At 70.6% G+C, this 42,043-nt stretch carries 31 protein-coding genes; 16 read left to right on the top strand and 15 right to left on the bottom strand.

The genetic code is table 11. From position 1 onward, the window contains the following. Together ACFYR3_RS35750 and ACFYR3_RS35745 are read right to left on the bottom strand one after the other, a co-directional pair. The coding region (locus ACFYR3_RS35750; RefSeq protein WP_389286117.1) for a hypothetical protein at nt 1-754 on the bottom strand (754 nt) is incomplete at its 3' end. Nucleotide 755: 1 nt separating this feature from the next. Continuing rightward, on the bottom strand, nt 756-1,157 hold the full coding sequence (locus ACFYR3_RS35745) for a hypothetical protein (protein WP_389286115.1): 402 nt from the start codon (nt 1,155-1,157) through the stop codon (nt 756-758). Nucleotides 1,158-1,285: 128 nt separating this feature from the next. On the opposite strand from ACFYR3_RS35745, the gene ACFYR3_RS35740 reads away from it, so the two are divergent. From ACFYR3_RS35740 to ACFYR3_RS35710, 7 genes are all read left to right on the top strand, one after another. After that, entirely contained in the window at nt 1,286-1,480 is a 195-nt protein-coding gene (locus ACFYR3_RS35740; protein ID WP_355853896.1) for a hypothetical protein, read from the top strand. A gap of 145 nt (nt 1,481-1,625) precedes the next feature. Continuing rightward, entirely contained in the window at nt 1,626-3,326 is a 1,701-nt protein-coding gene (locus tag ACFYR3_RS35735; RefSeq protein ID WP_389286113.1) for a trypsin-like serine protease, read from the top strand. 3 nt (nt 3,327-3,329) lie between these two features. Beyond that, entirely contained in the window at nt 3,330-5,480 is a 2,151-nt protein-coding gene (locus ACFYR3_RS35730; RefSeq protein ID WP_389286111.1) for a tetratricopeptide repeat protein, read from the top strand. Between the two features lie 109 nt (nt 5,481-5,589). Further along, complete coding sequence (locus tag ACFYR3_RS35725) at nt 5,590-7,002, top strand: VWA domain-containing protein (RefSeq protein ID WP_389286109.1); 1,413 nt, start codon at nt 5,590-5,592, stop codon at nt 7,000-7,002. Next, nucleotides 6,999-7,847: a hypothetical protein gene (locus tag ACFYR3_RS35720; RefSeq protein ID WP_389286107.1), complete on the top strand. Its 849-nt coding sequence runs from the start codon at nt 6,999-7,001 to the stop codon at nt 7,845-7,847. The genes ACFYR3_RS35725 and ACFYR3_RS35720 overlap by 4 nt, the downstream gene beginning before the upstream one ends. Then, the gene (locus ACFYR3_RS35715; protein ID WP_389286105.1) at nt 7,844-9,073 is read left to right on the top strand and encodes an ABC transporter substrate-binding protein; all 1,230 of its coding nucleotides are present in this window, start codon (nt 7,844-7,846) and stop codon (nt 9,071-9,073) included. The genes ACFYR3_RS35720 and ACFYR3_RS35715 overlap by 4 nt, the downstream gene beginning before the upstream one ends. Before the next feature lie 17 nt (nt 9,074-9,090). Then, nucleotides 9,091-9,420 carry a CU044_2847 family protein gene (locus tag ACFYR3_RS35710; RefSeq protein WP_261704124.1) on the top strand — a complete coding sequence of 110 codons (330 nt, stop codon included), beginning with the start codon at nt 9,091-9,093 and terminating at the stop codon, nt 9,418-9,420. A 48-nt stretch (nt 9,421-9,468) separates the two neighbouring features. On the opposite strand, the gene ACFYR3_RS35705 is transcribed toward ACFYR3_RS35710, so the two are convergent. From ACFYR3_RS35705 to ACFYR3_RS35695, 3 genes are all read right to left on the bottom strand, one after another. Continuing rightward, nucleotides 9,469-9,996, bottom strand: coding sequence for an amidohydrolase family protein (locus tag ACFYR3_RS35705; protein ID WP_389286102.1), 528 nt, complete (start codon nt 9,994-9,996; stop codon nt 9,469-9,471). Further along, the gene (locus ACFYR3_RS35700) at nt 9,993-10,643 is read right to left on the bottom strand and encodes a hypothetical protein (protein ID WP_389286100.1); all 651 of its coding nucleotides are present in this window, start codon (nt 10,641-10,643) and stop codon (nt 9,993-9,995) included. The genes ACFYR3_RS35705 and ACFYR3_RS35700 overlap by 4 nt, the downstream gene beginning before the upstream one ends. Before the next feature lie 247 nt (nt 10,644-10,890). Beyond that, nucleotides 10,891-11,712, bottom strand: a complete 822-nt coding sequence (locus tag ACFYR3_RS35695) for an SAM-dependent methyltransferase (RefSeq protein ID WP_355853920.1) — start codon at nt 11,710-11,712, stop codon at nt 10,891-10,893. A gap of 454 nt (nt 11,713-12,166) precedes the next feature. On the opposite strand from ACFYR3_RS35695, the gene ACFYR3_RS35690 reads away from it, so the two are divergent. The 6 genes from ACFYR3_RS35690 to ACFYR3_RS35665 are packed head-to-tail and all read left to right on the top strand — an operon-like array spanning nt 12,167 to nt 26,080. Beyond that, a complete protein-coding gene (locus ACFYR3_RS35690) occupies nt 12,167-15,847 on the top strand; it encodes a hypothetical protein (RefSeq protein ID WP_389286098.1) in 3,681 nt (1,226 codons plus the stop codon). A gap of 13 nt (nt 15,848-15,860) precedes the next feature. Continuing rightward, entirely contained in the window at nt 15,861-16,055 is a 195-nt protein-coding gene (locus tag ACFYR3_RS35685) for a hypothetical protein (protein ID WP_355853925.1), read from the top strand. Then, the gene (locus ACFYR3_RS35680) at nt 16,052-18,340 is read left to right on the top strand and encodes a LamG domain-containing protein (RefSeq protein WP_389286096.1); all 2,289 of its coding nucleotides are present in this window, start codon (nt 16,052-16,054) and stop codon (nt 18,338-18,340) included. The genes ACFYR3_RS35685 and ACFYR3_RS35680 overlap by 4 nt, the downstream gene beginning before the upstream one ends. After that, nucleotides 18,340-19,752: an MBL fold metallo-hydrolase gene (locus ACFYR3_RS35675; protein WP_355853930.1), complete on the top strand. Its 1,413-nt coding sequence runs from the start codon at nt 18,340-18,342 to the stop codon at nt 19,750-19,752. Before ACFYR3_RS35680 ends, ACFYR3_RS35675 begins: the two co-directional genes overlap by 1 nt. Further along, entirely contained in the window at nt 19,749-24,260 is a 4,512-nt protein-coding gene (locus tag ACFYR3_RS35670) for a DUF6603 domain-containing protein (RefSeq protein WP_389286094.1), read from the top strand. Before ACFYR3_RS35675 ends, ACFYR3_RS35670 begins: the two co-directional genes overlap by 4 nt. Then, nucleotides 24,257-26,080 carry a hypothetical protein gene (locus tag ACFYR3_RS35665; protein ID WP_355853936.1) on the top strand — a complete coding sequence of 608 codons (1,824 nt, stop codon included), beginning with the start codon at nt 24,257-24,259 and terminating at the stop codon, nt 26,078-26,080. The genes ACFYR3_RS35670 and ACFYR3_RS35665 overlap by 4 nt, the downstream gene beginning before the upstream one ends. Before the next feature lie 396 nt (nt 26,081-26,476). Here the strand turns inward: ACFYR3_RS35665 and ACFYR3_RS35660 are convergent, their stop codons facing one another. The 4 genes from ACFYR3_RS35660 to ACFYR3_RS35645 all read right to left on the bottom strand — a co-directional run bounded on the left by ACFYR3_RS35660 (nt 26,477) and on the right by ACFYR3_RS35645 (nt 32,441). After that, nucleotides 26,477-27,352: an NB-ARC domain-containing protein gene (locus ACFYR3_RS35660; RefSeq protein WP_355853939.1), complete on the bottom strand. Its 876-nt coding sequence runs from the start codon at nt 27,350-27,352 to the stop codon at nt 26,477-26,479. A gap of 1,223 nt (nt 27,353-28,575) precedes the next feature. Beyond that, nucleotides 28,576-29,781 (bottom strand): phospholipase D-like domain-containing protein, encoded by a 1,206-nt coding sequence (locus ACFYR3_RS35655; protein ID WP_355853942.1) that lies wholly within the window; start codon nt 29,779-29,781, stop codon nt 28,576-28,578. 1,055 nt (nt 29,782-30,836) lie between these two features. Continuing rightward, nucleotides 30,837-31,985 carry a hypothetical protein gene (locus tag ACFYR3_RS35650; RefSeq protein WP_389286091.1) on the bottom strand — a complete coding sequence of 383 codons (1,149 nt, stop codon included), beginning with the start codon at nt 31,983-31,985 and terminating at the stop codon, nt 30,837-30,839. 156 nt (nt 31,986-32,141) lie between these two features. Beyond that, nucleotides 32,142-32,441, bottom strand: a complete 300-nt coding sequence (locus tag ACFYR3_RS35645) for a hypothetical protein (protein ID WP_389286089.1) — start codon at nt 32,439-32,441, stop codon at nt 32,142-32,144. Between the two features lie 779 nt (nt 32,442-33,220). Between ACFYR3_RS35645 and ACFYR3_RS35640 the strand changes: the two genes are divergently transcribed. Continuing rightward, entirely contained in the window at nt 33,221-33,514 is a 294-nt protein-coding gene (locus ACFYR3_RS35640) for a transposase family protein (protein WP_355853948.1), read from the top strand. A 282-nt stretch (nt 33,515-33,796) separates the two neighbouring features. Further along, nucleotides 33,797-34,381 (top strand): TerD family protein, encoded by a 585-nt coding sequence (locus ACFYR3_RS35635; RefSeq protein WP_355853951.1) that lies wholly within the window; start codon nt 33,797-33,799, stop codon nt 34,379-34,381. Between the two features lie 187 nt (nt 34,382-34,568). On the opposite strand, the gene ACFYR3_RS35630 is transcribed toward ACFYR3_RS35635, so the two are convergent. The 6 genes from ACFYR3_RS35630 to ACFYR3_RS35605 all read right to left on the bottom strand — a co-directional run bounded on the left by ACFYR3_RS35630 (nt 34,569) and on the right by ACFYR3_RS35605 (nt 40,849). Further along, entirely contained in the window at nt 34,569-34,955 is a 387-nt protein-coding gene (locus tag ACFYR3_RS35630) for a fic family toxin-antitoxin system, toxin component (protein WP_355853954.1), read from the bottom strand. Beyond that, complete coding sequence (locus tag ACFYR3_RS35625) at nt 34,952-35,260, bottom strand: DUF1778 domain-containing protein (RefSeq protein WP_355853956.1); 309 nt, start codon at nt 35,258-35,260, stop codon at nt 34,952-34,954. Before ACFYR3_RS35625 ends, ACFYR3_RS35630 begins: the two co-directional genes overlap by 4 nt. A 302-nt stretch (nt 35,261-35,562) precedes the next feature. Continuing rightward, on the bottom strand, nt 35,563-37,155 hold the full coding sequence (locus ACFYR3_RS35620; protein ID WP_355853959.1) for an MFS transporter: 1,593 nt from the start codon (nt 37,153-37,155) through the stop codon (nt 35,563-35,565). A 53-nt stretch (nt 37,156-37,208) separates the two neighbouring features. Continuing rightward, a complete protein-coding gene (locus tag ACFYR3_RS35615; RefSeq protein WP_389286086.1) occupies nt 37,209-38,558 on the bottom strand; it encodes an alpha/beta hydrolase in 1,350 nt (449 codons plus the stop codon). A gap of 154 nt (nt 38,559-38,712) precedes the next feature. Further along, nucleotides 38,713-39,573: a PaaX family transcriptional regulator C-terminal domain-containing protein gene (locus ACFYR3_RS35610; protein ID WP_355853965.1), complete on the bottom strand. Its 861-nt coding sequence runs from the start codon at nt 39,571-39,573 to the stop codon at nt 38,713-38,715. A 148-nt stretch (nt 39,574-39,721) separates the two neighbouring features. Further along, entirely contained in the window at nt 39,722-40,849 is a 1,128-nt protein-coding gene (locus tag ACFYR3_RS35605; protein WP_389286083.1) for an FAD-dependent oxidoreductase, read from the bottom strand. 147 nt (nt 40,850-40,996) lie between these two features. Between ACFYR3_RS35605 and ACFYR3_RS35600 the strand changes: the two genes are divergently transcribed. Then, the gene (locus tag ACFYR3_RS35600; RefSeq protein ID WP_389286081.1) at nt 40,997-41,722 is read left to right on the top strand and encodes a TetR/AcrR family transcriptional regulator; all 726 of its coding nucleotides are present in this window, start codon (nt 40,997-40,999) and stop codon (nt 41,720-41,722) included. Nucleotides 41,723-42,043 lie beyond the last annotated feature (321 nt).

The following is a 42,043-nucleotide window of genomic DNA, read 5'->3' as shown; positions in this document are numbered from 1 at the left end:
ATCCGCACTCTTGGGACGGTAGACGAATCGGCGGGCGCGATACCGGTTGTCTCCGGCCAGCTGGTTGACGCTGATGCTGGGGCGGCGACGTGCCCTCAGCGCGTGTCGCGTCGGGCAGGCACAGTCGCAAGTGCGGCCAGACGGTGGCGGTATCGAGGTCGTACTCGCGGCGCAGGCGGACCGCCACAGCGGCGACGCGGTCGCCCATCCACGTGGGGCAGATGGGCCGTTCGAGGGCAATGCGCGCGATGCGGCGCTGCCGGCCCGTCGGCGACGGGGCGCCAGTGGGGGCGGTGGGTGAGGAGGCGGTAGGCGCCTGTGGTTCGAGTGCCTGCTGCCGCGCGCGCAGTTCGACCTCGGCCCTGCGCCGCCGGGTCAGTTCGTCCCAGCGGTCGGCGCGCGCGGCTACTCGTCGGCGGGCGAGGCCGCGCAGCGGGGCGGGCCAGGCGTCGCAGTCGACCGCCACCCAGACCCGTTCGACTCCGGAGCCGAGTGCCTGGGCGAACACGCCCACGACCGCCGCGCCCAGCAGTCCGGCGATCAGAACTACCGCCAGACTGCCGGCCGAACCCGCGCGCGGCGACGCGGCCAAGGAGTCGACGTACCGGACCAGCCGCGCTACGTCGAGCGCGTGCCTGTGCCCGAGGACCCGTGCCGCAGCGAGTACCGCCAGGTAGAGAGCTCCCGGCAGGACCAGTAAGGACACCCAGCGCTCGGCCAGGCTCTTGCCGATCTCGGACAGCAGCCCGCCCACGTCAGACCCTGGCCCAGCGCAGGGCTTCCCCGGAGAGCGAGCAGGTCGGTGATTCCTCTCGGCTCTCGTCCGGCCACCACAGGCGCGAGCAGCGGCTTGCGGGACAGAGGAACACGACGTCGGCGCGGTCCGCCGCCGGCAGGACGTCCGGGCGGGCCCCCGGCCCGCGCAGGCCGTCGCCGTACAGGCCCGCCGCGTCACCGCACTGCAGCAGCGTCTCGTGGAGTTCGTCCAGTTCCGGCTCCACATCGCCGCCGGACCGTACAACGCTCAAGAGCCGGTCGAGCACGGCCTCCGCGCCGGTCTCCCGCAGCAGTGCCCGCCGGTCCTCCAGCTCGGCGCACGCGCGGGCCAGCGCGTCCTTCGTACGCACCCGCCGGTCGGCCGCGCTCTCGTCGGCCATGACGGCCTCCCCCGGTGTCGTCCATTCACCCACTGGAACGCTACCGCTCCACCCGGGCGTGGTAAGCCGGTTCAGGGTGACGGGGGCTACTCAGCCATCCCGACCCGGCCCGCTGCCGGTCGGCGACAGTGGCCCAGGCCGAGCCGGGGCTGTACCCGCAGGCGACCGTGGACGGCAGCCCGGCCACCGTCCGGTCACCCGCCGCGGCGCGCGCCGTCCCCGCCGTCGATCCGGGACGCGGGGTGCACGTCGGCACGGTCCGGCCGGCTCGGCGGAAGCGGCCGACGTCGTCCATCGTCGAGGTCTCGGCGGACTTCCGGTAGTGGCACCGGACGGACCGGAGCTCGGTCCATTACGTGCGGGTGAGCGTGCGCGGGGAGCGGCGCGCCGACCGAACTGGACGTGAAGAAGTGACGGCCGTCTCGCCGACCCGGTTCAATGTGACGCTCGTTGCCATACCTTGGGCATATGGCGCTGCATCACCACAGTGACCGTCCGTGGCGTGTGAGGGTGGACGACGAGGAAGGCACGCCCTGTGGCGCAGGAGTGCTGCTCGACGACCGGCATGTGCTCACCTGCGCACATGTGGTCCGCTACGCCGGAGCGGCACCGGGGGGCACCACGTCTCACGTGCGGATCAGCAGTGTGGCATGCCGCCCGGAGTGGACCCGCACCGCGCATGTGGCCGCGGGCACGTGGGTGCACGACCACAGCACCCAGCGTGGCGACGTGGCGCTGCTCGAACTCGACGAACCGGCCGGCTGCGGCACTCGGACGAAGCTGTGGAAGGCACCCATCTCCGGCGGCACGGTCCAGGTGTACGGCTTTCCCCACGACGAACCGTTCGGCATGGGGGCGGACGCGCGGCTGGCGGGATCGGGCCACCGGCAGGGCGAGTGGGGCTTGCTGAAGCGGATGCGCGAAGGCGAACCGTGGATCGAGCGGGGGTACTCGGGCGCCGGGGCGATGGCGGTGGGCGGCGAGTTCGACGGCCGCGTCATCGGCATCGTGGTGGCCGACTACGTCAACGGCGACGCGAAAGCGGCCTGGATGCTGCCGACCGAGACGATGCTGACCTATCTGCCCGGGATCGAGAAGTTCACCGATGGTAGCCGCAACAACGAACTGAGGCCCTCGCCCGCTGAGTTGCCCGGGGACGTGTTGGGCGACCCGCTGCGCCTCGCGCTCACGCAGGAACTCACCCGGCTGCTCGACAGCGACTGGTCCGGCACCGTCGTCGTCGGCACAGGCGGCACGACCGCCGTGGGCGACTCCTGGCTCGTCCGTCTGGTGCGCACGGCCGATCCGGCGGCCCGGGCCGGCGTCACCGACGCCGAGCTCACCGACGCCCCCGGGGACACCGTCCTCGGGCTCGGCACCATCGACGCGGCCTACGACGCGCGCGGCAGGTCGGTCGCCGACGTCAGCGGGTACCTTTCGGGCCGGTTCGGACTCCCCGGCGGGGATCCGCAGGAGGTGCGGCGACAACTGCTGCGCCGCAAGCCGCCCGCCTGTCTGGTGGTGGGCGGCGTGGACCGGGCCCAGGACCCGGAGGCCCTCTTACGGGAACTGCTGGGGCAGTTGGCCACCCGCGCCCGGTCGCGCGGCGTCCGCCTCGTCCTCGGCTTCGAGAACGTGCCACCGGCCGGCCTCGCCTTCGATGTCTCTCTCGACCCCGAACCGCTGCGCGGGGGCGCGGCCCGGGGCGTGACCGCCGCCGAGGTCCACGCGGTCGTCGGGCAGCTCGCAGCGGAGGAGGGTGCCGCGTCCGCGCTGCAACAGGAGTGGGGCGTACGGTTCTTCGCCGCGCCCCGGCTGCCGCCCCGCGCCGCGCCCCGGCTACGGGTCCGGCTGGCCGTGGCCCGGGCGACGGAACCCAACCCCGAACTCACTGCGATCCACGATCTGGCCGTCGAGGCCCGCGCCGCCCTCGTCCTGTTCGATCACGACCTGCGCCGACTGATCGCGGCTCACGAGGATCTCACCGCCGACCTGGAACTGCATCGCGTCCGAGCCGCGCGGCACTTCGGTGACGAGGACCGACGGCTCGCCGAGCGGCACGCCCCCGCCGCCCGCGCTCTACGGACCGAGCCGATCGACCTCGGGGCCGCCCGCACGCTGGTCAGGCGCTACATCGACGAGGTCAACCGACGGTTCGAGGAGAGGTGACACATGGGAATGGGCCGTCAGATGTGCAACCGTCCCGACTGCGGGCACGGCACGATCGACGAACAGGGCTTCTGCGACGCGTGCGACCGGCAGCCGCTGCCGCTGGACGAAACGGTGTCGGTGCCCCGCGACCCGGAACCGGAACCGCTGGTGCTGCCCGGTGCGAGCGTCGGTGTGGCGCAGGTACGCCCGGACCCCTGGTACGGCCTCGGCCTGGTCGACTCCGATCAGGCCCCCGAGGTCCCGGACATGCCGCTGAGTTCGTCGGACCCTGTCACCGAGGCGCACCGCTTCTGCCCCAACCCCTCCTGCAGGCAGCCGGTCGGCCGCGGCCAGGACAGCGAGCCGGGCCGGACGGCAGGCTTCTGCCCGCACTGCGGCACCCGTTTCGACTTCGCCCAGCCCAACAGCCTCACCATCGCGGGTCGCTACGACGTCATACGCGTCGTCGGCTCGGGGGCCTACGGCGCCGCATACCTCGCCCACGATCGCAATCTCGCGACCGACGTCGTCCTCAAGGCCCTGCGCAAATCAGTCGCCAAGACCGCCCGGCACGAACGGGACGTCCTGGTCGGGCTCCGGCACGACAGCATCGTCCGCATCCTGGGCTACGAGCACGAAGGACCGCATCTCGTCCTCGAATACGTGCCGGGCGAACCGCTCTCGGCACGCGACGGCGACCGCCTCGAAACCCTCCTGGCGCACGGCGTCCGTGTCCTGCAGGCACTCGACTACCTGCACGCCCGGGGCCTGCTGCACTGCGACGTCAAGCCCCTGAACATCATCCGCTTCCGGGAGGAGGGCCCGGCGGGCGCGCTCGACCGGGTGCGGCTCATCGACTTCGGCGCGGTGCGCAGCGACACGAAGGACACCGGGCCGGTCGTGGCGTACACGAGGGCCTACGCGCCGCCGGAGACCGATCCGGAACATCTGCACCCCACCCCCGGCTTCGACCTCTACGGACTGGGCATGACCCTGCGCGAGGTCTGCCGCTCCCGCTGGACGGACCGCTCCGCGCCGGGCGTCGACTCGCTCCATCTGCTGCTGGACCGTGCCACGGACCCCGAGCGGCCGTGGTGTCGGTTCGTGTCGGCCCGGCAGTTCGCGGAACAGCTCAGCGGTGTCATCCGGCAGGTCGTGGCAGCCCCGCCGACGCGTCGTCAGGTGGCCCGTCCCTCCGCCCTGTTCGGCTCGGTGCCCGAACCGCTGCACGGCGGGCTGGGCGCGGCCCGGCCCCCTGCCCACTGGGTCCGGGCGCAGTCGGACGAGAACGCTCTGCTGAAGATGCCCGGGCCGTTCTCCTCACCGGACCCCGGCGACGTCGCGGCCGCCCTTCCGGCCCCCCTGTCCGATCCCGACGACCCACGCGTCACGGGCTCGGCCGGCGGCGCGCTGGCGGAGAGCCGGCTCGCCCTGCGAAGAAAGGACGCCGTGTCGGCGGCACGACAGCTCGCGGCGGCGGGCCTGCCCGACTGGCACTGGCTGCCCGACTGGTACTGCGGCCTGATCGCGCTGGCCGACGGCTGCCCGAAGCGGGCCACCGTCGTGCTCACCCAGGTGCGCAGGGCACTTCCCGGTGAGCTGATACCGCACCTCGCCCTCGGCCTGTGCGCCGAGCTCCGCGGGGACCGCGCGGTCGCGCGGTCCCACTACGGCACGGTCTTCGACACCACCCCGGCGCTCGGTGCGGCCGGTTTCGGCCTGGCCCGTGTCCTGCTGCTGACCGGCGAGCGCGCGAAGGCGGTGGACGTCGCCGAACAACTGGCCAACGAGTTCCGCTACGAGCGCGAGGCACGCGTGGCAGCCGTACGACTGCGCGTCATGGTCCTCCCCGAGCCGGGCCACCCGGCGCCGACCGAGGACGACGTGGCCCGCGCCAGGGCGGCTCTGCCCGGCCTCGACCTGGACGAGGCGGCGGCCACCGCGCTGCGTGCCGAGATCCAGTACGCGGAGTTCCTGCACACCCACGACCGGCTGAAGCTGTCCGACGCGATCCGTGCCCTCGGCCCGCACGCGCCCACCGAGCGCGAGTACGTCGCACTGGTGGACCTGGCGAACCGGCTGCGCCCGGCGCTGAGATGGAGACGGCCGGGAAAGCGGGGCAGAACGAGTCATTCCCATTTCGGAGCAACACCCAGCAGGCTAGGCTCCTGACACGTTCCGTCGAGGAAGCGGGCACGCTCCGCAGGAGAACACGCAGCGACACGGACGGGTGGTATCGGTGGGGGACAGATCACCGTTAGGGCTCAGCTTCACCCTGGAAGTGGACGCACCCTCGGATCTGCCCTACGACGGGCGACGCGCGGACGCCCTGATCACCGTCACGGCACGATCCGCCGCGGGTTCGGCCGCGCAGACTCCGAGTGCCGAGATCCTCATCATGGACCGCTCGTTGTCCATGTCCGGCTACAAGCTGGAAGAGGCGAAACGCGCGATGTGCGCGGCCATCGACACCCTGCGGGACGGCACCCTTCTGGGGATCGTCGCGGGCAACCATCAGGCCGACGTGATCTTCCCGACGACGGGCGGCCTGGCCCGCGTCGACGCCTGGACCCGGGAGGACGCCAAGCTCCGGGTCGCCGGCCAGCTCTCGGAGGGGGGCACGGCGATCGGCCAGTGGCTGGCTCGCGCCCGCCGCCTCTTCGCCACGGTGGAATCCCCTGGCACGGTGCGCCACGCGGTGCTCTACACGGACGGCAAGAACGAGCACGAGACACCCGAACAGCTCGGCGAGATCCTCACGATGTGCACCGACCGGTTCGTGTGCCACGCAAGGGGCCTGGGCGAAGACTGGCACTACACCGAACTCCTGCGCGTCACCGAGGCCCTGCACGGCACCGCCGATGCCGTCGTCACCATCTCCGACCTCACGGAGGACTTCACCCGCCTGATGCGCGAGGCGCAGCAGATCGTCGTACCCCGGGTATATCTGGGCCTGCGCCTCAACAGCCGTTTCGAGCTCGCGTTCGTACGGCAGACGCGCCCCGTCCAGGCCGAACTGGTGGCACGCCAGCAGCAGGACGGTGAGACGCACGTCCCGCTGGGCTCCTGGCCCGCGGAGAGCCGCCAGTACCAGATCTCTCTCCGCTTCGAACCCGACAGCCTGACTGTCGACGAGACCCTGCGTGCCGTCCGCGTCACGCTGCACGCCGAGTTCCCCGACGGCGCCCGCCAACCCTGCTCCGAGAGCGCGGCCATGGTCGTATGCCGCCGCTCGACACCGGGCCCCGGCATCGTCCCCTCCCCCCACCTGACCCGCGTCGAGGACGAACGCGAACTCGGCATGGCCATACGCGCCTGCGCCGACGCCCACCGGCTCGGAGACCTCGACCGCGCGGACCGCGAACTGCGCCTCGCGATCGGCCTCGCAACATCCCTGGGGGACACCAAGCACCTGGAACAACTGCGCGAGGTCGCGGCCGACGGCCCCGACGGCCGGCTCCAGGTGCGGCGAAACGTCTCCCGAGGCCAGATACAGAGAATGGGCATCGACTCGACCAAGACCACCGATGGACCTGTCGACCCGCACCACCTCCCACCTCACGACTCCGGGTTGCCGCGCGTGTGCCCACGGTGCGGTACGACGTCGACGTCGCCCACAGCCAAGTTCTGCGAGGAGTGCGGGCATCGGTTCGCTGACGCGGGTGCGGCCGGTGGGCCCCTGGACGGGTCGTGACCGGCGTGCGGCTGCGCGTGCCCCATCCGATCGTGGTGCTGCGGTGGCTCAGGGTGGGCGTGCTGGGCATGGTGGCGTTGACGGCGCTGCTCTATCTGGTAGTGGCGAACCGGGCCGGAGAGGAGGTCGCCGCTGCTCACCGCACGACGACGGCCATCCAGCACATCGGCGCGGCGTACGACGAGGCGGGGAAGGCGGACGACGCGCTCCGCGCCGTCTCCCGGACCGGGGCGATCGACTTGACGGGCACCGGCAATGGCTTCGCCAACGCCACCGGCCGCGTGGCCTCCCACCTCACCTCGGCGACGGAGGGCAACGCGGCCGGAGAGCAGGGACTGAGCCACCTCCAGTTCGTCCAGGGCCAGTTGGACACATGTGTGCAGATGATCAGTAATGCGGTCCTCGACGGGGCACCGGCTGCGGCGAGGGCGCGGGACGCACTGGACAGCGCACCGGAGTACGACGGCAAGAACCCGGTCCCCTTCACGGGCGGCCTCAGGCGATCACTCAGGGATCTCCAGGAACTGGAGATCCAGGCCCGCCATGACCAGCTCAGGTCGGGCTGGCGCAACCCCCATCTCCTCTGGCCCCTGTTCATGGGGCCGGTGGCGGTCATGCTGCTGCTGGTCTGTGCGACCGGCTACATCGTCGCCCACCGCTTCCGGCGATACCCCAGCCCAGCACTCGTCGTGGCCCTGCTGGCCACCGCGTCGATCGGCGTCATCATGTGCACGACCGAACCGCCCACCGCGGCGATCGCGCTGCCCGTGCTCGCCGCCGTCGGCGCGCTCGCATATCAGGCATACCGTCCCCGTCTTGCCGAGTACAGGTTCCCTCACTCATGAGAAGACTCACGGCACCACTCCTACGCTGCGCCCTGGTCCTCGGGCTGCTCCTCGCGCCGGTCGCGTGCGGCGAACCGGAGAAGGACAAGGTGACGATCATGGTTCCCTGGTCCGGCACCGAGTTCAAGGCGTTCTACGCGGTCGTCAAGAACTTCGAGCGCGACCACGACATCGACATCGAACCGCAGGTCACCCGCGCCCTGACCCAACAGCTCGACGCCGCGGTGGCCGCGGACGCACAGCCCGACCTGGCGGTGCTGCCCAGTGTCGGAGCGATCGCCAAGTACCGCAAGGAAGGGGCACTTTCGAAGCTCGACGTCGGCACGGAAGCCTACGTGCAGCCCTTCCGCGGGCTCGGCATGAACGGCAAGGACGTCTACGCCGTCCCCGTCAAGGCCGACGTCAAGAGCCTCATCTGGTACGACGCCAGGGTCACCCCACGGCCTCCCGAGAGCTGGAGCGCTCTGCGAACCCGTTCCGGCCGCTGGTGCCTGGGGCTGGAGTCCGGTCCGACCTCCGGCTGGCCCGGCGCCGACTGGATAGCGGACATCCTGCTGGCCGACGCGGGCGCCGGCCCGTACACCGCCTGGGCCTCGGGTGACGCGAAGTGGGACAAGGGGCCCGTCAAAGATGCGTGGACCGCGTGGGGAGACCTCGTGGCAGGTGCTCGCAAGGGCGCGGCCACCTTCAACTTCCGCGCCGCCGCCGAGAAGATGACCAAGAGGGGGTGTTCCCTGAGCCACGGCGCCCTGTCCGCGATGGCTTTCGAGTCCGCCCAGGTAAAGGACGACGGGTACACGTACGTACCGTCCTCTCGTGAAGCGCTCCAGGTCTCGGCGGACTTCGTCGGAAAGTTCACCGGGAACAAGAGCGCCGACGAGTTCATCAAGTACCTGGCAAGTGCGCAGGCGCAGCAGGCATGGGTGAACGAACCCGGCTTCGCGCTCTCCGCCGACAACAGGGTGACGGAGTACGGCAACGCCACTCAGGGCCGGATAGCCGCAATGCTCCGCTCCCCCGGATACACGCTCTGCTTCAGCGCCGCCGACGCGATGGATCCCGACGTGTCCGCAGCCTTCTACCGGGCGGTCCTGAACTCCACGAACGGCAGAGACCTGACCCCACTGCTGGCGGCACTCAACAGGGTCCAAAAGGAACTCGGATACGCGCACCCCGAATCCCCGCCACCGCCCGGACCACTCTGCAGCCACCCGAACCACCCCTGATCCATCCAGGAGCCCTCATGCCGGACGCCATCCAGTTCACCCTCGACGACGGCACCGTCGTCCTCGTAGCCCCACCCGCCCGCAGGGGCACCGACGCCGTGGGCCTGGGAACCCGTCTGGAGAGCGCGGGAAGCACCCTGCGCGCGGCACTGACGCCGATCACCTCCGCCGCCTCCGAGGTGATCGGCCAGTTCCGCAGTGTCGCCCAACGGCCCGACGAGGTGGAGGTCACCTTCGGCGTCGTCCTGGACGCCAAACTCGGCGCGGTCCTGACGAGCGCGAGTGCGAGCGCCCACCTCGACGTCACGCTCCGCTGGAGCGGCACAGAACCGACACCACCAAACTGATCCCGTACCCGGCGCCCACCGGCCAGTAGGTCGGCACCACGAGTGGGGTCACATCTCTTGTCGTGGTGCCGCTACGGCAGGATCGCCCGAGGCATTGCGGTAATCCGTGCAGGTGCAGGGGTTGTCGAGCACCTTCGACTCAGGGATGTCCGGGTGCATACCGGCGACCCGTTCTTCGTCGCCCAGGGTGCCGCGCAGGTACTCCACGCTGCCCTGGACCGCCTGACGGGCTTTCGGCAGGTCGGCGCCGACCAGGTGGCCGTCGTATTTCACGTCCCGGCCGTTGACCAGGACCGTGTGCACGTCGCCGCGCTGAGACTGGAGCACGACGTGACCGTACGGATTGACTATCGGGAACATGGCGGGCGACTCGTCGTTCTTGATCAGTACGAGGTCCGCTCGCTTGCCGGGCTCGAGGCTGCCGACGATCCCGTCCAGCCCGAGCGCCCGGGCGCCGCCGCGCGTGGCGTACTCGACGACGTCCTCGGCCCGCAGCCCGATATGGGGCACGGTGTCGCCCTTCGCGTGCGCCTCGAGGTGCTCGCGGGTGCGGTCGGAGGACAGGGTCGCCGTCATCGCGGCGAACGCGTCGGCGCTCCACGAAGCTCCTCGTCTCGCAGGCTCAGCCCGTACCAGACGCCGAGCGCGACAGCGGCGCTCACGGCCGTGGTCCAGGCCGCTGCGCCGCCGTCGAACAGCCAGCCCCACAGGGTCGCCAGCCAGGGAATCTCCAGGAGCAGCACGAACCTGCCGTGGGTCATCGTTCTGCCGGCCGCCTCGGCGCGTCGCACCATCCGGATCCCGAGGAACAGTGGGCCCAACGCCAGCACGGCCACGATGATGAGCAACCAGAGAACGAACAGCCCGCCGTCCTCGCCGTCCGCACCATCCGCGCCGGACATGTTGCGCTGCACATGGTTGTCAGCGATCTCGTCGTAGGCCTCTACTCCAGCGATCCCCGCGACGGCGGCGGCAGCCCCGGCGGCGGGCTGTGCCCACGGCCGGGCGTGAGCGCTGGGCGTCTGGGGGGCCTCGGCCCCGACGTAGTTGTACCCGTACCGTTCGGCGGGGCCGAGCTGGTGGTTCTGGGTGAAGGCGTTGCCGTGCGCGTCGTAGTGCGTTGTCTCGTGGACGGCGCCGTTCGTGTCGTTGTACCGCTCCCGGCGGTACTTCCCAGGGTGGAGCACCTGGTTGGGTTCTTCGACATACCGTTCCTGATCCACCGGGCCCCCAACGGCTTCAATGTCGGCTGAATCCCGACTGGTTCGGATTATGCACTGCTGATCGTGCACATGCGCAGGCCAGGGCCGACCGGGCCGGGACAGGGGCGGGAGGACACGGCTGCCCCTTTGGGCCGTGCGGGCCACGTCGGAGCTCAGCAACACTCGGTGCGACTTGAGTGCTCCGGATCGAGGGCGGCGTCGGTCGTGGCCCGTCCCGCCGGACGAACCGATGGGCGGGACGGCGCGGTCACGGCTTGCGGGCCACTCCGCCGTAGAAGCCGGCCTGGGCGTCGGTGATGTCGGCCAGCGGCTGGTCCGGCTCCGGGTGCCAGCGATGCGTGACAGCCAGCCCCGGCGGCAGCAGCTCCAACCCGTCGAAGAACCGGGCGATTTGGGTCCGGGACCGCAGCTGGATCGGGATGCGGGCACGGACGTACACGTCCTGGGTGCGGGCCATGCCCTCAGGATCGAAGTCGGTGGTGCCGTGGCTGAGGGTGAGGAAGCTGCCGGACGGCAGCGCGTCGATCAGTTCCCGCACTATCCGGTACGCGCCGTGCTCGTCCGGTACGAAATGCATCAGGGCACACAGACTCAGCGCGATCGGCCGGTCGAAGTCGAGCGTTGTCCGGGTCTCGTCGGACTCCAGGATGGCCTTCGGTTCTCGCACGTCCGCCTGCAGGTAGGCGACCCGGCCCTCGGGGGTACCGTGCAGCAGTGCCCGCGCGTGGGCCAGCACGATCGGATCGTTGTCGGCGTAGACCACCCGGCAGTCCGGGGCCTGCTCCTGAGCGACCTGGTGCAGGTTCGGCTCGGTCGGCACGCCGGTGCCGATGTCGAGGAATTGCCGCACCCCGTGATCGCGGGCCAGCACGCGCACGGCCCGGTGCATGAACAGCCGGTTGGCGCGGGCGAAGGTGCGGGCGTCCGGGGTGTGGCCGAGTACCTGCTCAGCCGCCTCGGCGTCCACCGGGTAGTGGTCCTTGCCTCCCAGGTAGTAGTCGTACATCCGGGCAGGGTGCGGCTTGCTGGTATCGATGGGCGTCGACCCTCGAGCTGACTCAGGTAACAACGTGTTCTCCTCGGCCGTGCAGGACGGGCCTTCGCCCTGGATCCACAGCGGTTCCTTGCGACATGAGGAAACCGGTCGGCTCCGGCTCCCATGACGGGAACCTGTGATTGCCGACTCGAGCGGGCCGGGCCGATCCCGCGAGCGTCCGGGGAGCGGCTTCCTTGAACGCCTCGATGTTGTGTACGGACTGCATCGTAGACACGCTGAAGCAGCAGGCGGACCCATTCCCTCGCATTGGGTCGGCACGGCTGCCCAGCCGACGTACTCGGGTCAGCGTGCCACTGGGTGGCCGACCCCGTCCGCCAAGCCGCCGACGAACTGCACCGGTTGATCGGGACTTCCCTCCCATTGAGCCGCAACCCGCGCGGAATGCCGTTCTCTTGCCTGTCCGCTGCCTCGTTGCCGGGCGGGAGGGGTGCACATACTTCGGGACGCCGGGGCTGGGAGGATCGCAATGGGCAGGCTGCTCGTCGTACCCATACATCTGGACGCGCTGTGCCTGGCGGGGGAACGCCAGGTCGCGGAGCCTTTCACGGACTTCACGCGATTGCCGTACACGGACTCCACCGACGGGCACGATCACCAGGCGGACATGCCGTACGTCAGCGAGACGCTGCTGTCGGTGCCGTTCCAGGACCAGGGCTTCCTGCTGAAGGCGGGCGTCCATCTGCACTGGTCGCTGCCGGACGCGCTGACCCGGCTGGCATCGCGGGACGGGGCGAGCTCGGTGCCGGTGGTGCCCAACCGGTGGCTGGTGACGCGCGGCGCAGGCGGTGCCGTGACGCAGCAGTGGGTGGTCGAGAGCGACTTCCTGGCCGAGGACAACGCGGGCGGAGTGCCCTACCCGTACATAGCGGACCAGATGGACGGGCCCGAGCGGCTGCCGTACCGGCTGCTGGGGCGCAGGGTGCCGCTGACCGCCTGGCGGCCGGCGGGGCGAACCGGCTCGGCCGACCCGGCGGAACGGGCACGGTATCTGCGGGCGCTGACGGCGGTGGGCTACGGGGAGCCGACCTTCGCGTCGTTCTATCCGCACTGCCACAGTGTGTTCGGGCTGCACGACACGGCGTTCCAGGGGGTGCCGCCGCAGGGCGTGACGTACGACGTGGTGGGCTGGTACGAGGACCCGGGTCAGGACGTGCTGGCGGCGACGCTGGCGGCGCCACGGGATGCCGGGACCGGCTGGCCGGATGTCCTGCGCACCGCCCTCGGCTGGACGGCGGCGGACAGCCGCGCCGAGCCGGACCGGATGGTGTGCTGGGGACGGATCGCGTTCGCGCCCGGAGCGGGTGGGTCCCAGGACACAGCGGGTGCCGACACCGGGGTGTGGGTCGGCAACACCCCGACCGAGGCGCTGGCGGCCCATCTGGGCGCCGTGCTCGGCGACACCGGCTTGGCGCCGGACGACCTGGAGAACCTGCTGGAGGCGCTGGCCTTCGCCGAGGAACTGGAATCGGCCCCGCTGGACGTCGGGCTGAAGCTGCTGGAGGCCCGGCACGCCGACACCTTCGGGGCCGTGCCGTCCGGGAATCTGTGGACCGTGACGAACGACCGGGCGGGCCAGGGCGCGGACGCCGGCCTGGCCGCCCTGCCGCGCACCGCCGGGGCGGCGTTGAACACGCTGAACGCCGCGCAGGCGGCCTGCGACCGGGCGGGCGCCGAGCTCACCGGGCGGCGCCAGGAGCTGTACGCCGACTGGTACCGCTACATGCTGTGCGTCTACCCGCCGGACACCAGCCGGGACAGCTACCCGAACCCCGACCAGGTGCTCTTCCACCTGCGTCGCCAGGCCGCACTCATCGCCCGCCGGGCCGCCCACGCCGAGGGCCTGGGCCAGGACCGCGACGCCGCGCGGGCCGCCGCCGAGGCCGTACTGCCCGACGGCTACCTGCTGCGGTCGGTCCCGGCCCCGCAGTACTACCTGCCGAACGAGCCCGTGGTGCTGCTCACCGGCACGGACGCGACCCCCTCCGACCGCTTCGGACAGGACGGGCTGCTGGGGTGCCAGGTCACCGATGGCGACATCCCCGCCGACGCCGACGGCGTCCGGGCCCTGCGGGACACGGTGGCCGCCCTCCCCGGCCCGACCGCGCACACCCGCGCCTGGGAGACGCAGCCCTGGCATCCGCTCATGCTCCAGTGGGAGGCGGAGTTCTTCCCGGTGGGCCCGAACGGCAACCTCAACAATCCGGCGGGCCGTGACTTCCACACCGACTTCATCACCGGCACCTACGCTCTGCCGGCCGACCAGGCCGAGCTGCGCCCCCGGGCGGCCGGCGGGGCGGTGCTGGCCAAGGCCGCCAACGTCTACACCGGCGCCGCCGTGCTCTCCCCCTCGGCCCGTCCGCTGCTGGCCGCGCGGATCCTGCGCTACCTGGCCAAGCCGGTGCTGGCCGCGCTGGAAGGCGCCGTCACCGAGGAGGCGTTCACCGCCGACCCGGAGCCGGCCCTGGACCGTTTCCTGGCGTCCGGCGAGGCCGATCAGCGGGCGGTCACCCTGGTCGCCGTCTACCGCCATCTCGCCGCCCACGAATCGAACAACCTCGCCCAGGCGCTCGGCGGCTTCAACGACGCCCTGTTGATGCGCCGACTCGCCCGCCAGTTGCCGGTCGCCGACCCACTGGGCTTCCCCGACCACCGGGCGGTGACCGAGACAGAGGTCGCCCCCGCCGTGGCGGATCAGAGCCGGTACACCCCGCAGCCTCTCAGCGACTTCAACCCGATCAGGGCCGGAGCGATGCGGCTGCTGCGGCTCCGCATGGTCGACACGTTCGGCGCCGTACGGGACATTCCCCTCGAAACCGTCGGAACGACCAGCCAGTTACGGGTCGAGGGGCATCCCGGCTGGGTCGACCTGCCGCCCCGGCTCGCCCAGCCGGCCCGGCTGTCGCTGCGCTGGCTGGACGCCGACACCGACCTGGTCGAGATGAACGCCGTCCCCGCCACCTCTCCCGTGTGCGGTTGGCTGCTCGCCAACCACCTCGACGGCAGCGTGGCCGTGCACGCCGCCGACGGGAGTGCGGTCGGCTCGGTCCACGCCCTGCCCGGCGACCCCGAGCCGACGGGCGTCCCCGCCCTCTGGCAGCCCGCCCCCGGCCGGGCCCCGGTGCCGGTGGACGGCATCGGCAACCCCCATCTGCGGGCGGTCGTGGCCCGGCTGCGCGGCTCGGGGCCGGACGGGGTGGCCTCCTTCCTGGGCACCCTGGACCAGGCGCTGGCCGCAATCGAGCCCGAGGACTACGCCCTCAATCGGAACCGGGCCCTGCTGGTCAGCCGCCCGGTGGCGGTGGCCCGGGCCACGGTGAGCCTGGAACTGGCCGGGCGCCCGGCGGTGCACCAGGACTGGAACGTCTTCCGGCAGGACCTGCGCCGTGGCAGCTGCGAGACCAATGGCTTCACCCGGGTACGGTTCCCTGTCCGGCTGGGCGACCACGGACGGCTCGGCGACGGGCTGGTCGGGTACTGGCCCGAGGAACCCGACGGGCGGCTGAGCCCGGTGCTGCACTCGGTGACCGACGGGGACGAGACCGAAGACGCGGCGCTGTTCCAGGCGATCGACGCCCCCGCCCAGGCGCTGACCCTGCTGGTCGACCCGCGCGGCGCCGTGCACGCCTGCTGCGGCATCCTCCCGGCGAAGGCGCTGCGCATCCCCGACACCCACTACCTTGACGCGCTCGCCGCGATGGAGATCGCCTTCCTCACCGCCCCCGTGCTCGGGGACGGCACCGCCGCGGCCCCCGATCTCCCGCTGCCGGCCGAGCCGGGCTTCGTATGGTGCTGGCTGGAGCGTGACGCCCCGCCCGGCAACGGCTGGCTGCGCACCGGCAGCGAGCCGCTGATCGACCGGGCCGCGCTCCTGGCCGCCTTCCCCGGAGAGGCGGCCCTGTGGCAGCAACTGGCCGACGCGGGCTGGCTGGCGCCGCTGGACGGCGAGACCGCGCTGGTCACCCCTGCCGAACAACGCCCTCCGCTGCCCACCGCGCTGGCCGACCACGCCGACGCGCTCACGGCGCTGCTGGTACGGCCCGCGCTGGCCCAACCGCGCCAGGACGCCTCCTTCGCCGCCCGGCCCACAGCCCGGGAGGGCTGGCTGACCCTGCGGCCCCGCCCGACGACGAACGCCAACCGACAGTAGGGACGCACAACTCATGCCCGCGACGACGCCGCCCCAGGACACCGCCCCCCGCATCACCCTCGCCCTTGGCCTGGACGAGACCAACCTGGTCCTCGAAGCGCTGGGCCAACTGCCCTTCATCCGCGTCTACCAGCTGATCGCCACCATCCAGGAGCAGGCCCACAAGCAGCTTGCCGACCAACCGGCCGACGGGGGGACCCCGGCGTGACGACCGCGAATCTCATCCTGCACTGGCACCTGGACGAGGTCCTTGCTGCCGACGGCGTCATCGACGCCTCCGACAACCACCTCAACGGCACGCCCGAGGGCGTCCCCAAGAGCCTTCCCGACGAGCGCTTCGGCAGCTGCCTGGCACTGGACGGCGCCGCGGACGCCCTGACCCTGGGCCGGACCCCCAGGCTGGCGCTGAGTGCCGGCTACACCGTCGAAGCCTGGATCAACCCCGGCCACTTCCCCGCCGACCGGGCCGGGATCGCCGGAACCACCGCCCAGGTCTTCACCCTCACCCTTGCCGCCGACGGCTCCGTCGACCACGTCAGCGCCGCCCGGGGCGCCACCGCGACCGCCCCGCCCGGCTCCGTACCAGCCGGCGCGTGGACGCACATCGCCGCCACCTCCGACGGGCAGGCGGTGCGTACATACGTCAATGGCGCCCTCGTCGCCGAACGCCCGCTGCCCACCGGCACCGCCCCCGGTCCCGCCGCCGACGCCCTGGTCGTCGGACGCTTCGTCCAGAGCCCCTCCGGCCACTACGACGGGCGCCTTGTCCACATCCGCGTCTACGACGGCCCGCTGACCGCGGCCGAGATCCGCCTCGACATGGCTGAGGACGAGGCGGAACTGGCCGCGTTCGTCCGCAGCCACCCGGTCGACTTCGAACTGGCCAACCCGGACCAGCACCCGGTCCTGTTCATCGACGACGGGCCCTCCGGTCAGCCGATGACGCTCACCGTGAGCAACACCTCCCGGCAGGAGTTCACCCTCCGCCCCCTCACCGGTCCCGTCTCGGCCGACAACTACCACCTGGCGCTGCGGTTCCGCCCGCAGACCCTCGCCGCCACACCCGAACCGGTGCTCACCGCCCGCGGCTGGCAGCTTCTGCGTTCCCCCGACACCAGCACCGGCGGCGACACCCTCTACTTCCTGTGCACCGCCCCCGCCCCGCTCGGCCCCGGCGCGAGCCTCACCCTGCCCCTGACGGGCATGAACGCCGACGGCCGCGGCGGCACCCGCGGCACCCGTGTCGAACTCGGCTACCAGCAGCTGTCCTTCAGCGGCGAGACGGACGAACTCAGCGGTTCCCGACTGCAGTTCCTGGACATCGTCAACCACCTCGGCCGAACCGACATCCCGCTGCGCACCGGCTTCTCCGGCGGCAACCGGGTGCTCAGCGACGGATCCGCCCTCAACACCCTGCGGCTGCGCATCGCCAACGCCTCCCATGACGAGCCCATCACCCTCACCGGTACCGGCGACGGCGTGGACGGGGCCTCCGCCATCGTCGTCGCACTCGATGTCGAGCATGCCGGCGAGTCCGACGACTGGGCCCTCCTCACGGCCGGTGCCGCGCCCGCCGCCACCCTCGCCGTCAAGGGCACCTCGGACGCGGTCGCACTTCCCCTCACCGCCTTCCCCCAGCCCATACGGGAGATCGGCGCCCAGAGCCTCCAGTGGAAGCTGACCGCGTCCCGCACGGTGACCGTGCCGCCCACGGGCTGGCTCGAACTGTCGCTGAGCGGCATCGTCGCGCCCGCCTCCCTGGGCCAGTCCCAGGTGTACGTCAGCTACGTCAACGTGCCCGGGTACGCCGACGCCTCCACCGCCGTCACCGTGGAGAAGTCGCCCCTGCTCTTCTCCGGCCGGCGCGCCGGAATCGGCACCACGACCCCGCAGGCCGAACTGCAGATCATCGACGCCCCCGGCGCCCCCGACACCGGCTGCCTCATCCTCGGCCCGACCGAGGGCACCAACTCCAACCTGCGGATGGGATACGACACCACCTACAGCTGGATCCAGTCGCACGGCCTCAAACCGCTCGCTCTCAACCCCATCGGCAACAACGTCGGCATCGGCACCACATCGCCGCCCAACCCGCTCACCGTCGCGGCCGCCTCCGCCCACCTCCAACTGCGCCGCGACATCGTCAACGCGCCGGCCGGCAATCTGCTGTTCCTCGAACTCTTCCAGGCCCAGTCGACCACCCAGACAAACCCCAGCATCCGCTTCCACCAGTGGAACTCCTTCTGGCACCGCATCGAGGCCCGCCCCGAGGGCTTCCACCTCAAGACCGGCGACCTGACCAGCGACACCCTGGTGGACCTCTATGCGTCCACGCTCTTCGTCCAGCAACTGAACCTGGACGGGCTGCTGTTGAGGCTGCACGACGCGGAGATCCTCAACCAGCTGTCGTCCGGTGAACTCCAGGTCGAGCTGTACGACTTCGCGCACAGCCGCAGCGGGGGCAGCTGGACGCTGAGGCTGGTGGCGCCGTAATGCCAAGGACCAGGACCCGCAAGCGGGAGGCATCGCCTCCCCCGACCGTCGACTCCGACCGCACCGAGGCGAAGAAGAAGAAGCGCGAGGTGGGCACCGCGGAACTGGAGGGCGCCGGCGCCGACGCCGAAGTGCTCGTCGCCGAGGCCGAGCCGATGGCAACGGACGAGGTCGCCGACGGAGACCTGAGGGTGGACTGCCTGGACGTGCTCCAGGGCGACTGCACCCTGATCACCACCCCCGGGGGCCGCCGCATCATGATCGACTGCGGTTTCTATCCCCGTTTCCTCACCGGCACCACCACCCCGTCTTTCACAGGTCTCCGGCGTACGGCGCTCGCGGACGCCGTGCGAGGTTTCCTGGGAGAGGGCAAATACCTCGACATCCTCATCCTCACGCACCCGGACTTGGACCATCACAACGAGATCGCGCGCTGCCTGCCGTCCGACATGCGGGTCGGCAGCGTCTACTACAGCGGGAAGTACGGGGACTACCAGCTAGCCGTCCGGGAGCACCTGCGCGCCATCATCAACCCTCGTCCCGACGACCCGACCCGCACGAAGCTGCCCAAGCAGGTCTTCTGCCGCTGGACGACCACGGGCCGTACGACCACGGAGGTCGTGCTCAAAACCGATGACACGGAGACCGTATACGGAGCCGCGGACGGAACCATCGACGTCCGGGACACGGCCAACTGCCTGATCAAGATCCTGGTCGAGCCGAAATGCACGGTGTCCATCCTGGCCGCCGGGCTGGCGCGGAACTCCTACCTGAGTGTCCAGGACGACAATGACATAAAGATCGGCGACGGGGACACGGACGGCAGCAACTGTGGGAGCGTCGTAACGCTCGTCGAGGCGCATGGCAAGAAGCTGCTGTTCTGCGGCGACGCCACCTGCAGCACCGAACTATTCCTGGTCGACAAGCACGCGACGAGGATCGCCGACCTGGACCTGCTCCGGGTCGCGCACCACGGCAGCGGGGAGACCTCGTCCACCAAGAGCTTCATCGAGATGGCGAAAGCCAAAACGGCCGTCATCAGCTCGGGACGGCAGTACAGCTACTACCACCACCCCCGCTGGGCGGCCGTAAGCCGGTATCTCAATGAGTTCAAGTCGAGGATGCCCAGCACGCCACCGGTCGCCGATGGAGCCCTGCCGCTGGAGTTCTGGCACGGCTACGCGACCGAGGAGGGGGATCTTGCGGTCCCTCCGCCCACACCCGCCAAGCAGCGGCCACTGGGCATCAACCGCCTCACCCCCACCGCCAGCGGGACCGGCAGACGCTATGACGCGCTCCTCGGCTACCCCCTCCGCCAGACGCCTTACACCCACATGGTGCTCAAACCGACCGACGGACTACGGGACGCAGTCGCCGAACGGACCGACGCGATCGAGGAGGACGCCCGGTGACTCCCGACAGCCTGCGGGCCACGGCCGCGTCCGCGCTCCAGGACGGCCGCCTCGACCTCGACCTGGCCACGCTGCTTCCCGCCGCCGCCTCCGGCTACGTCGGCCACCTGCTCGACGGCGGCCGGCTGGTGCTCACCGGGACCACCGCCACCCCCACCGCGAACGGCGTCACCCTGACCGGGGCCGGCGCGGCCACGCCGTTCCTGGGTATGACCACGGTCACCGCCGAACTCACCGTGGAGCCCTCGGGCGACAGCGGCACCGTGGTGGCCGTGCTGGACGCCGTCGGCGACGAGAACTGGTCCTTCGTCGTCAACTTCCCCGTGCTGCGCGGCACGTTCTTCGACGGCCAGCGGTTCACGGCGCCCCGGATGCGTATGGACTCCGCCGCCGTCGCTGCCGCCGAGCTGGCCAAAGCCGGCAGCGGCGCCGCCCGCTTCACCGGCACGCTGATCGTGGGCACCCGACTGGCGGTGCTCGACCTGCTGATGCCCGGTGCCGTGCACGCCCTCGACGGCGAGATACGCATGGTCTCCGGACTGCCCGGGTCCCAGGTACCGACCTCCACCGTGCCCGACATCGTCCTGGACGGGCCGACGGGCGGACGGGCCGACCTCGGCCTGTTCAGCATCGAGCCGCTGCGGTACGAGATCTACGGCAACCCGCATTTCGACTACGCCCGCATCGACCTGGTCGTCCCGTCCTTTCTGCGGATCACCGGAGTCATCCCGTTCACCACCGCCTCCGGGCAGAGCCACCAGGTACTGGTGTACACGGACGTCTCCGGTGACGGACGGCTGATCCAGCTGACCGCCGACTTCCGTGACGTCGGCACCGTCTCGCTGTCCGACGTGGCGGCGCTGGCCGGACCCGGGGGGCTTTCCCTGCCGATCGGGCCCGGCATCGTCTCACCGGTGGTGCTGGCCGAACTGGCGGTGACCCTCACCCCGGGCGGCGGCCAACTCGTCGACTCGGTGCGCGTCCTGCTGGAGACCCAGGAAGAGTGGACGATCGTCCCGGATCTGCTGACCCTGCAGGCCGTGGACGTAATCTTCCGGGTGGAACAGCCCCTGGCGTCCACCCGCAGGGTGCGGGGTTCCGTCACCGGACTGATCGCCATCGGCGAGTACGGCACCCTCGAACTCAGCGCCGTCTCCGAATCCCGCACGCTGTCCGGCGGACTGCGCGAGGACGACCCGCCACTGAACATCCGCGAGGTCTACCAGCACTTCACCAAGCAGGACGCGGGGCATCTGCCCGACATCACCGTCCAGGCGTTCAACTTCTCCATGACACTGCCGGACGACCAGCAGCAACTGGCCTACGAGGGCCGGATCCTGCTCGACACGGACTGGCAGATCGCCGACTGGCTCGTACTCACCCAGGTCTCCTTCCAACTGGAACACCAGGACGCGGCCACCACCTTCTCGGCCCTGGCCTACTTCTACGTGGGGTCGACTTCCGTCCTGGTCTCCGCCGCGTACGACTCCGACCCCGCCAAGGGCTGGACCTTCGCCGGACAGACCGGCCCAGGCGTCGCCACCCCCATCGGCGGTATCGCCGACGACCTCGCCCGGCACTACGCCGGCCTCGCCCTCCCCGCGCCGCTGGCGGGGCTGACCGTGCAAAACGTCGGCGTCCGCTACAGCACCGGCACCGGCGCCCTGTTCGTCACCGCCGAGGTCACCCTCCCCATCGACAAGTCGACCAAACTGGTCCTCACCGTCACCATCGACACCGCCGAACGGCGCTACAGCGGCGACTTCACCGTCACCGTGCACGGCAGGGACTACGCCTTCACCGTCCGCTTCGCCGACAGCCCCGACGCCCAGCGGTTCGTCGCCACCTACCGCCACGGCACCGGCACCGGCCCGGTGCCCACCCTCAGCCAACTGGTCGGCGCGCTGTCACCGGCGGCCGCTCAGTACATACCCGACGGCGTCACCGTCGACCTGAAGGACGCCCTGTTCGCCTTCGACAAGACCGGGCTCACCAGTGTCTACGTCCTGGGCGCCGACCTCGCCGTCACCGTCGACCTGGCGAACCTGCCGCTGGTCGGCGAGCGGTTCGCCGGCGGCGGCGGGACCTTCGGCGTGGACCCGCTGCGACTGTTGGCCGTATCGGGGCCGTTGCCAATGGCGGAGGCCGCCGCGCTGAACGGCCTGCTGCCGCCGGGGGTGGCCCCGCTGTCCGCGGCCGCGGACCTGGCGGCCGGGTTCACCGCCGACGCGGTCCTGAAGCTGGGCGAGATCACCCAACCCCTGAGCCTGCCCGCGCCCGGCACCGGCACCACCGGCCAGAGGCCCACACCCGCACCAGCTCCCACTCCCGTTCCCGTTCCCGGTCAGCCGAAGGCCACCGACGACAACGTGCTCTGGTACAAGGTGCAGCGCACGTTCGGACCGGTCACCTTCCAGCGCGTGGGCTTCGCCTACCAGCGCCCGCCCGGCGGCTCCGCCAAGCTGGCGTTCCTGCTGGACGCGTCACTGAACGTGGCCGGGCTGGCGCTGACGCTCGACGGCCTCGCGGTCGGCATCGACCTCTCGGACCCGGCCGGCGGACCGCAGTTCGCGCTGCGCGGGCTCGGTGTGTCGTACAGCTCGGGTGAGGTGGAGATCAGCGGTGCGTTCCTGGTCGACACCGTCAAGTACGACGGTCGCGACCTGCCCGCCTACAGCGGCAAGGCGGTACTGCGGACCAAGACCTTCTCGCTGGGGGCGTTGGGATCGTATGTCCAACTGCCCGAGGGCCCCTCGCTGTTCGTGTACGCCTTCCTGGACTACCCGATCGGCGGGCCGCCGGTCTTCTTCGTTGAGGGGCTGGCCGCCGGGTTCGGCTACAACCGGCGCTTCATCGCCCCGGACGTGGCCGCTGTCGCGACCTTCCCGCTGGTCGCCGAGGCCGCCGGGACACAGGCCCCCGGGGCGCTGGCAGACGAGCTGAGGGCTCTGCAGGACTATCTGCCGCCCTCGCCAGGTGACTTCTTCCTGGCGATCGGCGTGCACTTCAGCTCGTTCCGGATGATCGACTCGGTGCTGCTGCTGTCGGTGGGCTTCGGCCGCCGCTTCGAGGTCAACCTGCTGGGGCTGTCCACCCTGGTCCTGCCGTCGCCGGATGCGGTGAAGGCCGGGGCGACACCGCTGGCGCAGGTGCAGTTGGCGCTGCGCGCCACACTCGTGCCCGACGAGGGGTACTTCGCGCTGCGGGCCCAGCTGACCGAGAACTCCTATCTGCTGTCCCGGGACTGCCGGCTGACCGGCGGTTTCGCTTTCCAGGTCTGGTTCGGCGACGACCACAACGGCGACTTCGTGCTCAGCGTCGGCGGATACCACCCGCGGTTCACCGTCCCCGCCCACTACCCGGCGGTCCCCCGGCTGGGCTTCAACTGGCAGGTCACACCGCAACTGGCGATGAAGGGATCGGCGTACTTCGCACTGACCCCGTCGGCCCTGATGGCGGGCGGAAGTTTCAGCGCGACCTTTGACGACGGGGCGCTCAAGGCGTGGTTCAGCGCGTCGATGGACTTCCTGATCGGCTGGAGCCCGTACCACTACGAGGCGGACTTCTGGGCGAACATCGGGGCGTCGTACACCTTCAGCTTCTTCGGTACGCACACCATCTCGGCCCAGGTCGGGGCCCAGGTGAGCCTGTGGGGACCGGAGTTCACCGGGCGGGCCGCGATCGACATCGGCATCTGCTCCTTCACCCTGGCGTTCGGGACGGGGGACCCCGCCGCACCTCAGCCGACCGACTGGACCGGGTTCCGGAAGGCGTTCCTGCCGACGGCCGACGACGCCATGGTCACCCTGGTGCTGCAGGGCGGGGCGAGCGGCCCCGGTGGCGCGGACACCGGAGACCTGGGCACCGTCAACCCGCTGGAGCTGGTGCTGCGCACCGATTCGGTCATCCCCAGCCGCGACGCCTACCGCGGCCCGGTGCAGGGCGGCCAGGCGCTGGACACCACGGGCGCGGCGACCGCCTTCGGGATCGCACCGCTGGGCCGGGACCGGAACCACCCGGTGCCGGCCACCCAGCGCATCGAGATCCGCCGGGCCGACGGCAGCCGGGCCGACGACGGCTTCCGCTACGAGCCGGTCACCAAGAACCTTCCGGCGGCCATGTGGGGGGACCGGCTGCGGCCGTCCGTGACCGACCCGCCCCTGATCGGCGACCTGCTGACGGGCTACACGATCCGGCCGCTGCCGCCGGCCGAACCGGACGCGGCACCGTTTTTGCCGCGCGCCGTGCTGCGCGCCACCACGGCGCTGGACACCCAGCGGGACGCCTACCGCTGGGTGGGCCGGCAGCCGTTCACCCCGGACGGGCGGGACGCGCCGGCCCGCCGCCAGGTAATAGCGGACAGCATCTCGGCGCCCGCAACGGCCGCGGTGCGGTTGGCCGTGGCGACGGCGGTCCTGGCAGGCCCCGCCGGTGACGATGCGCTGGACCTCGTGGGGTTCGACGCGGCTGGGTTCCTGGTCGTACCGCAGGTGGGAATGGAGCCGTGAGCGCGATGACACTGGACCGGACGCTGTTCGTCGACTACCAGACGGCCTCGCTGGCAGCCGGGGACTACCGGGTCACCGTCACCCAGACCATCGGGGTCGACCCGAAGGCGTACACGGCTACCCGGACCTTCTCCGTAGCCGGGGAACGGTTCGTGCTGCCGCCTACGCTCGTCGCGGCGGCCTTCCCGCCGGACGGCAGCCTCGGCGACCACAGCCATGTCCTGCCGCACCTGGTGCTCAGCCGTTCCAGCCTGCCGTGGGAGCGCAGTCCGGAGGCGGTGCGCGGCCCTGGCGCGCCGCTGCCATGGCTGGCGTTGCTGGTGTTCGCGGGGAACGAACAGCCCGAGCCGAAGGTCATGCCCCTGTCGGCGGCGGCGGACGCCCCGGACGCGTATTTCCCGGCGCCCGCCGCGCTCCCCGCCGACGACGACCCCAAGGTGACGGTCATCGATGTGCCCCGGGCGCTGCTGGCCGACCTGCTGCCGACCCGCGCCGAACTGCCGCTGCTGGCACACGTCCGGCGCGGCGACGGGGACGCCCCGGACGGCGCGGTGGTGGTCGGCAAGCGGCTGCCGCCGGCCGGCACGTCCAGCAGCGTGCATCTGGTCTCGCTGGAGGGGCGGTTCCCAGCCGGCGGGGACTTCGACCTGGGGCCGGGCGGGCCCGACTCCCTGGTCCGTCTGGTCTCGCTGGTCGGCTGGCGGTTCGCCTGCCTCGACGAGGCGGAGACCTTCGGGCGGCTGGCGGCACGGCTGACCGACTCCGGTAGCCCGCTGCGGCTGCCGGACAGCGGCGAGGAGCACGCCGACATGTATCTGCGGCAGGGCTACGTCCCGGTGCGGCACCGGCTGCGGGGCGGCGGCCGGTCGGTGGCCTGGTACCGGGGCCCGCTCGCCATCGGCCCGGCCACCGCGGGGCCCGACCCGGACCAGGGCCCGGCCCGGGCTGCCGACGAGCTGCTGCGCTACCACCCAGGCGTCGGTATGTTCGACGTCAGCCATGCCGCTGCCTGGGAGGCCGGACGGCTGCTGGCGCTGCACAGCACAAGCTTCGCCGGGGCGCTGTACGAGTGGAAGCGCCGTCGCGACCAGGCCGAGAAGCGCACCGTGGTGGCCGCGCATCCCCTGGCCGTGGCGCATATCGACGACGCTCTTCCGGCGGGCGTCGTCGAGTGGCTGACGGGTCTCGCCCGGCTCGACGATGTCCCCTTCGGCTATCTCGTCCCCGACGAACGGCTGCTGCCGGTGGAGACGGTGCGCTTCTTCCACCTCGACCAGGAGTGGATGCGTCACCTGGTGGACGGCGCCTACAGCCTCGGCCGGGTGGGCACCGCCGACGCCGAGCTCGACGCCGCGCATCCGCTGCCGATTGACTATCCCCTGATCACCGGTGCCCTGATTCGCTCTGATGTGGTCTCCGGTTATCCGGGGCTGCTGGTCGACGGCTATGCCGACCCGGCCGGGGCGCAGATGCTGACGCCGGTACGGGTGGAGCGGTTGGCGCCGAGCGTCCTGCTGTGCCTGTACCGGGGTGACGTGGGCCGTCTCGACATCCACCAGCAGCCGGAATCCCTGCACTTCGGGGTCGAGCCGCACCCCAGGGACAGCTTCACCAAGCGGCTGCGGGGCCTGGCCGACACCGCCCCCGACGCCGGTGAACTGGAGCCTTTGCCGCTCGGCCCGCGCGGCACGGTTCCGGTGCGGCAACTGGCCGACGCGATGGCGGCGCGGCTGGGCGCGGACCCGGCGGCGTTCAGGGCGGGGGCGCTGGCCCGGCAGATGATGGAGACGGGCGAGCGGGTCACGTTCCTGCGGGGCTGATCCGGAGGGGTAGGCCCACGGGCCTCGCGTCCGGCGTGGGTGCCGGCGGATGATCCGGCGTCGGGACCACCTCCCAGCGGCCGGGGCCGGACCGGGCAGGACCCGTCGGGACCCGGGCAGGACCCGGGCGGGACCGGGCGGGACCGGGCGAGACCCGAGCGGGACCGGGCGAGACCGGGCGAGACCCGGGCAGGACCGGGCAGGACCCGGGCAGGACCCGGGCAGGACCCGGGCAGGACCCGGGCAGGACCCGGGCAGGACCCGGGCAGGACCCGGCGGGACCCGGCGGGACCCGGCGGGACCGGACAAGGCGGGGCGGCGCGTACGGTTCTCGCCGGGATCCTGGCGGTCGGTCCTCGCGCCGGGATTCCGGCTGTGGTCTCCGAGCTCCCTACTTCACCCCTGCGGCCCTGTCCCCCGGGCTTCCGCCGCCCCCGGGCCCACGTCGACCGCGGACAGCGGAAGCGTCGGGTGCGTCAGGGCGGCCTCGGCGGCGGCACGCAGCGGGAGCGGCAGCCGACCGCACCGTTCGGCGAGGGCGGTGGCGCCGTGTCTGTCGGCGCCGACGCGGTCCCCGACGAGGGTGCGCAGCAGGCGCAGCGCGTCGCCGGGCGGCAGCGGGCCGAGCCCGATGCGGTGCGCCCCGTGCCGGACGACCAGGTCCGCGAGACGGCCCCGGCCGGTGGCGAGCACGGGGCAGCGCGGGGTGCCGGGAAGCAGCGGCCGTAGCTGGTCCGCCGACGCGATGTCGTCCAGCACCACCAGCATGCGGCGCCCGGCAAGCAGGGTGCGGTAGCGGGCGGCCCGCTCGTCCGGTGCCTGGGGTATGTCGTTGCCTGGTACGCCGAGGGCGCGCAGGAAGGCGGCGAGTATGTCGGTGGTGGCCGGGCCTGCGCCGGGTGCGGAGCCGCGCAGGTCGGCGTAGAGCTGGCCGTCGGGGAAGGCGTCGCGTACCCGGTGGCCCCAGTGCACGGCCAGCGCGGTCTTGCCGACTCCGGCGGGGCCGCACAGGAGACATATCGCGGTGGCGGCGGCCAAGTGGTCGTCCAGTGCCAGCAGTTCGGTGGCACGGCCCGTGAACGCGGGTACGTCGGGCAGCAGTTGGGCGGGCACCGCCTTGCGGACCGGGGCCGGCGGCGGTTGGGGCGGCAGGTCGGCCAGCGCCGTGACGACCAGGCGCCGGGTGTACGCCCGTCCGGCGCGCCCTGCCTCCAGGTTGCGGATCGTGCGCACCGACACGGCGGCCCGCGCGGCGAGTTCCTCCTGGGTCATCAGGGCAGCCGTGCGGCGCGACCGGACCCACAAGCCGAATTCCTCGTCGCGTAACACAGATTCCCCGGCGTCGAACAGCACCCCGCCACCTCCCCGGAATCTCCCCGAAATCTCCCCCGGTCTGGTCTTGATCGTACGGACAAGAACCCCTTCCGCGCGCCTGGTTGGGGCGGGGCGCCGGTGGTCTGCCAGGCCTTTGTCAGGCCTTTGCCGTTCAGTTGATCACCGACGGGCTTCCAGACCGCCTCTCCCGCGCGACAACCCTGGTTCGGATGGGTGACCAGGCCATACGTCCGCCCGAGGTCAACCTGCTTGCCGGTACTCGTCGATGGGGTCACCGAGTAGTCGGGTGCGACGGATGCGGCCGGCGAGCAGGATCACCGGGGCCGGCTGGCCGGCCTCTCCGGACCGACTGACTCCGCGCGTCGTGCAGTGCACGGGACCGATCAATAAGGTGCATGCGGCAGGGGGGATACCGGCGTCCCACGGTAGTGGTGTCGGTCACGGCGCGCACGAGCTCGTCGGCGGCGCCGGCCTGCCGGTAGACCGTGGCCACCGAGTTCAGGCTGATCGCTGAATCGGCTGGAGGAGCCACGCAGGCAGCCATAAGAGAGCATCTTCAGCCCGGCAGGACGTCCGCCGGACAAGGCGTTCCGGGCGTTCCCGCCCGATCGGATGCTGTTGATGCCGCAGTCGTTGGACGACTGGCTGCCCAGGGCGCATCTGACGCGGTTCGTCGCCGAGCCGGTCGACGAGGTGCTGGACCTGACGGCGATCCGCCCGCCGCGCGGCCAATGACCTCGTCCGCATCGAGGCGGACCGACGCGCGGAGGACACGTCCGGACGGGCCGGACGGGTTCCTGGTTGCCGCTCGCGTTACGGCTCACGCACCCGGGCGCACACCGGCTGACGATGAGGGGGCGTCGTAGAGGGGTCGTCGCCGGCAGGCGCGAGGCTGGGCCAACCAGCCCATACCGGAGAAGACGCTTGGCCCTGACCCGGTGTCGGCGAAGATCGAGGGAGCCTCGGCTCCGGCGGGGGCCACCCGCCGGAGTTCGATGCAGAGGCCTACCGGGATCGGCACACGGTTGGGTGCGATGTCCGGCGCCTCACATGCACTGCGCAAGGGCCAACAGGGGCCACAAGAGGCCGGACCGCCACTGGACGACCATCCGCGCCGCGGCCATCAAAGAGAGGCCGCGAGTGACGCCTTCGGTACTCGCTCAGCAGGTCCCCGCCCGGCTGTAGGTGCCGAGTTGTTCGAGCGTGGTGTTGTTCGACTCATACGCGTCGAAGACTCCCGGCGTCCCGCTGTACTTCAGCAGTGACTCGTCATTGGCGTGCAGGGACTGGGAGGTGTAGTTCACGCTCCCCGTCCAGATGATCTGCTGCACGGAACCCAGGTAACCAGCGCTTACCAGAAGGTACTTCGAGTGCACCATGGCGGCGGGCGGGGCCGTTTTGTCGAACCGGTAGACGGCCACACCGTTGTGCGGACCGCAGGCACTGAGCGCGTTGATCGCGCTGTCGTCGGACGTGCCCTGGTCGGTGTAGACGGCGTGCACGGTGCACCCGGCGTCATCGAGGCTCTTCAACTTCTGAGCGACGGACACGTCCTTGATGTCGTACATGGCCATGTGCACGCTGCCCCCGCCCGAGCAGTCGATATTGCCGAGAATGTCGAGGAGGACGTTCTTGCTGGTGTCCTGCTGCGGGAAGAAGTACGCCTTCGCGCTGGTGCCGGTGGTGGCGTTGGAGCCTGTCACCGTCGTGTAGTCGACACTTGACGCCGCATCGGACATCTGGGCCGCCTTGATCGCCGTGAAGCGGTCGATGTAGGCCTGGTAGATGTCGGGCTGGTCAACCAAAGTCAGTGCGTTGTTCCAGGCGTTGATGCCGCCGTTCACACCCGAGGTCGTAGAGATCATGTTGGCCGACGACTGCACCACCACGTTGGAGCTGCCGGACGTGCTGGTGAACAGATAGAACTTGTCATGGTTGATGATGTCGTCGGCGGTGTCGTGTTCGATGCAGCCGCCATGACACAGCAGAACGTACGAGCCCGCGGCGGGGTCGTCCCCCAGCACATTCTTCAGGTCGGCGGTCGTCTTCTGGATGTTGGAGGTCGGCGCGTAGTCATCGGCGACGATCTTGACGTTGACTCCGCGCTGGTAGGCACTCACCAGGGCGTCGTAGTACGCCTGGGAGTTGAACGCGTAGATGGAGATACGGATGGTCGCGCCCGTCGGAGTCCCATTGATCAGACCCGTCAGGTAGTTCTGCAGCGCGTATTTGTCCGTCGCGTCGTTCGGATTATTGAAGACGGCATTATTGGACAGGCCGGCCGCGTGACTCGGTGTTCCGAAACCGAGAGTGGCTCCCAGGGATATCACCAGGGCCAGGACCAGACGCGAAAAGCGAACTCGCACAATTCTATACAAAGCATATACCTTTACAGGCGGACCGGAAGCGGGCATTTGTTTCATTTATGGACATGCGAAAATGATTGGACACGCCATAGCGGCACGAGCATAGCGATCTTTCAGCGGTCGACCAGAACCGGGGAGGGGCAGCTCCCGACGACCCGCGGAACGACGCCGCACGCCCGCCGGACAGAGGTCCTTCGCGACGTTCGCCGCCGACGGCAAGACGCGCCAATCACGGTCACATGGTTGAGACTTGACCGAAATACACCCTTGTAGCCGTTCGGTACCGTTGGATACGTTGCGCCCTCCAGCGATCAAGGAAGCGGGAGGGGAACGCGTAACCGGGTCTACTCTCCGGCGGAAGCGGCTGTTCTGCCTTTTCCGCTCGAACGGGCGTGCCGTCGAATGACGACGGACGGGTAAGCGGCGACATATCCGGCGGCGAGGCAGCGACCTTGCCCGAAGGTACGGCAGCGGCTCACACAACGGCGCTCATAAATGAAGTACGTCCGTCGTGGGCGATTACTGAGCACTATCAGCGGCGCCGCTCCAGGGCGAGAATGACTGCGACAATTGATTCGGACTGCACCCGGGCTCCGAGGGAGATCGGCCAGGATTTCAGACAGCATCTGAGAACGTGCTGCTGCGGTCCCCTTATGGAAGGAATTCTTGAGGTAGTCGGGCCTCCTATCGGCAGATCTCGAACGCGGTCTGCATCCGTCCGACATGACGGACGAAACGCCGAGCCGAGCGCGCGGCTCCCGGTGATCATGAGGTGGTCGAGTCCCTCATCACCACGGCGGGACCGTGCCCGCCACGCGTCCTCGCCCGTCCCGTCTCTGGGCCAAGTCACCAACGCCTTACCGGCCGCACCAGATGAGCTCCCCGGCCTGCCGACACGCCTGGCACATCAAGGAGCACTCCCCCGCCGGCCAATCCGAACGGACCTCGCTGCGGCCAGGGCCGGGCGCCGTGAGGAGGCCGTCGCGGAAGTCGTGGCGCTGCCGACGTGGGACCCCTCTTCGGCGTTCAGGACGTGTCGGTGGGACAAGGGCTGGTCAGGCGCTGTCGGGCCACGAGAATCCGAGTTCCTCTGCGCGCTCACGGCTGCCGCCGCACACCTGCGCGTAGGACTTCGGATCCTCTTCAGCCAGCCGGCGCAAGGCGGCTGTGGCCTGTGCCTCGGGCGAGGTGCCGTCGTCCGGGATGACCCAGCGGAACTGGAGGGGACTGTCGGCTCGTTCCGGACTGCCAGACGCCAGCCCCGGCACGTACCAGAACGTCACCACGGCGGTGTCGGGGTCGTCGAAGCCGCTGCTGATCCAACCTCGACCCGCATCCCATCGGCTCAACAAATCCGGCTCCTCGATCAACCCCGCCTTGATCAGGCGGGCGATGGTGCGGGCCCGCCAGGACCAGGTGCAGTCAGTCTCTGCCCTGGCGATCTCCGCGTGATAGGCGGAGGCGTCGAACCGGTAGGCGGGCGGCTCCGGTGCCGGCTCGCGGGAGCCCGGCATGGTTTGCCGCCACTTCTCCCACACCACCTGGTCCGCATCTCGCCGGATGGTGACGTAGAGCGCTCCACAGCACCCCTCAGTGCAGTCGGCCTCCGCGAGTTGCACCTCGCGAGGCTCCGCCCCGGCCCTCAGCCGCCCCTCGTCCAGCAGGTACTCGGGGCTGTGGGCGGGCCCGCGGCCGAACACTGTCGGAACCACCGGACGGCCATGGATGAGCACACGTGCCTCGACCGGTTCCCGGTACGCGGGGTCGCCGACCACCACCTCGATGCGGAATTCGTCGGGCATGGCTGGGCGCTTGAACGGCTGCCGTCCGGTGCGGCGGATCCAGCCGGCTCGTGGCCGCTGGTCCGCCTCGTCCCCGGTGGCGCCGGCCGCCGCCCATCGAGGCTCGGCCAGCAGCCGCCCGAGCGAGTCCAGCAGTGCCGCGCGCCGCTCAGGCGGCCAGTCCAGCAGCACGCCGGTGCCGCTGCTCAGGTCCAGGGCCAGCGACAGCAGCATGGCAGCGTTGTCGAGGGTGGGCGGCAGCAGACCGGCGCGGCTGACGACTCTGTCGTACACCCGGAGCGCGTCGCGGTAGGCGAGGAGGTCGGTCGGGTCGTCACGTGAGCACCCCATCCGGACGAGCAGCCTGCCCGCGTGGGTGAGCAGGTCGGTGTCTGAGGGGTGGTGGTCGAGGAGGTCGGGCAATTGGGAAGCCTCCGCGATCCGACGGGCGACCGCGCTGCTGACGAAGCGGGGCGAGGCAGGAAGTGCGACCAGCTCCGGGAGGACGGCCTGCCTGTTATCTGTCCATAGGGCGTGGACGAGTGGCTGTAGCTCGTCACAGCGGGCGTGGACCGCGAGTCACACGACGGCCGCGGATTGACGATCCAGGATCTCGAGCGCGTTGACCGCCGGACCGGTGAGAACTCGGAACACGCCGAGAACGGTGAGATACGGGACGTCCTCGGACTCGCCCAGGCGGCCCAACAGGGCGATGCCTGCGGTGACGGCGGGCGCGGTCGTACCGGTCCGGATCAGCCCGCGTCCCAGGGCGCGGGCCACATCCACCTGCTCGACCGGCAGTGGCAGCCCAGCGACGATGGACGTGATCAGGTGCTTGTGGCGATCCTGAATGCCGAGCCGTTCGAAGCGGCGATGCAAGGTGACGGGGTCGACCGGGAGTGGGCTGAACGCTTCCCGGACGGCACGTTTCGCCTCTTCCCGAGAGAGCGGATCCTCGCCCGTAGCGGTCTTCCGAGGGAGGGAGTAACCACGCCGGGGCGGGACTCCATCGGGGGACTCGCGCAGCAGACGCAGGGCGTGGTCGTACAGAGCGGTCCGGGGAGTGAGCGCGTTGCGCTCTTCCTGGACGCTCACCGGGTGAAGTGGGACTCGATTCCGTAGGTCATGTGCGCAGCTTGCCAGCCGGTCAGCGGCATGTCGAAGGAATTGATGGGGCAGCGGCAGATTCCGAGACCCAACAAACCGTCTCGTCCCCCTGCACCGCGTTGCCGTCCCGATGATGGGCCTCCGAGCTCTGCCAGATTTCGCGCAGCTTGTCGCAGGCTCGCGAGCCGGCAGACGTCGCAGAGATTGCCGCCGGCTGTGGACTGCGGGCATTGGACAGCTGACGGTGGGTACGGGCCGGTGTCGTAGATCTGTGAGGCTTCGCCGGGTGATGGTGGCACCGCAGGTCGTAACACGGTGGTCTCCCGCAAGTCCGTTACCACGACCGCCCGGCCATCGGTGGTCAGCCGAATACCAGCAGTGCGAGCGCCAGCGCCGTATTGACGACGAGCACGGGAGGCTGACGGGCCTGCCCCTGTCTTCGGGAGCGCTTTGCCCGGTCGGCCGCAGCGCGGGATCGGCCCGCAGGGCGCGGATGCCGTCCACCGCCCGCAGGCCTCCGGTCTGTGGCGAAACCGCGATCATGAACGGCCGTGGGTGATGTGCTCCTCCAGTACCTGCGGTTCCACCTGGTCGAAGGTGTCGTGATCGAAAACGCCTTGCCCGATGGCGAATTGGTGGCTGTGCGGGCACGTACGGCTGCGGAGCGGGCCGCGTGCCCGGCGTGCGGAACGCTGTCGGCTCGGGCGCACAGCCGGTACGTACGTCGGCTCGCCGACAGCGCGGTCGGCGGACGCCCGTTGCTGATCGGGTTACAGGTGCGACGTTCCGCCACGGTCAATGTTCTTGCGGGCAGGCGACGTTCGCCGAACAGGCCGACGGGCTGAGCCTTCCGCACGGCAGGCGGAGCGCCGGCTGCGGACAGCGCTGGACCGCCGTGCTGTGATGCCGACCGGCCCGGCCGGCGCCCGCCTGGCCCACGCTCCGGCGGCCGAGCCGACGCGACTGCGACGGCGGGCCGCTGCCTGCTCAGCCGACCTGTCGGCGGATGCCCTCGGGTGGCCCGCTCTTCCACGCGGCGGGCACGCCGGGACCCAGAGCATGGAACCATTTGAGCGCCAGGCACACTCTGCGTGTAGTAGTCCCTTTCACCGGAGGATGGCCCACGCATGATCACGCTCACCAAGGAAGACGGCCCCGCCGACCTGGACGGAGTAACTCACCTGTCCATCGGGGTGTCGTGGGACCCCACGGCCGGCAGCAGCGGAGGAGTCATGGGCAAGCTCCGCCTCAAGTCCGGCACCGACCTCGACCTGATCGCCGTCGCCATGCACGGCACGGACCCGGTGCGCTTGGCCGGCCTCGATTCCCTCGACCCCATGGGCAACGGCTCCCTGATACACAGCGGTGACAACCAGTCCGGACACGGCGACGGCGACGATGAAACCGTCTCGGTGGAGTTCGCACGCATCCCTGCCCACATCACGTCGATCGTGTTCGTTGCCGCCGCCTTCAAGAAGGGAAGCTCCTTCCAGAAGGCACGCAACATCAGCTTCAGGGTCTACGACGCAACCGGCGGCAGCACCCAGCAAGTCGCGGACATCTGGCCCAGCCTGCTGAGCCAGGACAACGGCTGCGCCGTGGCCAAGGCCGTGCGGGTCGGCGGTGCCTGGAAGCTCGAAGTGATCAATGTGACGGGAAAGATCAAGCAGGGTGACGAACAGGCCCTGATGCGCTTCGCTCTGAGCAAGTAGACCTGCAACTCAGGCGGGTACCCAACCGGAGCTCGCGTCTGAGGCAATGGTCCGTACTGCTGGCTGTCGCCGGCCTGCGACGTCGGCGACAGCCCGAAGAGACACCTCGAGGACGGCGTCGCTCTGCCGGGCCGGGCAGCCCCCTTGGCATCCTGCTCCGATGGGTGCACTCGGCCCGCTCGCTCGGTCAGGAAGCGCTCCAGTCCCTGAGCCGGCGGCCGATCAGGCCCACACCCTTTGCGCCAGAGGCGGCATCCCGGACCAAGGAGACTGCCTCCTTGGGCGGGCAATCGAGCCGGCGTCCGTTCAAGGCCAGGTACGCCTCCGCGGAGTGCCAGGCGAAGGCCTCGTTCGAGTGCTCCAGACACGGCAGCTTCACCAGCGTCTGCAGCAGAGCAGCTGCCTTGAGGTACAGGGAACCGTAGATGTCGCGCTCCATGGCCCGGGCGTTGACCCGGGCGACTGCCGCGTAGAGCGGGCCGTAGTCGTCGACCTGTGGATCACCGGCCATCAGCTCGGCCGCGTGCAGCAAGAAGGTCACATCCAGCGGGTGGAGCGGTTCGTTCTGAGTCACGCTGCGTGGCCCCGCTCCTGCTGCTCCTCGAGATCACGCCGGGCTTCCCGCTCTGCGGCGCGCTGCTCCGCGTCGGGATCGACAGTGCCGGTCTCCTCGGCAAACGCGTCGCCGCTGCGGGACATCGACTCCCTGAACGCGTCGAGGAAGCGCCCTTCGACGGCAGTGGCGCGAGCGTAGGCAGCGGACAGGATGTACTCCTGAAGGCTGACGCCCTCCTGCCTCGCGGCAGCCTCGATCGCGTCGCGCTGAGACGGATCGGGAAAACGCAGGTTCATGGCCTTGGGAGTCTTGGACTGCGACATGGTACCGATGGTACCGCCGGTACCACATGCCGGGCCAGTGCCATGGCAGCAGCAGCACCCGCTGCGGTGGACAGCCTGTGGTAGCTGGAGCACCCGCTGCGGTGGACAGCCTGTGGTAGCTGCAGCGCGGGCCGCACGGCGACCGGCTCCCCGCTCCCGGATGCCGGCGGACCGAGATCGACCTTCTCGTCGTCGTCCGCACCCAGGCCAATGGTCTACCGGCGCCAAGGACACGTCCGGGTGCGGACATCACTTCTTCCATCCCGTCGGCACGGAACAGAAACCGCTCGGCCCATGCCGTCCTAATGTCCCGAGGAGTCCTCGCGCTGTCCCGAGGGGTCCTCGAGCGAGGCGGCTCGGCCACGGAGTGCGACGAGGGCCAGCAATGCCGAGAACAGTGCGGCCGAGCCGCAGACCACGAAGCCGATCGAATAGCCGTGGCCGAGGGCATCCAGGGCGAGCGGGTGCAGGTCGGCCAATTTGGGGGACGCGGCCGAGGCGCCGTTCACCGCGAGGGGGCCACCCTCTTCCAGTACGGCCGTGCCCGCGCCCTTGAGCGCCCCAGGCAGGGTGGACTCGTGCAGAGAGCTCGCGAAGTCGCTCGCCGCGCGGCTGAGGGCCACCGCGCCGATGACAGCCGGACCGAGGGTGAAGCCGAAATCGCGCAGCAGGTTGGTGGTGGCGCTCGCCATGCCGGCCAGGCGCACCGGCACGGTGTTGACGGCGGTCGCAGTGATCGACGAGACGGTGATCGCGAAGCCCAGGCCGACCAGGCCGAGTGGCAGAATGAGCGAGGTGAACGCGCTGTCGGTGATCGGCAGCGTGGCCGCCCAGTAGTCGCCGGCCGCAATCAGCAGCAGCCCACCGCTCAGCAGCAACCCTGGCGCCACCGCCCGTAGCAGCCGCTCGGTCAGCGGCAGCATCACCAGCGCAATGCCGTTGAGCAGGACGAATGCCAGGCCCGTTCGCATCGGTGCTTGGTCCTGCACCGGGCCGAGGCGGATGCTGACGGAGTAGGCGGTGCCCAGGAAGGCGAACATCCCCACCACGGCCACGGCAGAGGCGACCGCGAAGGCACGGTTGCGGAACAGGTCGAGCCGCAGCAGCGGCGACTTGGCGCGCAGCTCGGCCAGGACGAAGGCAGCGAGGAACACGGCCGCCAGCACGAAGGCAATGACGATGGAGGGCGAGGCCCAGCCGTCCGTGGGGCCCTGGATGATGGCGTAGAGCAGGGAGAACAGGCCCAGCCCTATGGTCAGTTGGCCGGCAATGTCGAGTGAACGTCCCTCGGGAGCACTGGAGTTGACGGCGAACCGAGCGCTGATGACGGCACTCGCCGCGGCGACGGTGGCGACGACGACGAAGGACCAGCGCCACGAGCCGTAGGTTGCGGTGACGCCGCCGAGCAGCGGGGCGAGGAACCCGCCGGTGGACAACAGGGCCGCCCACATGGCGATGACCCGGGCGCGCTGTGCGGGCGAGGTGGTCCCGGCGGCCAGGATGGCGAGCGAGGTCGGGAAGAGGGCGGCGGCGCCCAGGCCGGCCAGGGCCTGTCCGGCCCAGAGTTGGTGGACGCCGGAGGCGGTGGCGCTGACCACTTCTCCTGCGGCGAGCAATGCGGCGCCGCCGACCAGCAGGCGCTTTCGGCCGAAGAGGTCACCGAGCAGGCCGAAGGTCAGCTCCAGTACGGCGACCGGGAGCAGGAAGGCGTCGGAGATCCAGGTGAGCTGTGAGCCGACGGGGTGCAGGTCTGACTGGAACAACCCGTTGAGGGTGGCCGGTATGGCCAGGCCGATCTGGGCGAGGCAGACGGCGAGGAGACCGGCGACCAGGGTGCCTGTGGTCAGGCCGGGACCGGTGGCGGTTCTGACGGAGGTTTCGGTCGTCGTTGACACGGCGGGCTCCTGAGGGGAGGGGATCTCGGGGTGCAAAGGCAACGGACTGGCGGTCAGCGGGTGCCGGTCTGACGGCTCGGCCGGTAGTCGGTGAAGGCGGCGCCCCCGAGGTTCAACTCGGCGGCGCTGTGCTGGAGTTCATCAGCGGTGGCCGCGTCGTCCCAGTGCCCGGCAGCCAGCCGGTGTTCTACGGCGTGGAGGCCGGCGATCACTTCTGCGGTGGTGAAGTTGCAGTGGCCCTGCCGGGCGACGTAGGCCTGGCGCAGCCGTGCGGAGTCACCGGCCGTGCGCACCCGCTCGGCGAAGGCCGACTCCTGCTCGACGGGAACGAGTTGGTCTGCGGTGGTGTGGATGTCCAGAAGCGGCACAGCCACACCCTGCCCGGCGGTGGAGGTCCGCTTCAGATGAGCCACCGCGGCCGGGTCGGCCGTGATGTCCGCACCGCGGGTGAGCCGGTTCAGGTCGGTGCGCAGGTTGAGCACGGCCTCGCGGTAGAGCGCTGCGACCTGCTTGGCATGGGTGGACTTGTGCAGCAGCCCCGCGTAGTCGACGCCCGTGTTCCACGACGTGTTGCCACCCGCAGACTGCTCCACCGACCAGCGCGCCGGGACGATGAAGCGGAGCAGGCCTTGGGCGAGCCATGCGTACTGCTGCTGCTCCTGACCCGCGAAGTCATGACGCGCGGGCGGCTGTTGACCGGGGGCCCAGTCGGCCAGGTTGAGGTAGGCGGCCGCCAGTGCGATCCGGGCGCGCCCTGCCGGGGTCTGCTGCGCCGTCTCCACCGCCTTCGAGAGCCGGTCGGCGAGAGCGGCGGCGTCGGCCTGGCCGCCGAGGTTCACGAGGTTGTCGGCGTCGGCCGGGTCGAAGAACGTGGCCAGGGTGTACTCGGCGTCCAATTGGTAGTTGTCCAGGTCGACGCCGCCCGCGACCAGGCCGCACAGGCCGAGCGAGCCGTTGACGCGTCCCGCACCGTCCCGGGCGATCTGGGCGTTGATCAGGCCGCCCATGGACTGGCCCACGGAGATGACCCGGGTCGGGGTGCCGACCTGCCCGCGAAAGGCGGCGAGCGCGCCGAACTGGTCCCGCTCTGCCGAGTCGAGCGCCCACATCGAGCCGTGCGGGTCGTAGGAGGAGCCGGCGAGGGCGTAGCCGGCGTCCAGCAGCGCCTCCTGCGCGGCGGCCGACGGGGCGTCGGAGGCGGCGGTCGGTCCGAAGCCGTGGCTGAACAGCAGCAGGGTGCCGTTCCACTGCGCGGGTATGTCCGCGATCCAGGTGGCGCCGTCGGACAGCGTGCCGGAGTGGTGTTCGGCGGTCGCGGCTTGGGCGCCTGTCGCCGACCCGAGCAGGGCGGTGGCGAGGGCGGTCGTGCAGGCGGCGAGGGTCGAAAGACGGGGTCGGGGCATGACGGCGGCTCCGCAAGTCGAATCGGGGGAGCAAGCTGAGCGCTGCGAATGTAGGGCTCTTTTTTGATCGCCGTCAATAGACTGCCCAATAATGCGGCAGACAGGTCCGCGAGGCCGTTCCGCACAGGCAGGTGCCCGAGACCCCGGGAGCGGGTCAGCCCAGGGGCAGAGTGTCGAGCAAGTCCGCGGCGGCTCGCGACGCCGAGCGCTCCCAGCGGCTGGCCAGACCGCGGAAGACGGTCTCCGCCCGGGCGGCGGGCCAGTCCGCCGGAAGGTGCTCGGCGGGCAGATGCGGATCGCGCCGCACCAGGTCCAGCCAGTCAGTGTGCAGCAGGAGCTGACCTGCCAGTTCGTCGCCGGAGGCCGCTGCGGGCAGCGGGTCGGTGCGGTCCCAGCGCTCCAGGAACACCCGATACCGTGCGCCGATGGCAGGCACGTCGAACGCCTGCTCCAGCACTTCACGGACGTCGGTCGGTGATTCCACTTCTGCCCGGAACACCCTCAGATACGGCTCCAGGCCCAGACCCGCCACCATCTCGCGGACCTCGACACGCGTCGGGGCCACCCACAGACCGTTCTGCAGCGGCCCGAAGCCCGCCCAGATCAGACGGGAGCGCAGATCGTGCCGCTCACGGCTCCACGCCTCGGGCAGCGAGAAGCCCACCATCGTCCACCGGCCGTCCCAGTCCCGATTGACCGCGCCGGTGCGCCAGATTCGGTCCCTGCCGTCCGTCAGCACCTGGACGGCGTGCGGCGTCAGCCCGAAATAGGTCTTGCGGCCCTGGCGACGACGCTCCAGCAAACCCCGTTTGACCATCCGGTTCAGCGTCGTCCGCACAGCATCCTCAGAACTGCCCGCCCTTCCCAGGGCGGCGATCACGCTGCCCGAGGACACGGCGACGGACCGACCCAGCACATGCGCGCCGAAGAAGGTCAGCATCAGGGACTGGGTACGCGGCTCGGGACCGCTCCCGGCCGTGGTTTCGGCCGCGACATCGACACTGGTCACCGCCATAGCGTAGGCCCGGGGTGAACGTGCGCCGTCCCGGCTCCAAGAAATGTGTCACTTCTGTGACTGCAATTAGTAAACAGTTCAATATCGCTTTACCAGAGCGCGGGGATGGAAGATTCAGCGATGACCCTGGGCCCACAGCATGAGTGGCTCATTGGGCCTGCTCGTGCCCGGTGAACATGCCGATCAGCCCTTGGGGTGTGTTGTCGCCGAAGAGGAGTTCGTGGAGTTGGGCGCCGTCGCGCGCGGCGGCGGCGCTGCGTGGGAACAGGGCCTGCTCGTATTCCGCGAGCGCGGCCTCGACGTCATCGGGGTGCGCAACGATGGCCTTGCCGAGTTCGGCGCCGTCGTACATGGCCAGGTTGGCGCCTTCGCCGTTCGGGGCCGAGAGGTGGGCGGCGTCACCGAGCAGCGTCGCCCCCGGCACCCGATCCCACCGGTGCTCGACGGGCAGGCCGCTGAGGGTACGCAGGACCGGTGCGGTGTCGGCATCGGTGATCAGCGAGGTGAGTTCCGGCGCCCAGCCGTCGAACTCCTGCGCGATCCGGGCGGCGGCCGCGGCGGGATCGGTGAAGTCGATCGCGGCGAACCAGTCCTGCGGCTTGGAGAGCGCCACGTAGGTGTGGAGGGTCCCGCCGCTCTCCCGGTGGGCCTGGATCCCCTTTCCTGGCGCGAGCGCGAACAGTGACCCACCACCGACCGCTTTCGCGCATGCAGGGTGACGGGTGTCGCTGTCGAACAGGTAGGTCTCGACGAACGATCTGCCGATGTACTCGGGTGTCGCGTCGGACAGCAGCGGCCGGACCCGCGACCACGCGCCGTCCGCGCCGACCAGCAGGCTCGCGGCGACAGTGGTGCCGTCGGCGAAGGTCACCTCGTGGCGCCCCTGGCCGAGGGCACGGACGCCGCTGACCTTCCGCTCCCACCGGACGGTGCCGGCCGGAAGCGAGTCGAGCAGGATCCGTCGCAGTTCGCCGCGCAGCACTTCGGGGCGTCCACGCGTGCTGTCGTCGTCGAACAGGACGGTCCCGTCCGAGGTGAGGACCCGTGTCGCCTCGCGGCCTTCCAGGACGATGGCGCGGAACTCGTCCATCAGGTCTGCCGCCTGGAGAGCCGACTGGCCCGTGTCGTCGTGGATGTCGAGCATCCCGCCCTGCGAGCGCGCCGCCGGAGACGCCTCCGCCTCGTAGATCGTGGCCGGGATTCCGTGGACGTGCAGGACGCGGGCGAGCGTGAGGCCGCCGAGTCCGGCGCCGATGATCGTCACGGGAGTGGTCATGGTGCTTCCTTCCTGATCGCGGACCGCTGGGCAGAGGCTCACACCCGGCGGATCACACCTGGAACGCCGTTCCAGCAGATCCAGGGTGGAACGGCGTTCCATTCCTGTCAAGCTGGAACGACGTTCCAGAGTGTCTAGGATGGGGGGATGGCAACGCGAACGCGCCGGTCACAGCGGCGCACAGAGGCGCTCTCCCGGGGGCGCATCGTGGAGGCTGCCGTCGAGCTGCTCGACGCGGCCGGCGAGGGCGGCCTGACGTTCCGGGCGCTGGCCGAGCACCTCTCCACCGGGCCCGGGGCGATCTACTGGCATGTGGCGAACAAGGGCGAGCTGCTCGGCACCGCGACCGACGCCGTCGTGGCCGCCGCTCTGGTCATCGAGCCCGCCGAGTCTCCGGACTCGCCGCAGAACGAGATCCGCACCGTCGCACTCGGCCTGTTCGACGCGATCGACGAACACCCCTGGCTCGCCACTCAGCTCGCCGTGCAGCTCTCCCGCAGCCCATGGGGGTCGGTGACGCCTCGGATCTTCGAAAGCATCGGCCGACAGGTCCGTGCGCTGGGCGCGCCCGAGAGCAGCTGGTTCACGGCGACCTCGGCGCTCGTGCACTACATCCTCGGCGCGGCCGGCCAGAACGCCGCGAACGCCCGCACCCTCGGGACCGATACGGACCGCACCGAGTTCCTCGACGCCGTATCGAAGACATGGGAAGAGCTCGACCCCGACGACTACCCGTTCACCCGGGCCGTCGCGAACCACCTGCGCGACCACGACGACCGCGAGCAGTTCCTCGCCGGGCTGGATCTCGTCCTCACCGGGATCACCGCTCTCCACCTGTCCGGTGGGCAGGCGCACACCCCACCCTCCGCCTGACGCGGGCCCGCTCGTCAGGCGGTGCGGCGGCCGGTCAACCGGGAGAGGAGGGAGGCCGCGGCCGCCACCGACCGCTCCCCTGGCGAGCCGGCGCCAAGCAGTCGCGTACCGCGGTGAAACCGTAGTCGATCATGTCGCGGTCGTGGCGCCCGATCTCTTCCAGCGGTTCCTGCCCGCCGTCGGCCACCGTCGTCAGCTCGGCGCACAGTCGACCCGCGTCCTTGAGCGCGATGTTCGCAGCGGAACAACATCACCATCAAAGTCACGGCTTCGGGGCCTGGTTCGGTCGACTCCGTTCCGAGCCCGTGTCGCCGACACGGG

Origin of the sequence: Streptomyces sp. NPDC005784 (genome assembly GCF_042871525.1) — a bacterium.
In the GTDB taxonomy this organism is placed as follows: domain Bacteria; phylum Actinomycetota; class Actinomycetes; order Streptomycetales; family Streptomycetaceae; genus Streptomyces.
The sequence above is the reverse complement of the archived record's forward strand: the minus strand, read 5'-3'. Positions and strand labels throughout refer to the sequence as shown.

What these genes read in the sequence shown, in the direction of transcription:
- ACFYR3_RS35745 (WP_389286115.1), bottom strand. Translation starts at nt 1,157, where the DNA reads ATGGCCGACGAGAGCGCGGCCGACCGGCGGGTGCGTACGAAGGACGCG.
- ACFYR3_RS35735 (WP_389286113.1), top strand. Translation starts at nt 1,626, where the DNA reads ATGGCGCTGCATCACCACAGTGACCGTCCGTGGCGTGTGAGGGTGGAC.
- ACFYR3_RS35730 (WP_389286111.1), top strand. Translation starts at nt 3,330, where the DNA reads ATGGGAATGGGCCGTCAGATGTGCAACCGTCCCGACTGCGGGCACGGC.
- ACFYR3_RS35715 (WP_389286105.1), top strand. Translation starts at nt 7,844, where the DNA reads ATGAGAAGACTCACGGCACCACTCCTACGCTGCGCCCTGGTCCTCGGG.
- ACFYR3_RS35710 (WP_261704124.1), top strand. Translation starts at nt 9,091, where the DNA reads ATGCCGGACGCCATCCAGTTCACCCTCGACGACGGCACCGTCGTCCTC.
- ACFYR3_RS35705 (WP_389286102.1), bottom strand. Translation starts at nt 9,996, where the DNA reads ATGACGGCGACCCTGTCCTCCGACCGCACCCGCGAGCACCTCGAGGCG.
- ACFYR3_RS35690 (WP_389286098.1), top strand. Translation starts at nt 12,167, where the DNA reads ATGGGCAGGCTGCTCGTCGTACCCATACATCTGGACGCGCTGTGCCTG.
- ACFYR3_RS35685 (WP_355853925.1), top strand. Translation starts at nt 15,861, where the DNA reads ATGCCCGCGACGACGCCGCCCCAGGACACCGCCCCCCGCATCACCCTC.
- ACFYR3_RS35675 (WP_355853930.1), top strand. Translation starts at nt 18,340, where the DNA reads ATGCCAAGGACCAGGACCCGCAAGCGGGAGGCATCGCCTCCCCCGACC.
- ACFYR3_RS35660 (WP_355853939.1), bottom strand. Translation starts at nt 27,352, where the DNA reads ATGACCCAGGAGGAACTCGCCGCGCGGGCCGCCGTGTCGGTGCGCACG.
- ACFYR3_RS35635 (WP_355853951.1), top strand. Translation starts at nt 33,797, where the DNA reads ATGATCACGCTCACCAAGGAAGACGGCCCCGCCGACCTGGACGGAGTA.
- ACFYR3_RS35625 (WP_355853956.1), bottom strand. Translation starts at nt 35,260, where the DNA reads ATGTCGCAGTCCAAGACTCCCAAGGCCATGAACCTGCGTTTTCCCGAT.
- ACFYR3_RS35615 (WP_389286086.1), bottom strand. Translation starts at nt 38,558, where the DNA reads ATGCCCCGACCCCGTCTTTCGACCCTCGCCGCCTGCACGACCGCCCTC.
- ACFYR3_RS35610 (WP_355853965.1), bottom strand. Translation starts at nt 39,573, where the DNA reads ATGGCGGTGACCAGTGTCGATGTCGCGGCCGAAACCACGGCCGGGAGC.
- ACFYR3_RS35605 (WP_389286083.1), bottom strand. Translation starts at nt 40,849, where the DNA reads ATGACCACTCCCGTGACGATCATCGGCGCCGGACTCGGCGGCCTCACG.
- ACFYR3_RS35600 (WP_389286081.1), top strand. Translation starts at nt 40,997, where the DNA reads ATGGCAACGCGAACGCGCCGGTCACAGCGGCGCACAGAGGCGCTCTCC.